The organism is Mesorhizobium sp. M8A.F.Ca.ET.161.01.1.1 (assembly GCF_004792105.1).
Lineage (GTDB): Bacteria > Pseudomonadota > Alphaproteobacteria > Rhizobiales > Rhizobiaceae > Mesorhizobium.
Map to the genome: position 1 here is coordinate 169,706 of NZ_SRTD01000010.1, position 56,488 is coordinate 226,193.

Genomic DNA, 56,488 nt, shown 5'->3' on the forward strand with positions numbered 1-56,488 from the left:
CCACTGGGGCTGGTACCGCGACGCCATGTTCAAGGTGACGGTCGCCGGCGATGAAACCGACGATGACCGCGTCTTCGCGCTGAAGCCGATGAACTGCCCGGGTCACGTGCAGATTTTCAAGCATGGGTTGAAGTCATACCGGGATCTGCCCGTAAAACTTGCGGAATTCGGCAATGTGCATCGCTACGAGCCATCGGGCGCGCTGCACGGGCTGATGCGCGTGCGCGGCTTCACACAGGACGATGCGCATATCTTCTGCACCGAGGAACAGTTGGCTTCCGAGTGCTTGCGCATCAACGACCTGATCCTGTCGACCTACGCCGATTTCGGTTTCGACGAAATCAGCGTCAAGCTGTCGACGCGGCCGGACAAGCGCGTCGGCACCGACGAGGCATGGGATCATGCCGAGGCGATCATGGGCAGCGTGCTGGAAACGATCAGGACGCGCTCCGGCAATCGGATCAAGACCTCGATCAATCCGGGCGAGGGCGCCTTCTACGGGCCGAAGTTCGAATATGTGCTGAAGGATGCGATCGGCCGCGAATGGCAATGCGGCACGACGCAGGTCGACTTCAACCTGCCGGAGCGTTTTGGCGCCTTCTACATCGGCTCGGATTCCGAGAAGAAGCAGCCTGTCATGGTGCATCGCGCCATCTGCGGCTCGATGGAGCGGTTCCTCGGCATCCTGATCGAGAACTATTCCGGCCATTTCCCGCTGTGGTTCGCACCGCTGCAGGTGGTGGTGGCGACCATCACGTCGGACGCCGACAGCTATGCGAACGAGGTCGTGGCGAAGCTGAAAGCCGCCGGGCTGTTGGCGGAAGCCGATCTGCGCAACGAGAAGATCAACTACAAGGTCCGTGAGCACAGCCTGGCCAAGGTGCCGGTCATCCTCGTCTGCGGCAAGCGCGAGGCGGAGGAGCAGACCGCAAATATCCGCCGGCTCGGTTCGCGCGACCAGGAATCGCTTGGCCTTGCCGAAGCGATCGAACGGCTGGCCGAAGAAGCGGTCACACCTGATCGCCGACGCAAGCGCGCTGCTTGATTCGGACTGTTTTCGATCGAATGGCGGTGGAGCGATCCACCGCCATTTTCATATCCCTGTCACGGCGATGTTGTACCGGAACGCTATGCTCAAGCTGAAATCGCGCGAACGACCATTTCCCGAGCTTTCCTATGCCAACCCGCACCAGCCGGCTCTGGCGCGCTGGTTCATTCATTCGGTGGAAGGCCTTTCGGGCCGCGACCGGTTCGCGGCACTCTATGAATTCTGGCGCCATCAGGTTGTGCCGACCGGTGAGCGTGTGTTCAGCCGCATGCTGGACCTCATCGATGTAGGCGTGCGAACGCCCGACCAATGGCCGCCCGCGCAATTGCCCGACACGCCGCTGGTGATCATTGCCAACCATCCCTTCGGCATTGGCGACGGCATCGCCGTGCTGTCACTGGCAGAGCAACTCGGGCGACCTTTTCGAGTGATGATCCACAAGGATCTGCTCAGGATTCGCGAGATGGGGCCCTATTCGCTGCCAATCGACTTTTCCGAGACCAAGGAAGCTGTGAAGAACAACATGGCGGTGCGCCATGAAGCGGTTCGGCTGCTCAAGGAAGGTGTCACCATCGTGGTGTTTCCGGCCGGCGGCGTCGCCACCGCGCCAAAGGGTTTTGGCCGGGCGCGCGACCTGCCATGGAAGATGTTTCCGGCCCGTCTCGTCCAGGAAGCCAAGGCATCGGTCATTCCCATGCATTTCTCCGGGCAGAACGGCAGGCTGTTCCATCTGGTCAGCGGGCCGATGAACATGGCCGAGCGCGACGGGCGTGTGGCCAAATTCGTCGGCAAGGCCTCGCTGACCTTGCGCACCTCGCTGCTCATCCGTGAATTCGCGCGGTTGTCCGGCAAGGCGATCGAGGTGCGCGTCGGCAATGTGCTCAGCTGGAGCGAACTGGAGCCTTTGCGCGACCGCAAAGCGTTGCTCGATCGCCTTTATCGCGGCGTGTTCGACCTGGCGCCAGAGCTGCCTCGCCGGCGCATTCCTTTCCTGCCGGCCCGAACGAAACTGGCGGCCTGAAGGAGCATCTCCGGCGAAAACGAGATCGCCTCCAATGCGCCGTCTCTTTGCTTTTACGCAATTCCGGACGCGAAACCGCTTCGCACCTTTGCTGGAATTGCTTTAGTCCGCGCCTTCTTCCGGATCCATGGCCGCTGCTTCGGTGGCGAGAACCTCGATTTCCTGGTTCTGCCCGCCCACGACCGTGAAATCCTTCTGATAGATCCGGTCGCGGTTCTTGGCGATGATGGTGTAGTCGCCTTCGGCGAGCACCATCGAGGCGAAGGCGCCGACGGTTTCCTTGATCGGGTCGCCGGATTCGTTGAGCAGCGACCAGGATGTATCCGCGATCGCTTCGCCACCGGCCTCGCGCACCAGCTTCATCGTGATTTCGGCGGCGTGATGCTCGACGGTGGCTTCGGTCAGCTTGCCGGCCTCGACGCGGATGTCGGAGCGGATGACGGCATTGACCGCGCCGTAGGTCGAGACGACATGGTAGATGCCGGCATTGAGCCGCACGACGCTGTTGGGTTCGACATCGGGAATGATCAGCGCGCGGTCGCCATTGGCCTCGACGGTGCCCTCATAGATCGAGAAGCGCAGTTTTTTCGGCGGAATGCGCACGCCTCCGGACAGGACCGCGTCGAGCTTCAGGCCGCCGGCATCGAGCACCAGGCTTTCTCGCTTGGCTTCCTTGCCGACGGTGATGCGCTTGGTGGCGCCGGCGCGGCCATAAGAGGCGTGGACCAGATAGCTGCCGGGTTCGAGCTGGAAGACGGCGCTGCCGCCATGCGCGGAGGCGACCATCGGCAATTTGCCGTTGACGGCTTCAGGCTTGAAGACGCGCCAGACGAGACCGCGGGTGATGTCGGTGCCCTTGTCGGTCAACTGGGCCGACAGGGTGATGGCGCCACCGCCGCCAAGCGCCAGCGGGGTCCCACTCTTCGGCGTCGCATAGCTCGAAATTCCGGGAAGTTTCAGGTCGCCAACGCCATCCTTTTCCTGCGCGACAGCCATGGAGACCGGCAGCAGGAACAGCGCGGCGCAGAGCCGGACCAGGAAAAGACGCAGTCGCCCCTCAAACATGCCTTGCGTTGAAGCCCATGGCGGTGGCAATTTCAAGGCTTAAGAGTCCGATCCGTGACTCTTCAGCCCGGCGCTAGCGCGCCTTTGCCCGAGCCGCCCGAATTCCCGATGGTGCGCTTCAGCTCAAAACAGAATGTCCAGGAGACTTGCGCCCATGGCGTCGCCGATCATCGACTTCCTGCTGACCCGAAATTCAGCGCCAATTCCCGATCTCAAGGAGCCTGCGCCCAGCGACGCCGATATCGCCACGATGATTGCCGCCGCCACACGCGTGCCCGACCATGGACGGCTTGAACCCTGGCGCTTCATCCTCTATCGCGGCGAGGCCCGCATCGAGATCGGCAGACAACTGGCGGCACTGGCTGAACAACGTGAAGGACCGTTGACGGAAGGCCGCCGCAACCAGGAACTGGCGCGGTTCTCGCGCGCGCCGCTGGTGATCGGTGTCGTGTCAATTCCCAGGGAGAACCCGAAAATCCCGCAATGGGAGATGTTCCTGTCCGGAGGCATGGCGGCGCTGAATCTGATGATATCTGCCAATGCGCTTGGCTACGGCACCAACATGATCAGCAACTGGTATTCCGACGTGCCGGAGGGCAGGGCGATCCTCGGACTGGCGCCGCAGGAGCGCGTCGTTGGTTTCATCCATATCGGCTCTTATGCGGGTCCGGCGCCGGAGCGGCCACGGCCCGATCCGGCCAAGCTCTACGCCGATTACGCCGGACCTTGGGCGGACTGATGTTCTACGAGCCGTCCAAGGGGCACGGACTGCCGCACGATCCGGCCAAGGCCATCGTGGCGCCGAGGCCGATCGGCTGGATATCGACGCTGAACAAGGCGGGCGAGATCAATCTCGCGCCATACTCCTTCTTCAACGCCGTCTCGACCCGGCCTTTCATCGTCTGGTTTTCCTCCGAGGGCGAGAAGGACAGCGCCTCGTTCGCGCAGGAAACCGGCGAGTTCGTCGCCAATCTGGTCAGCCGCGACCTTGCGGAGAAGATGAATTACACGTCCGTCGCCGCGCCGCGCGGGGTCAACGAGTTCGTCTATGCCGATCTCGCCATGGCGCCGTCGCGTCTCGTCAGGCCGCCGCGCGTGGCGGCGGCACCCGCGGCGCTCGAATGCCGGGTGACGGAAGTGTTTCGCCCAAAGGCGCTCGACGGATCGCCAACGAGCGCCGTCGTCGTCGCCGGTGAAGTGATCGGCGTGCATATCGACGATGCCTTCCTGAAGGATGGCCTGTTCGACATCACCAAGGCCGGCAATGTCGCTCGTCTCGGCTATATGGACTATGCCAGCGTCGACGAGGTCTTTTCGATGCGCCGACCGCGCTGGGAACAAAAGTAGCTGTCAGATGTGTATACCGGCCGCCCTTGCGCGCGCCAGTAGGCGTTCGGCCAGCCGCAGATGCGGGCGGTCGAACATCTTGCCGTCGATGCCGACGACGCCGGGATTTCCCGCTGCCACGAACGCCGCAACGATGGCCGCCGACTGTTTCACCGCCGCGGCCGAGGGCGTGAAGGCGGTGTTGATGACGGGCACCTGATCCGGGTGGATCGCCATCTTGCCGGTGAAGCCGTCGCGTTCGGCCTCGGTGCATTCCACGGCGAAGGCCGCCATGTCGCGAAAATTCGGAAACACGGTGTCGATCGCGGCGACCTCCGCGGCCCCCGCCGCGAGGATGGTTGTCAGGCGGGCGTGACGGAAGAGGTCGGTGTAGTGGCCGCGCTCGTCGCGGGCCGCACGCGCGCCGACCGCGGCCGACAGGTCTTCCGCGCCCCAGGTCAGGCCGGCAAGCCGCACGCTTGCGCCGGCATAGGTCGCGGCCGCCAGCAGGCCCGCCGGAGTTTCGGTGATGATTGGCAGGATTTTTATCGAACCGTCGGGCAGATCGTTCTCGGCCTCGCGAACCCTGAGCTTGGCTGCGAGCTGCTGCATATCCTGGCCGCTGTTCGATTTTGGCAGCATGATGCCGTCCGGCCTTGCCGGAACGAGCTTGGCAAGATCATCGTCCGTCAGCCCGGTCGAGAGGTCATTGACCCTGACATAGATCGCCGGGTTGGTTTGCCCCCTGCGTTCGAGGATGAAGCGCGCCGCTATCTCGCGCGCCTGCGCCTTGTTCCGCGGCGCCACGGAATCCTCGAGATCGACGATGACCACGTCGGCGCCGGCGCCGAATCCCTTTTCCAGCTTCCGCTCGGAATCGCCGGGAACGAACAGCAGCGAGCGCATCAGGCCGCCTTCTTCAGCATCATCGCTTGCCTGGTGCATTTGGCGACCAGATCGCCATGCTGGTTGTAGGCGCGGTGCTCGAATTCGACGATGCCGCGGTCGGGCTTCGACTTGGACTCGCGCACCGAGACGACAGATGTCTCGACACGGATGGTGTCGCCATGGAAGACCGGATGCGGAAACACGGTTTCCTTCATGCCGAGATTGGCGACCGTGGTGCCGACCGTGATGTCGTTGACCGAGATGCCGATCATCAGGCCGAGCGTGAACAGCGAGTTGACCAGCGGCTTGCCCCATTCGCTCTTGGCGGCGAAATCGAAGTCGATATGCAGCGGCTGCGGGTTCAGCGTCATCACCGAAAACAGCATGTTGTCGCTCTCGGTGACGGTCTTGCGCAGCGTGTGCTGGAAGACATGGCCGACAACAAACTCCTCGAGATATAGCCCGGCCATTTCCGTCTCCTGCGCTGTCTGACGGTTGATAGGCGCTGCATCCAGCGCTCGCAAGCCAGTTAATGAACATGGTGAACCGTTCGTAAACCATTTCTGCCTACCGTCCTCACGGGGCCGGAAACCTTCCGGCTAGGGGCGTAAGCAGACGGGCATGGTTGTTGTTTCGCATTTCCTGAAATGGATCTACACGGCCAGGGTGTCGGAGCGCGCCGCCGCGGCCAATGCGCTGGCCCGGGCCTACGTCAATTCCGAATTGCCGTTCGAGGACCGCTGCGCCGCCGAAGCGGCGCTGACGCTGCTGCTCGACGACGCCTCGTCGAAGGTGCGGCTGGCGATGGCGGAAGCGCTCTCGATGAGCCACCACGCGCCGCTGCAGATCATAAGCGTGCTTGCCGCCGACCAGCCGGAAGTCGCCGGTGTCGTGCTGGCGCGCTCGCCACTGCTCACCGACGCCGATCTGATCAACCGCGTGGCGGCGAGCCAGAAGGCAACGCAGAAACTGATCGCCGATCGGCCGCTCGTCTCGATGGCGCTGTCGGCGGCCATCGCCGAGATCGGCGAGGCGGAGGCCTGCGCCGTGCTTCTGGCCAACACCGGTGCCGCCATCGCTTCGATGAGTTTCCGCCGCATGGCGGAGCGCCATGGGCATCTGCCTTTGGTGCGCGAGGCGCTGATATCGGATATCAGGCTGCCCGCCGACTGCCGGCACATGCTGCTCATCAAGCTTGGCGAGACATTGAAGACATCGCCGCTGGTCATGGCGTTGATGGGAACCGCGCGTGCAGAACGCGTCATGCGGGAGGCCTGCGTCAAGGCCTCGGTGACGCTGATCGAAGGCACGCGCCAGGAAGAGCATGCGGCGTTGATCGAGCATCTCAGGCTGCGTGGCGATCTGACCGCCAGCTTCCTGATCCGCACTATCGCGCACGGCAAGGTCGATTTCTTCGGCTCGGCGCTGGTCGCGCTCAGCCAGCAGTCCGAGCCACGGGTGAGGGCGCTGCTGGCCGGCGGGCACGACGTGGCCCTGCAGGCGTTGTTCCGCAGTGCCGGCCTGGCTGCCGCCACGCATGCGGTCATCCTGCGCGCGCTGAAGATCTGGCGTGAGGTTGCCAACGGCAAGCGCGTCGCCGGCGTTCAGGAGGTCAGCTGGCTGATGCTCAAGGAGTTGGGCGGGCAATCCGCCGAAGGCGATCTTGCCGCTCTGGTCAAGTCGATCCATCTCGATGCCCTGCGCGAGAACGCGCGCGGCCACGCGCTGGCGATCGCCGCAGCCTAGGTTTTATCCCTCGCGAAGAAATCCGGGAAATCCTCCATCGCCGCGGCGATGATGCGCAGGGACGCCGCGATTTGCAGCATGTCGCCGGTGGCGTTTCGCTGGGCGATGCCCGCCGCATACTGCCGGGCAACAGCGACGGTCGCTGTTTGCGGATCGCCAGGGGCACGGAAAAGCAGCTCGCGCGCCAATCCCCTCAGGAAGTTGGCGATTGAAAGCGCCGTTTCCGATGGGATGGCATGGTCTTGGCTGGCACTGCGCAGCCGCAGGATTTCCAGGCCGACCGTGACGGAGGCGACGCCGCCGCCCAGCACCGCCTCGCCCTTCCTGCCGGAATTCTGCACCAACGGCATCAACTGATTGACCCGGTCATAAGCGAGGCTCTCGAAGGCCGAACGCCTCGGCACGCGCTCATGCAGGCAAAGCCGCGCCAGATCCTCGCGCATGGCCCGCACGATGCGGTCGGCCGCGAGCCACGGATCCGCCGGCAACACGACGATGAAGACCCCGATCGCCAGCAGGATGCCGACCAGGATCGATGCCGAGCCGGCGAAGAAGGGGCCGGGATCATAGGTCATCGCCTGATGCGGGCTGAGGAAAGCCAGGAAATTGATGGCGAAGGCCGTCGCCACGCCGACATAGCGCGGATTGGCCATGGCGAGTGCCGCCGGCACCATGATGGGCACCACGAAGAGCATGAACCACCCGAAGCCGGGCAGGGCGGGAAGCGCGATCTGGCCGACGAGAAAGGCGAACGGCAAAGCGAGCAGCGTTCCCTTGAAGAAACCCCATGATACCTGCACGGGATCGGGGCGAGCGGCAAACAGGCTCGACACGACGGCAACCAGGATGACGGTGCCGGCCGCCTCCGACCACTTCGTCGTCAGCCAGAAAGCCGCGACCAACAGCGTGGCAACGGCCGCGCGGATGGCGTTGCGTGCGGCACCGGGATAGTCGCGATGCACCACCAGGGCCGGCTGCTGGCTGCCAGGACCTGGTCGGCGGGTCACCGGCGCGCGCAGCGCGTCCAGGCCACGAAGCACCTGTTTCAGCGCCTCGGCGAAATCGGCCGCTATGGTGAGGCGGGTGATGGTTCCGACCCTGTCCTCACCCTGATCGACCGAGGCATCGGGCATTTGCCGGGCCTTGGTTGAGATCGCGTCGAGCCGCGCCAACCAGGGCGAGGTATCGTCCAGCGCTCCCGGCTTGGTTGCCAGTTCGCCTACAAGGGCTTGCAGTTCCGAGCGCACCGGGATGAGGGCCGCGTTTTTCGGAGCGGCATGCGAATAGAGCGCGCGCGCCGCCGAAAGAGCCGAGAGCAGTTGTCCGATCGTGCGTCGCACCGGATGCGCGCGCGGTGCGAAGCTCGGCGCTTCGAGCCTGGCATAGGCGCGCATCTCGCCAAGCGTCTGGGTGTCGGCGACAAGCTTCCGGTGCAGGCCGATCAGCGTTGCCCGATCCCCGCCGGAAAACGCTCCGCCGGCGTAAGTGGCGAGGTCGAGAATGCAGCGTTTCAGCCGCGAGATGATGGCGTCGCTGGCCAGTTTGGGCAGGATCAGCCGGCTGGTGAGGCCGGCGCAGACGATGCCGAGCACGATCTCGGCACAACGCGCGACCGCTAGGTCAACGACCAGATGCGGTTGCCCGAAAGCGGGCAGGCCGATGATCATGGCGGTGTAGCCGGCAAGGGCGGCGCCATAGGCTTCGGGATTGCGCAGCAGCGACGAGACGAAGGTGCAGATGCCTATCCAGACGGCAAGCACCGTCACCAGAATCCAGGGGCCGGTGCCGAACGCCGTGGTGATGCCGATTGCCGCGACACCCCCGGCAAGCGTGCCGAGCAGCCGGTAGAAGCCTTTCGCCAGCACCATGCCGGCAACCGGCTGGGCGACGATGAACACCGTCATCATCGCCCATTGCGGATGGTCGAGCTTCAGCGCATAGGCGGCGAGAAGCGCGATCATGCCAGCCGAAACGGTGCGCAGGGCAAAGATCCAGTCCGAGCGCGTCGGTTGCGTCAAGCCGGCCAGGCTCGTCTCGAAATAGGTTTTCAGCCGCGCCCAGGTCACATGCCGGTCTCCATGTCAGGGACGCAAGCTAAACTCGCCAGCGGCTAGATATCCAGCACTTCCGTCTCGGCGAATTCGGCGCGTTCCTGGATGAAGCGGAAGCGGGCTTCGGGCTTGGTGCCCATCAGTGCATCGACCGCATCCTTGGTCGCCGCCTCGGCGTCGATCACGTCGACCCTGAGCAGCGTGCGCTTCCTGGGGTCCATGGTGGTCTCCTTGAGCTGCGAGGCCATCATTTCGCCCAGGCCCTTGAAGCGGCCGAGCTCGACCTTGCCGCGCCCGGTGAATTCGGTGCGCAGAAGCTCGTCCTTGTGGGCGTCGTCGCGGGCATAGGCGACCTTGCCGCCTTGCCTGATCGAGTAAAGCGGCGGCACCGCCAGATAGAGATGGCCGCCGCGTACCAGCGCCGGCATCTCCTGGTAGAAAAAGGTGATCAGCAGCGAAGCAATGTGGGCGCCGTCGACATCGGCGTCGGTCATGATGATCACGCGGTCGTAGCGCAAATCCTCGTCGCGATACTTTGACCGCGTGCCGCAGCCAAGCGCCTGGATCAGGTCCGATATCTGCTGGTTGGCGGCCAGCTTGTCATTGCCGGCGCTGGCGACGTTGAGGATTTTTCCGCGCAGCGGCAAGACGGCCTGGCTGGCACGGTCGCGCGCTTGCTTGGCGGAGCCGCCGGCGGAATCGCCTTCGACGATGAAGAGTTCGGCACCCGCCGCCGCGTTCTGTGTGCAGTCGGCGAGCTTGCCCGGCAAGCGCAGCTTGCGCACCGCACTCTTGCGCGACACCTCTTTTTCCTGGCGGCGGCGCACCCGTTCGTCAGCGCGCGCGATCACCCAGTCGAGCAGTTTCGAGGCTTCTTGCGGATTGTCGGCCAGCCAATGGTCGAACGGGTCGCGTATCGCGGTCTCGACGATGCGTATCGCTTCGATCGTCGCCAGCCTGTCCTTGGTCTGGCCGACGAATTCCGGCTCGCGGATGAACACCGACAGCATGCCGGCGGCCGAGATCATGACGTCTTCCGACGTGACGATCGAGGCGCGCTTGTTGCCGACGAGGTCGGCATAGGCCCGCAGGCCGCGCGTCAGGACGTTGCGGAAGCCGGCCTCGTGCGTGCCGCCTTCACCGGTCGGAATGGTGTTGCAGTAGGAATTGATGAAGCCGTCGCCGCCGAACCAGGTCACCGCCCACTCGAGTGAGCCATGGCCGCCTTGCCTGTCGCTCTTGCCGGCGAAGATTTCGCGCGTCACCTGGAATTCGTCGCCTAGCGACGCTTTCAGATAATCCTTGAGGCCGCCGGGAAAATGGAATTCCGCCTTGGCCGGCGTCTGATCCTTTTCCTTGATGAGGGAAGGATCGCAGGTCCAGCGGATTTCGACGCCGCCGAACAGATAGGCCTTGGAGCGCGTCATGCGGTAGAGCCGTGCCGGCTCGAAGGCCGCACCCTTGCCGAAGATCTGCTCGTCGGGATGGAAACGCGTCCTGGTGCCGCGGCGGTTGTGCACCTCGCCGAGGTGCTCCAGACCGCTTACCGGAATGCCGCGTGAAAACCGTTGGCGATAAAGCTGGCGGCCGCGCGCGACTTCGACCTCGAGATGGTCCGACAGGGCGTTGACGACGGAAACGCCGACGCCGTGCAGGCCACCGGAGGTCTCGTAGACCTTGGAATCGAACTTGCCGCCCGAATGCAGCGTCGTCATGATCACTTCGAGCGCCGGCTTCTTGAATTTCGGATGCGGATCGACCGGGATGCCGCGGCCATTGTCGGTGACGGTGAGATAGCCGTCGGCCGAAAGCTCGACATCGATGAAGGTGGCGTGGCCGGCAACCGCTTCGTCCATCGAATTGTCGATGACCTCGGCGAACAAATGGTGCATCGCCTTGTCGTCGGTACCGCCGATATACATGCCAGGCCGGCGGCGCACCGGCTCCAGGCCTTCGAGCACCTCGATGTCGGCGGCGCTGTAACCCTCGCTGCCATCCTTGGCCGCGGCCGGCCGCCTGGCGGCCGCTTGCACCAGCGGATCCGCTGGGCGCGCCGGCGCGCGAACCGGCTGCGGCTGCTTGTCGATGTTGCCGAAGAGATCGTTGTTGTCGTCCATGCCAACCATAAGGGTCCGGTGCTGCGAATCACCCGTCGATACTGCCACGCTTTTCGGCGCCAAGCGACGGAGGTTCCTGTTACGTTCGGGGATTTAGCCCTTCTTACCCTAAAACCATTCGATAACCAAGCGGGCGGAAATAGGTCGAATGCCACCGCACAAGATTCCTGATTCTTTAACAATGCCGACTAGCGTGAGCCCAACATAACAAGAAACTGCAGGCGTCAGGGGTTTAGGTGTGAGGGGCAAGGCCATAACGATGATCGGCATCGCCGCCGTTTTCGGCGCGATCTCGATCTTTGCCGCGGATTTCTGGGTCAAGAGCCAGGCCCAGGCCGATGCCCAGGAGAAGACGGCCTCGATCGCCGCTCCGGCCCCACCCAGGATCGAATTCAAGACGATCGTGGTGGCGACCGCGCCATTGCGTTATGGCATGGAGCTCGATCGCACCAAACTCAGCGAAATCCCGTGGCCGCAGGATTCCCTGCCGCAGGGCGCCTTTGCGACCATCGACGGGTTGCTCGGCGAAGGTGGCCGGGTCGTGCTGTCGCCGATCGAGGTCAACGAGCCGGTGCTGCTCACCAAGCTGTCCGGACCGAACGGCCGCGCGACGCTGTCCAATATGCTGACGCCCGGAATGCGGGCGGTCACCATCCGCACCGACGAGATCGCCGGCGTCGGCGGCTTCGTCACGCCGGGCGACCGGGTCGATGTCGTGCTGACCCGCGATGCCGGCGAAATCCAGGAAGTCGCCAAGAACGCGCAAGGCGCGGCCGGTTCGACCATCACCTCGGAAATCGTCGTTGCCGACGCCAAGGTGCTGAGCGTCGGGCAGGGCGCCGACGAGCGCCAGACGACGCCGCAGGTGGCCAATTCCGTGACCATCGAGGTGACGAGCGACGGCGCGCAGAAAGTGGCGCTGGCCCGCACCGTCGGCACGCTGTCGCTTTCGCTGCGCTCCGCCAGCGAAGGCGGCGACGGCAAGAACGGCGTCACCACCATCTCTTCCTTCGGCGGGTCTGTGGCTTCCAAGGCCCAGGCGGCGGCCGGCTCCCTGTTCGATGCCGTCGCCAAGGAGCCGGAGAAGCCGAAGTTCAAGACGGTCATCGTGACACGCGGCACGCAGGCCGAGGAATACAAGGTTCCTTCGCGGGATCAGAAGTAAAGACCGGTGGGGACCGGGCGGGACGGGATAATGGCGATGCATACCCTATATCGAATGACGGATCGGTTGCGTTTGGTGCGCGCCTTGGCGATGGCGGCTTCACTGGCCGCGAGCGGCATGCTCGCCTTCGTCGGCGCGGCCAACGCGGACAACGACATCGTCCATGTCTCGTCGACCAGGAATGCGTCGATCAAGGTCGCCAAGGGCAAGCCCAAGACGATCATGACGAGCGCGGCCTTCTACCAGATCGTCATCGGCGATCCGGAGATCGCCAACGTCAATCCGCTGACCGACAAATCCTTCTATGTGCTGGGCAACAATCTCGGCACCACCGGCATTGCGCTGTTCGACGAGAACAAGCAGCTCGTCGGCACCATCGACATCGAAGTGACGCTCGACACCGACCAATTGGCGAGCACCATCCGCGCCAGCGTGCCGGACGCCAAGATCAAGGTCGGCTCGGCCAATGGACGCGTGGTGCTTTCGGGCGAGGCGGATGACGCGGTCGCCGCCGAAAAGGCAAACAAGATCGCCACCCGCTTCTCCGGCAATGAGGAGGTGATCAATTCGGTCAATATCTCCTCGTCGCAGCAGGTCCAGCTCAACGTCCGCTTCGTCGAGATCAATCGCCAGGCCGGGCAGGATCTTGGCGCGAAATACAGCGCCAATTTCGCTTACGGCTTCGGCGGTCGCGACGTCTCTATCAATCCAGGCCCGGTCCCGGCGGCCGGCACCGGCGAGATCATCGGCCGGCTGCTGTCCAATGGCGTCTCGATCGATATCGCCATCAAGGCGCTGGAGGAGCGCGGCCTTGCCCGAAGGTTGGCCGAACCGAACCTGATTGCTCGCTCCGGCGAAACGGCGAGCTTTCTCGCCGGCGGCGAATTTCCCATCCCGGTTTCCGAAGACAATGGCAATATCTCCGTCAGCTACAAGAACTACGGCGTCAGCCTGGACTTTACGCCGACCGTGCTGAAGGACGGATTGGTCAGCCTCGACATCGCGCCGGAAGTCTCTTCGATCGATGCGTCGGCATCGTACAATATCGGCAACATTTCGGTGCCGGGGTTCATCGTGCGCCGCGCCAAGACTTCGGTCGACCTGAAGAACGGCCAGAGCTTCATGATCGCCGGGCTGCTGCAGTCCCAGAACGACATCATCACGTCTCGCATACCCGGTCTCGGCAAGATGCCGGTGCTGGGGTCGCTGTTCTCGTCGAAATCCTATCAGCGGCGCGAGACCGACCTGGTCATCATCGTCACGCCCTATCTGGTCAAGCCGGTCGATCCGTCGAAGAAAATGGCTGAGCCGACCGATGGCACACAGCCCGCCAGCAATGTCGACTATTTCCTCAACAACACCGAGGAAGTGAAGGCGCCGGACACCAACCGTGCGCTGGCGCTGGCTGACGGCAGCGCTGCGCGGGGCGCTTCCGCGACCAAAGTCGGCCATTTCCTCGACCTGCCGAAGGACTGAAGCCATGCGTCTGGTCCTGAGATCGAGCCTCGCACTGCTTCTTGCCGGTTTGGCAAGCGGCTGTACCAGCGACGACTATGTGCGCAGCGAAGGCGTGACGACAGCCGCCGGTGAGGCGCAGGCCGCCAACACCGTCATGCAGATGGTCGACCCGTGGAAGTACGGCGTCCAGAACACGAGGCTTCTCGTGCCTGCCAAGCGTGGCGATGCCGGGGCCGCCACGCCCGATCAGGCGGCCGGTGCCAAGGCAGCGCAAACGACCACCGGCAACTGATCCAGACGGCGATCGACCTCATAGGCGGCAAGAATGGCAAACAGCACCAAGAAGATCCTGCTCGTATCGACAGACCGGACCTTCGCGCAGGACACGAAGACGGCCTTTGCCGCCTCCGAGATCATCCAGCTCATGACGGTCGAGAAGAACGTCACCGAACTGCGCGGCGAGGTTCAGGAGGCCGAGTTCGGCGTCGTTATCGTCGACATGGATGCGGCGATGCTGGAAGAAATCGAGTCACTGCAACGTGTGATGCGCCGGCTCGAGGGCAAGGCACCGGTGGTCGTGGTCACGCAGGAGTTCAACGCCGCCGCTGTCCGCATCCTGGTCCAACTCAAGGTCGCCGACTTCCTGGTCAAGCCGATCACCACGGCCGACCTCGTGCGTTCGGTCGTGCGAGCGTTGCAGGGACCCGGCCGCGAGGAAAACACCGAGTCGCAAATCTACACCTTCATGCCCGCCGCCGGCGGCGTCGGCACCACGACACTGGCGCTGCAGACCGCGTTCCAGCTGCATCATTCGGTGACGCGCGGCGCCTCGACCTGTGTGGTCGACCTCAATTTCCAGCAAGGTGCCTGCGCCGAATATCTCGATCTGGAGCCGCGTTTCGACATCACCGAAATCGAGAACCAACCCGAGCGCCTCGACCGGCAGCTGCTCGATGTGATGCTGTCCAAGCACGCCAGCGGACTTTGCGTGCTGGCGGCGCCGACCCATCCGGCCGAAATGCGCTCGTTCAAGACCGATGTCGTGGTGCGCATGCTGGACCTCGTCTCGGCCTATTTCGACAATGTCGTCATCGACATGCCGCGCACCTGGTTTCCGTGGACGGAAACGGTGCTGCTCGGTTCCAACAAGCTCTACATCGTTGCTGAAATGACGGTGCCGTGCCTGCGCCATACGCAGCGGCTGATCCAGGCCGTCTATGAGACCGCCGGCAAGGAAGTGAAGCCGAACGTGATCGTCAACCGTTTCGAGCAGAAGATGTTCGACAACGGCATCAAGCAGGCGGATGTCCAGGAAATCCTTGGCGAGCATTTTGTCGGCGGCATCGCCAACAACTACCGGCTGGTGCGCGAGGCGGTCGACCGCGGCGTGCCGCTGCACGAGATCGATCCCAACGCCAATGTCGTCAACGACCTGAAGAAGATCATCCTTCCGGAAGAGTCGGTGGCGACCGCGAGCAAGTCGAAGTCGCTATTCGGTTTCGGCAGGGGCCTGTTGAAAAGGAAAGCTGGATGACCAGCCGTTTTTCCACCCTGCAGAATCGCGACGCCCGCCCGCAGCGACCGGCGGAATCGACACCGGTCGCGCATCATGCCGTCGTTATCCCGACCAGCCGAAAGGCTTTGCCGGCGAAACCGGAAGCGGCACCGGCAAAGAATGCCAACAAGGTGCTCGATGCCCGGGTGCGCATCCATCGGATGCTGCTCGAGGAGATCAACCTCGTCGCGCTGGAGCGCTTGCCCAAGGACGAGATGCGCCGGCAAGTGCATGATTTCGTATCGGAAAAAACCCGCCAGGAGCGGATGGCGATCAATACCGCCGAACTCGACGCGCTGGTCGACGATATCGTCGACGAGATGGTCGGCCTCGGCCCGCTCGAGCCGTTGCTCAAGGACCCCGACATCAACGATATCCTGATCAACGGCCACCAGAACTGTTTCGTCGAAAAGAAAGGCAAGCTGCAGCAGGTCCACATCCCGTTCAAGGACGAGGCGCATCTGCTCAGAATCGTCAACAAGATCGTGGCCGCCGTCGGCCGCCGCGTCGACGAATCGCAGCCGATGGTCGACGCACGCATGCTGGACGGCTCGCGCTTCAACGCAGCCATCCGCCCGGTGGCCGTCGACGGTCCGCTGGTGTCGATCCGCAAGTTCTCCAAGAACAAGCTTGGCCTGCACAGGCTGGTCGAATTCGGCGCCATCACGCAGAACATGGCCGAAGTGCTGGCCGCGGCCGTGCATGCCCGCAAGACGACGATCATTTCGGGTGGCACCGGCACAGGCAAGACGACGATGCTCAACGCGCTGTCGGCCTTCATTCCGGAAGACGAGCGGCTGATCACCATCGAGGACGCGGCGGAGCTTCAATTGCAGCAGCCGCACGTCGCGCGCATGGAAACGCGCCCGGCCAACATCGAAGGCCATGGCGAGCTCAAACAGCGCGACCTGGTCAAGAACGCGTTGCGCATGCGTCCCGACCGCGTCATCCTCGGCGAGTGCCGCGGCGAGGAGGCATTCGACATGCTTCAGGCGATGAACACCGGCCATGAAGGGTCGATGGCGACCATCCATGCCAACACGCCTCGCGATGCCATTTCACGCCTCGAGCAGATGCTGGGCATGACCGGCATGCCGATGACGGTGCAGTCGATCCGCAGCCAGATCGCCAGCGCCATCGACATCATCGTCCAATTGACCCGGCTTTCCGACGGCAAGCGCAAGGTGACGAGCGTCGCCGAGGTGACCGGCATGGAGGGTGATGTCATCCAGATGCAGGAAATCTTCCGCTTCGTGCGCACCGGCATGGATGCCGACGGCAGCATTCTCGGCTACTTCGAGGCAACCGGGATCCGGCCGCGCTTCCTCGAGGACCTGCGCGCCATGGGCATCGACTTTCCGGGACGCTATTTCGAACCCGGCCGGCCGCAGGAGTAGCCGGGGTGTTCGACGGGTTCAGCGCGATCTATGTCGTCTATGCCGGGGCCGCACTGACCGGCATCATGGTCGCCGAGGCGGTCTACCTGCTCTATGCCGGCCGCAGCGACAAGCGCACCGCCATCAACCGGCGCATGAAACTTCAGGAAAACAAGATCAGCCAGGAGCAGGTGCTGATCCAACTGCGCAAGGAGCGCGGTCTCGACGCGGGAACGTCGCTGTTCTCGCCGGACCGGTTCCGTGCCTTGCGCACGCAGTCGGGCATGGTGATGCCACTCTCGAAATTCCTGATGATCACCTGCGGCGTGGCGATGGCCATGACTCTGTTCGCCATCTCGCGCGGCTTGCCGCTGTTGATGGGGCTCATTCTGTTCGTCGTGCTGGTGCCGCTGCTGCCGGTCATGGCGATGCGCTCCATGCGCAAGCGCCGGCTGAAACGTTTCGGCATGCAGTTGCCGGAGGCGCTGGAACTGATCACGCGGGGCCTCAAGGCAGGTCATCCGGTTCCGGTGGCGATTGCCATGGTGTCGCGCGAGATGCCCGATCCGATCGGTACGGAATTCGGCGTCATTGCCGACGAAGTCACCTATGGTTCCGACCTGGTCTCGGCGCTGAACTCGCTTTTCGACCGGGTCGGCCACGAGGACCTGCCGTTGTTCGTCACCGCCGTGTCGATCCAGACCAGTTCGGGCGGCAATCTGCGCGAAATCCTCGATGGGTTGTCGACGACGATCCGCGAACGCGGCAAGCTGCGCCGCAAGGTGCGCGCGATTTCGACGGAAGGCCGCTTGTCGGCCTACATTTTGACTGCCGTGCCGGCGCTGCTGTTCACCGCCATCATGGCCATGATGCCGGGATATTACAGCGACGTCTGGGGCGTGCCGAAGACGTGGTACATGATCGGCGGCTCGGTTACCTGGCTGATGCTGGGCAATCTGATCATGTTCAAGATGTCGAACTTCAGGTTCTGACATGCAGGGCGTCATCGAATTCCTCGCCTCGCTCGCGCCGGCCTCGCTGATGCCGGTTGCGGTCCTCTTGCTGCTCGTCGGAGTCGCCGCGGTCGCCTGGCCGATGGTGGCGGCGAAGGGTGACCGCAATGAAGTCAAGCGCCGGCTCAAGGTCGACCACGGTCCGGTGGCGGCCAAGCCCGAACCGGTGCAGAAGAAGAATAGCGGCGTCGTGCGCGAGAAGGCGGTGAAGAGGGCGCAGGAATTCTACGCCAAGAGCGACCCGGAAAATGTCGCCCGCCTGCGTTTGAAGCTCATCCAGGCCGGTTACATGGAGCCGCGCGCCGTCGGCATGTTCTTCCTCATCCGGTTCACGGCAATGATCGGCACGACGTTCGCCGTCTTCGTGCTCAACCGGTGGATGGCCAGCCCGGACGCTACGATGACGAGCCGGTGGACCTTCATCATCCTGTCGGGCGCTGCCGGCTATTTCTTGCCGGGTCTGGTGCTGACCCAGAAGGTTCGGGAAAAGATGCGCGAATACCGCAACGGCTTCCCCGATTTCATGGACCTGATGATCGTCTGCTCCGATGCCGGCATGAGCATGGAAGCGGGCGTCGAGCGCGTTTCGAAAGAACTCGCCAAGACCTATCCGTCGCTCAGCCAGAATTTGCAGCTCGTGTCGCTGGAGCTTCGGGCGGGACGCAGCCTCGACGACGCGCTGAAGGCGCTCGCCGATCGCCTCAGCCTAGACGAGGTGCGCTCCTTCGCCACGCTCCTGCAGCAGTCGAAGGAACTCGGCACCAGCCTGTCGGGCGCGCTCAGGGTGTTTTCAGATGAAATGCGCCACAAGCGCATGTCGCTGGCCGAGGAGAAGGCGCACGCCTTGCCGGCAAAGATGTCCGTGCCGGTCGTGGTCTGCATCCTGCCGGTGGTGCTGATGATCGCCGTCATTCCCATCATCGTCAAAATGACGGGTCACTAAAGCGCGCCGGTCGCGACCGATTCGCGCGACATGCACGCAATCTGGACCTGTAACGTCCGTAATCAGCGAGAAGTCCATGCGAATACTGTTGCCCACCCTGTTGCTGGGCCTCGCCGCGGCGGGCTTGTCACCCGCCCAGGCCGCGGCTGGCGATTGCGGCGATGCCGCCGCGTTGGTGCAGCAGGCCTATCCGAAGGCTCTCAAGAGCGCCGATGGTGCCTCATTCACGCTCGAGCCCCACACCAGCATCGCCTTGGCGCCTCAGGACAGCGATTCGCCATTCCGCCTGATCTGCAAGATCTGGCCCGCCCATGACGATCTGCTGCTGGTCGCGGTGCCGCTGACCGACAGCGCCCAATCCAGGGACGACGGGCATGTTGGCGATATCGAGCTTCTGGTCGTCGACAGGAACAGCAAGCAAGTGCGCCAGCGCTTGCTCCAGCCCGGGCTGATAACCGACGATGCCATCGCTATCCGCAAGATCGAATTCGATACCGGCCGCTATGGGTTGGCGCCCGGTGTCACCGCCTTTGGCCTGCGTATCGAGATGGCCAATCATTCGCAGGCCGATACCTTCAGCGAAACCGACCTGCGGCTCTATGCCGTCGCCGGCGATGCGCTGCGCATGGTGCTCGATGGCCTTGTCGTTGCCGGTAATGGTGGCGAAGGCGATACCAATTGCGCGGGATCCTTTCATTCCACTCGGGTCAGCCTGACGATGGGCGCGGCGAGACATCACGGCTATCGTGACATCACCGCGGTCGAACGGACGGATACCGACGAGCCGTCCCCCGACACGGATGGCGAGTGCCAGTCTCATCCCGGCAAACCTGTGAACCGAACCTACCGGCTGCGCTATGACGGCAGCCGTTATCCGGTTCCGGGCGAGCTCAGGGCCATGGAGCCGTAAGAACCCTGCGGTATCGAGGCGTCGCGACCCGTGGTTAATGGCCGGTATTCGGGACACTAAAAGTTAGCCGCATTTCGGCACCGAAGCTTAATCGCTGTGCTGTAGTGTCTTTCCCTGAAGAACGACCCGGCAAATCGGGCGACGGGGCAGGGCATGCGTCAGATAAAATTTGCGGCGGTGGCCACGATGGCAACCGTCCTGATGATCACCGGGTGCACGACGAACACCAACGTCGACACGACCAAGACAACCGCCATCCAGCCGACTGCCAAGGATGTCGACACATCCGACCTGGCGGAAGGCAAGGCGCAGTTTCGCGACGCCAATTATGGTCTTGCCGAACAGCATTTCCGCAAGGCCGTCGAATTGAAGGCCGACAATGCGGAGGCCTGGATGGGGCTTGCCGCTTCCTATGACGAACTCGGCCGCTTCGACTTCGCCGACCGCGCTTATGGCCAGCTTTTGAAAGTCGCCGGCCGCAAACCGCGGATCGTCAACAATATGGGCTATTCGCAATTGCTGCGCGGCAACAAGACGAAGGCCAGGGCACTGCTGCTGGAGGCGAAGGCCGGCATGGCCGATCCCACCGTTGTCGACGCCAACCTCGCCTTGCTCAACAAGGGCTGATGCCGGTTGATCCTCGCGCCGGCCAGGGGTGCGGTTTCGGCACAGGTGGCATCGACGCTTTGTAAACTCTATCCGCAGGTTGGGTCGAGAGATTGCCTGAAAACCATGTCCGAGGGCTGCCGCTGACCTAGAATGCGGCGCAACCGCCGACGCTCGAGAGGCCCCCGCCCGATATGCTGGATTTCAGTTCGCTCCTGCTCGCAGCCGCGCTGTCGGGCATCTGTCTCAGTGTCACCATGTTCGCAATCTGGGCCACCGCGCCGCGGGCCGGATTCGTGCTGACGGTGGCATGCGGCATTCTCGTGCTCGTCGCGCATGTAATCCTGTTTTGGCGCTATACCAGGGAGCCCGATCCGCTGCTTTGCCAGATCGCGCTGGCGCTGCTCAGCCTGGGTTTTCTGATCATCTGCATTTCGGCCATGCAATATCTCGGTGTGCCGGACCACAGGCGTGTGATTGCTCCGACATTTGCCGCCATGGCCGTCTGTGCGGCCGTAACCTTCATGGGCCTTGACGGTATCGGTTTCGTGATCACCTACGCGACGGTTACCGTGCTGCTCTCGACGATCGGGGCCATGTTCTGGATCAATGGCAGTCACGATCGCCGCATCCTGCTGGTGGTTTCGTTCCTGAGCGGCACCTGTGCGCTGTCGTTTGCCCTTTGCGGCGTGGTTCTGATGGCCAAAGGGCAGTGGACGCTCGGTGTCGCGCCCGACAATTGGGCTGAACGCCTCAACTCTGTCGTGGCGGTGGCCTGTATGACCGGCCTCGGCGCTTTGACGCTTTCGCTCCACCATTTGCAGGCGCAGATCGAGCTGAAGGCCGAGACCATGACCGATCCGTTGACCGGGCTGATGAACCGCCGGGGCCTGACGTCGCTTTATGGCGAGCGCACCTTCGGCCCGTTCATGGCGATCGTCATGTTCGATCTCGATCACTTCAAACGGACGAACGACATCTATGGACACCCGGTCGGGGATCAGGTCCTGTGCCGTTTCGGTGCCGTCATCCGGAAATATGCCAGGACCGGGGTCGACGCCTTTCGCCTGGGCGGCGAGGAGTTCGCGATCGTCATGTCGCGGATGACGGAAGAGCGGGCCTATGATCTTGCCAGCAAGATCGGTGTCGCTTTCGGCACGGAAGTCGTGCCCACGCCGGTCGGCCCCTTGCGCAGCACGGTCAGCGGCGGGATCGGGTTCGGCGAGGCCGACGGCAGCACCCTCGACGAGGTGCTGGCCAGGGCCGACTCCACGCTCTACGCGGCCAAGCGCGCCGGCCGAAACTGCGTCATCAGCCACAATAGGATGGGCAAGGCCGAACCGATCAAGCCGGCCTTGCGCTCCGCGTAGCTATTCCGCAGCACCCAGATAATCCGACAGCGGCGGGCAGGAGCAGACCAGGTTGCGGTCGCCGGCGACATTGTCGATGCGCGATACCGGCGGCCAGTACTTTGCGGCGGTGTCGGCGTCGCCGGCGGGATAGGCCGCTTCCAGGCGCGAGTAAGGGTGGGTCCATTGACCGGCCAGCGCCTCGGCTGACGTATGCGGTGCGTTGACCAGCGGATTGTCGGCCAAGGGCCATTCGCCTTTGGCCACTTTCGCCGCTTCGCCGGCTATGGCGATCATGGCCTCGCAGAAACGGTCGAGTTCGCGCTTGGGCTCGGACTCGGTCGGCTCGACCATCAGCGTGCCGGCGACCGGGAACGACATGGTCGGCGCGTGGAAACCATAGTCGATCAGGCGCTTGGCGATGTCCTCGACACCGATGCCGGCGCTCTCCTTGAGCACGCGGGTGTCGAGGATGCACTCATGGGCGACACGATCGCTCCTGCCCTTGTAAAGCAGCGGGAAGTGCGGGGCGAGCCGCGTCGCCACGTAGTTGGCCGAGACGATCGCCGTCTCGGTCGCCTGCTTGAGGCCGGAAGCGCCCATCATGCGGATGTACATCCAGGTGATCGGCAGGATGGAAGCGCTGCCGAACGGGGCGGCCGCCACGGCATGCGCCGAGCCTTCGCTGACATGGCCGGGCAGATAGGGCTTCAGATGCGCCCTGACGCCGATCGGACCGACGCCCGGTCCGCCGCCGCCATGCGGGATGCAGAAGGTCTTGTGCAGGTTCATGTGGCAGACGTCGGCGCCGATGTCGCCGGGACGGGCAAGTCCGACCAGCGCGTTGAGGTTGGCGCCGTCGAAATAGACCTGGCCGCCATGCTCATGGATGAGCGCGCAGAGATGGCGCGCGCCTTCCTCGTAGACGCCATGCGTGGAGGGGTAGGTGAACATCAGCGCCGCGAGATTCCTGGAATGCTCATTGGCCTTGGCGCGCATATCGTCCATGTCGATGTTGCCGTCTTCCAGGCAGCGAACGACGACGACGCTCATGCCAGCCATCGCGGCACTCGCCGGATTGGTGCCATGCGCGGAAGAGGGGATCAGACAGACGGTGCGATGACCCTCACCGCGCGAGCGGTGATAGGCGCGGATGGCCAGCAGCCCGGCATATTCGCCCTGGCTGCCGGCATTGGGCTGCAAGGTCACGGCGTCGAAGCCGGTGATCTCCGCCAGCCAGCCTTCCAACTCGCCGATCATGGCGCGGTAGCCGGCCGAATGCGCTGCCGGCGCAAAGGGATGCAGGTTGGCGATTTCCGGCCAGCTCACCGGCATCATCTCCGCCGCGGCATTGAGCTTCATGGTGCAGGAGCCCAGCGGGATCATGGCGCGGTCGAGCGCCAGGTCCTTGTCGGCCAGCCGGCGCAGGAAGCGCATCATCTCGGTTTCCGACTTGTTCTCGTGGAAGACCGGCTGGGTCAAAAACTCCTTGCCGCGCGGCTTGCCGGGCACCGTGCTGTCGGCCGAAGAAGCAGCCTTGGCGTCGAACAGGGCTGCGATCGCCTCGAGATCGGCATTGGTCGAGGTTTCGTCGAAACTGATGCCGACATGGTCGGCGTCGAGCACACGCAGCAGCCGGTGGGTCTTTTCGGCGGCGGCGGCGATCTGGGCGGCCTTGCCTTTCGTCTCCACCGTCACCGTGTCGAAACGGCTGGAGCCGAGCACCGATACACCCGCAGCCTCGAGGCCGCTTGCCAGGCGGTTGGCCAGCGCGTGGATGCGCCCGGCGATCGCCTGCAAGCCGACCGGACCATGCCAGATGGCGTAGGCGGTCGCCATATTGGCAAGCAGCGCCTGCGCGGTGCAGATGTTGGAGGTCGCCTTGTCGCGGCGGATATGCTGTTCGCGCGTCTGCAAGGCGAGGCGGTAGCCCGGCCGGCCCTTGCTATCGGTCGACTGGCCGACCAGGCGACCGGGCATCAGCCGCGTCAGCTTGTCGGAGACGGCGCAATAGGCGGCGTGCGGGCCGCCAAAACCCATCGGCACGCCAAAGCGCTGCATCGGGCCGACCGCAATGTCGGCGCCGAGCTTTGCCGGCGCGTCGGTCAGCGTCAGGCCAAGCGGATCGGCGACGAAAACGACCAGCGCGCCGGCAGCGCGAGCCTTGGAGATCGCCGCCTTGTGGTCGCCATAGACGCCGAAGGTGTCAGGCCATGAGACGAGCAGGGCGGCGGTATTGTCGTCGATCTCCTCGCCGTCAATCTCGATGCCGAGCGGCTCGGCGCGGGTGCGCACCACGTCCAGTGTCTGCGGATGCGGCGTGCCGGCGAGCGCCACCTTGGTGCGCCTGTCGCGATGGTGGCGCAGGGCAATGCCGACCGCTTCGGCGACTGCTGTTGCCTCGTCGAGCAACGAAGCCGACGCCACCGGCAGGCCGGTCAGTTCCGTGACCAGCGTCTGGAAGTTGAACAGCATTTCCAGCCGGCCCTGGCTGATCTCGGCCTGGTAAGGCGTGTAGGCGGTGTACCAGGCCGGATTTTCGAACAGATTGCGCTGGATGACCGGCGGCACGTGGACACCGTGGTAACCGGCGCCGATGAAGCTCTTCAGCACTTTGTTCTTCGCCATGGTCGCGGACAATTCGGCAAGCGCTTCGGCTTCGCTGGCTGGCGCTGGCAGGTCCAGCGGCTGGTCGAGGCGGATCGATCTCGGCACGGCCTGACTGATCAGCGTCTCCACCGAGGGAACACCGATGACGGTGAGCATGGCTCGAACGTCGGCAAGGCCGGGTCCGATGTGGCGGGCCGAGAACGGGTAGGGGGCAGCGGTCATGTCAACAAGTTCCTGATGTCAGGCGATATGGGCTTTGTAGGCGGCCTCATCCATGAGGCTGGCGAGCTGGCTTTCGTTGGCGAGCTTCATCTTCCACAGCCAGCCGGCGCCGGTCGCCGCCGAATTGACCAGTGATGGGTCGGAAGACAGCGTGCCGTTGGCCTCGGTGACTTCACCGTCGACCGGCGCGTAGACGTCGGAGGCCGCCTTGACGGATTCGACCACGACGGCGGTATCGCCCTTGGCGAGCTTCTTTCCCGTTTCCGGCAGTTCCACGAAGACGAGGTCGCCGAGCTGCTCCTGCGCATAATCGGTGATGCCGACGGTAGCGGTGCCGCCTTCGACGCGGAGCCATTCGTGGTCTGATGTGAAATAGGTTGTTGCCATGGAATTCATCCTTTGCGGTAGCGATGAGGGGTGAAGGGCAGGGAACTGATTTCGACTGGGATCTTCGTGCCGCGCACATCGGCGAAAACTCGCGTTCCCGTCTTTGCCAACGATGTGGTGACATAGCCCATGGCCACGGGATGGCCGGCGGACGGGCCGAAGCCGCCCGAGGTGACATGGCCGACCGGGTTGCCGTCGGCGTCGAATAGCGCCGCGCCCGCGCGTACCGGCTGGCGGCCTTCGGGCTTCAACCCAACGCGCTTTTGCGCCGGGCCCCGCTCCACGGCGGCGCGCAATGCGTCGGCACCGATAAAGGCGCCGGAAGCCCTGGTATCCCTTGGGATTGCCCACATCAGCGCCGCCGCGGCCGGGTCGGTCTCCGGCGTGATGTCCTGGCCGTGCAGGCAGAGGCCGGCTTCGAGCCGAAGGCTGTCGCGCGCGGCAAGGCCGATCCAGAGCACGCGCTCGTCCTCGAGCAGTTTGGCGACCAGGTCCCGTGCGTCCGCCTCCGGCAGGCCGATCTCGAAACCGTCCTCGCCGGTATAGCCCGACCGGCTCATGAACCAGTTTTTCCGTGGCTCGACGCCGTGCATGAACAGCAGCGAGCCGGTCTCGATGCCTGCGCGGGAAAGGGCGGCCCAGGCTTCAGGGCCCTGGATGGCCAGGAAGACACGGTCGAGCGGCTCGACCTGCACATCGAAATCAGCCGCCAGCGCGCGCAGATGCTTTTCGTCGGCGATGGCGTTGCCGGCATTGGCGACGACCATGAAGCGGTCGTCGCCAAGTCGGGTGACGATCAGATCGTCGAGAATGCCGCCTGCCTCATTCAGGAAGAACGTCAGTTTGGACTGCGAAATCTCGAGCGTGCCGGCGTCCAGCGGGCAAGCGCGGCTCAACAGCGCAGCCGCTTCCGGCCCGCCGACCTCGAACAGCTTCATATGCGAGATGTCGAACAGCCCCACATGTTCGCGGGTGTGAAGATGCTCCTTCATGACGCCGGCCGGATAGGTCAACGGCATCGACCAGCCGGCAAAGGCGCCGAAGCGCGCACCGGCGGCTGTATGGATGTCTTCGAGGGGAAGGTGTTTGTCGTCGCCCGTCATGTCGTCTCCAGAGTCGCACGCAATCGGCCGCTGATGGCGACCAGTCCGTGCCCCTCTGTCTGAAGCCTGAGAGACTCGCGCAGCCGGAACTCTGTCAGCGGCGCTTACACCTTCGGCGCGGGGGCAAGCCCCGACTTTCCAGAGTGTCTTTCCCGTCTACGGTTCTTTTGCCTGAGAGATTTCGGGCGATTTCCCCTTCGGCGGCAGCTCTCGCTGCTCTCTCCCGCAAACAGGTAGGACTCAAACCCTGAGCCCTCGACGCGCCATCCATAGCCCGTCGGCGACACCTTGTCACCTCCCAGCGACATCTAAGCGCGTCCCGCGCTTTAGATCTTTGTTGATGCATGTCGTTCTCCCAAAACCGCTGCACACTTTTGGTCGACATTGATCTCACAAGTCTTCGCTAACCACGCCATTTGGCGGTTTTTCAAGACACTCCTGATATAGCAGGCAGATGTGACGCGTTGGGCGGACGGGGACGACAGATGGGCGAATTGATCATGAGCGCTCCGGTGGCGGGGCTGACGTCGAAGAACCGGATTACTGCGGAGGATGTCGTGATGCTGCGCCGCGACGTGTTCGCAGACGGCGTGGTGACCCGGGGCGAAGCCGAGGCCTTGTTCGCGCTCGATCAGACGGCGCGAGACAAATGCGCGGAATGGGCACCGTTCTTCGTCGAGGCGGTCACCGACTACATCGTCCACCAGGAAAAGCCCTCGGGCTATATTTCGCAGGAAAACGCCGATTGGCTGGTCCGCACGATTTCGCGCGACGGCATGGTCGACAGCCGGACCGAACTCGAATTGCTGGTCCACGTGCTGGAAGAGGCGAAATCATCGCCGAGCCGGCTTTGCGTCTACGCGCTGGAGCAAGTCGCCCACGCGGTCGTCGACGGCAAGGGGCCGCTGATGATCGGCGGTGTGCTGGTGCCCGGACTGATCGCCAAAACGGAAGTCGAGCTTCTTCGCCGTATCCTCCATGCCCATGGCGGCGATGGCAACATCGCCATCACCCGGGCCGAGGCCGAGGTGCTGTTCAGGATCAACGAGCGGACAGCCCAAGCCAACAACGATCCGTCCTGGAACGACTTGTTCGTCAAGGCGATCGCCAATTTCGTCATGTGCTCGGCCGGTTACGAGGCGCCCACCCGCGAGGTGGCGCTGCGCCACGAAACCTTCCTCGATCACGCGGGTCCGGAAATCGGCGGTTTCTTCAGCCGCATGGTCTCCGGTGGTCTTGCCGGCATTATCGAGGCCTATCGGTCACCTGACGACATAGAGACCGAGTGGGAGGCGAAGAACAGGGCCACCGAGGCGCTGGCCCGACGCGCCGAGACGATCGATGCCGGTGAAGCCGGCTGGCTGGTCGGACATATCGGGGTGAACCGGCCTCTGTACGAGAATGAGCGTGCACTGCTGACTTTGATCAAGCATGCCTCGCCGGAAATCCATCCGGCGCTGAAGCCGTTGCTCGACAAGGTTGCCTAAGCCGCGCCGGCCGCCGCTACCGTTTTACAAAGGATGATGTTGGAATGGCCTTCGGGCCATCCCGCCAGTTCGGCCATGCGCTCGAAGCCGGCCTTTTCATACAGGCCTGGTGCCTGGAAGTCGTGGCTGGCGACCCAGATCTTCTTGACGCCGCGATCGGCCGCCTCGGCGACAAAAGCGTCGAGCAATTGCCTTGCGTAGCCGCGGCCTCGGTGAGCCTCGTCAATCCACATCAATGTGAGCTCGCACGTGCCCGCCCAGGAATAGCCGGCGGCTACTCCGATCGCGTGTCCCGCATCATCACGGATGACAAAGGCCAGTTCCCGGTCGTCGTCGCGGTCCGTCATACGCCGGTTGTCGCGATGGAGACGCTCCTCGAGCGAACTCAACTCGATGGGCGACAGATCGTGCTCGGCCTCTATGCGGACGGCCATCAAATCCCGCCGTACCAGTCGTAGCCATTGTCCTCCCAATAGCCGCCGCGGCCGCCGCCAATATTGGCAAAGCCGTCGACCAGTTCGATCTTGTAGAGATATTTCGGCATCTTGTAGCCGAGCTGGCGCTCGACACGGACGCGCAGCGGCGCGCCGTTCTCGACCGGCAGCGGCTTGCCGTTCAGGCCATAGGCAAGGATCGTCTGGGGATGGCGGGCATCGATCAGGTCGATCGTCCCGTAATATTTGATGTCGCCCGACAGGCTGCGGTCGATCGTGTCGAGGCAGTGGAACATGACATAGCGCGCCTGCGGCTTGACCACCGCCTGGTCAAGAAGCAGCGACAGCGGCGTGCCCGTCCATTTGGCGATGCAGCTCCAGCCCTCGACGCAGTCATGGCGGGTGATCTGGGTGCGGCTCGGCATGTTCATGAGCTGCTCGCGGGTGAGCGACAGCGGCTTTTCGACGAGGCCCGACACCTCCAGGCGCCAATCGGCGAAGTTGTTGGCGAGCAGGGCCTTGTATGCGTCGTCATCCGGCGCGGTGACGCCGTTCGGCCGCATTGGCTGACGGATATCGGCTTCGGTGAATTCCAGCGCCAGCGAATTGCCGCCGCCGAGCAACCGTTGTGCCCTGTGAGTGAGGCCATTGGCGTTTTCGAGGAAACTGCGCAGGCCGCTGCCGATGCTGAGCTGGCTGTCGAAGGCGTCGCAACCCGACAGCATGATGCCGGAAGCGCCGAGGCTGGCGGCGGTGAGGAATTTCCGGCGGCTGATCTCGAATTTTGCCATGTCAGGCACTCCTCTCGGATGTGTTGTCGTCATGCGCGGGAGGATCGGTGCGGTACCAGCCGGTGATGATCGAACGCAGCTCATTGATCGGGCCGGCGGCCAGAATCATCAGGATGTGAATGATGAAGAAGGCAACCAGCAGAACCATGACGGTGAAATGAATAGTACGTGCCGTCTGCCGCCCGCCGAGCAGATCGTTGAGGAAGGGCAGTACCGAATCCATGCTCGGCGACATGGCCAGGCCGGTGATGATCATCAGCGGCAAGAGCACGAACAGCACGCCGCCATAGGCCATTTTCTGCAGTGTGTTGTATTCACGCGTGTGGTGGAATTTGAGCCTGGCGTGATTGGCGATGTCCTGTGGCAAGCGTTTGAGATCATCCAGGCGCGGCGCCAGATCGCGGCGGATATGACCGTTGATCAGGCTGGCGACCAGCCAGACCAGCAAAGTCGTGGTCAGGATCCAGGCAAAGAAGAAATGGATCACGCGGGCTGTGCCGAGGTCATAGTAGGAGGGGATCGTCGCCCAGGATGGGAAACCGCGCGCCGTTTCGTTACCGGTCGGACCTGACCAACCGAGGACGCCTGTCGTGTCGAAGCGGTGCCCGAAGATTTCGGTGTAACCGCGCGGACCGGCATTGGTGTTTTCGGCGCCTATGGCGAAAATGGTGTTGCTGTAGTCGAAGCCGGATTGCTTGCCGATGTAGAGCTGCGGCCGGGCATTGAAAATCTGCAGGCCGGACAGCAGCATGAAAAACAATGAGATGGCCCAGAGCCAGTGTGTCAGCCGCGTCCAGCGCGACTGCCGGTAGATCAAGGTTTTCTCTTTTGAAGCGGGGACACCCGGTCCAATTTCGGATTGGCTTCTGGCAACCGATTCCATCTTGTCTGGTCTCCCGGCCCTGCGGCTTGGTCTACGTGTTCATTGTCCTCCTGATACGTCGCGATCCAAACCGATGTTTCATCCGATCACGGATTTATTACGGACCGCCCAGGCTGACGGCGAGATTGACGGCCGCGGCGACGATGACGGTGTTGAAGAAGAACGACAGGACCGAGTGGACAAGCACGACACAACGCATGTGCGTCGTCGAGATGTTTGTGTCGGCCGTCTGTGCCGTCATGCCGATGACGGTCGAGAAATAGAGGAAATCCCAACCCTCGGGGCGTTTGTCGCCCGGAAACAGCAGGCCGCCGACCGGGATTTTCTTCTTGGTCTCGGCGTCGACCGCGTCGCCGTCCATCCAGTAGACATGGGCATAGTGGAGCGCCGCCATGGCATGGATGGTGAACCAGCCGAGCGGGATCGACAGCAGTGCGAAGCCGAGTTGTATCGGGTGACCTCCGTCCTTCCGATTGATCAGCAGGAACAAGGAGACAACGGCAAAGCCGACGACAACGAGCGTCACCGCGAAGATGACCAGCACCGGCTGATCGGTGGCGCGTGCATTCTTGCTGAGATACTTGCCGGTGAGTTTGGGCATCTGGCTAACGACAAGAATGACGTAAGCGGCGAAAAATGCGTTGGCGCCGATCGAATAGGCGAGCGGGGCGTGCAGCAGCAACGCCACAAGCAGCGCAAACGCACCGAGACACGCCGATACCGCAAACAGCATGTGGCGCTGCATGGGTTTCTCGATCGGGGTTTCGGCGGCCATGGCGGTCTCCACCTGGATGGCGCTTTGTTGCTAGTCCGGTGTGGCGGATTTCAGCGCGCGCCGCAAGATACGGTCGAGTTCGCCGAGGAACCGCGAGCGGTCCTGCGGCGCGAAGGCGGCATTGTAGCCCTTGCTTTCGCCGGTTTCGCGCAGATGCTGCTTGAGGTCCCGCATCGCTACCGCCATGCCGATCGTTTCCGGTGTGAAGGGCCGCCCGGTCGGTCCAAGCACATGCGCGCCGAGCTCCACCGTGCGGGCAGCAAGCGGAATGTCCGCCGTCACCACGATGTCGTTAGGCTTCGCGTTCTCGACGATCCAGTCGTCGGCGGCGTCGGCGCCCTTGGACACCACGACATTGCGGATCATCGGGTCGCGGGAGGGACGCAGCCCGCCATTGGAAACGTAAGTGACGATGACGCCATGGCGTCCGGCGACCTTTTCGACCTCGGCCTTGACCGGGCAGGCATCGGCGTCGACGTAGATGGCTGGTGCGGGCATTGTCTCTCCAGAAACAAGCAGGGGCCGGAAACGCATCCGGCCCCATACCTGAATTGTCACAGTTGTCAGGCGGGCAGCGCGCCGGACTTCTTCGCCGTCCAGGTGGCGATGTAATCCATCAAGCCCGGATTGAGGCAGTCATAAGGCTCCAGCCCGATTGTCTTCAGCCGGGCCCGGATGCCGTCCATACGCTTGGGGTCGACGCCCGATTCGATGATCGACGAGACGAAGGCGGTGAAGCCCGGTGGCGACCAGCCATCCTCCTCGAAGCGCTCGGGATGGATGAAGGACAGGCCCTTGAATGGATGGTCGCGCTCGACCGGCCCGTGCATGTGGACGCCGCAGCCGGTGCAGGCATGGCGCTGGATCAGCGCAGAGGGGTCGACCACTTTGAGCTTGTCGCCGTTCTCGGTGACGGTGACGTCGCCGGTGCCGGCAACCGCCACCACCGAGAACACCGCGCCGTCAGGCTTCCAGCATTTGGTGCAGCCGCAAGCATGGTTGTGGGCGATCTGGCCCTTGACCTTCACCTTGACCGGCTTGCTGGTGCAGGCGCAGACCAGCGTGCCGCCGGCAAAGCTCGCGCTTTCCCTTGGCAGCCCATTGTCGATTTTCGGATGCAGTTTCTCCGCCATTCCATTTCCTCCCATGTTTCACCACAGAGGTCGCTGGCCGATTGGCAGGCGGCATGTGGCCGTCTTCAGTAAACCACGACACTCCGGATCGACTTGCCCTCATGCATCAGGTCGAATCCCCTGTTGATGTCCTCTAGCTTCAGCGTATGGGTGATCATCGGGTCGATCTGGATCTTGCCGTCCATGTACCAGTCGACGATCTTGGGCACGTCGGTGCGGCCACGCGCGCCGCCGAAGGCGGTGCCCATCCAGCTGCGGCCGGTGACCAGCTGGAACGGTCTTGTCGAAATCTCCTGGCCAGCGCCGGCGACGCCGATGACGACGGACTTGCCCCAGCCGCGATGCGAAGCCTCCAGCGCCTGGCGCATCACCTTGGTGTTGCCGGTGCAGTCGAAGGTGTAGTCGGCGCCACCGATCTGGTCGGCGCCGCGCTTGGTCATGTTGACGAGGTGGGGAACGATGTCGCCCTCGATCTCCTTCGGATTGACGAAATGCGTCATGCCGAAGCGCTCGCCCCAGGCCTTCTTGTCGTTGTTCAAATCGACACCGATGATCATGTCGGCGCCGGCAAGTTTCAGGCCCTGGATGACGTTGAGGCCGATGCCGCCGAGGCCGAAGACCACTGATGTGGCCCCTTGTTCGACCTTGGCGGTGTTGATGACCGCACCGATGCCTGTGGTCACGCCACAGCCGATGTAGCAGATCTTGTCGAAGGGAGCGTCGGGGTTGACCTTGGCGACCGCGATCTCGGGCAGCACGGTGAAGTTGGAGAAGGTCGAGCAGCCCATATAGTGAAAGATCTTGTCCTTGCCGATCGAGAAGCGCGACGAGCCGTCGGGCATCAGGCCTTGCCCCTGGGTGGCGCGGATGGCGGTGCAAAGGTTTGTCTTGCGCGACAGGCAGGACGGGCACTGCCGGCATTCGGGCGTGTAGAGCGGGATGACATGGTCGCCCTTCTTGACAGAGGTAACGCCCTTGCCGACATCGACCACCACGCCGGCGCCTTCATGGCCGAGAATGGCCGGGAAAATGCCTTCGGGATCGGCGCCAGACAGCGTGAATTCGTCGGTGTGGCAGATGCCGGTCGCCTTGATCTCGACCAGCACCTCGCCATCGCGCGGTCCCTCGAGGTCGACCTCCATGATCTCCAGCGGCTTTCCGGCGGCGACAGCGACTGCGGCGCGGGTTTTCATCGGGCAATTCCTCCAAGGCGATTTTTGTGTCCAAGTTTTCAGGTTTTGGGCTGCTCATCAACTGTCAGATGAGACGAAATGTCGGCTTTGTTGACGCAGATAGCACACCATTCGACAACCGGTTCGGCAGAGAGCGCAATGGCGCGTCGCTGGCGCGGCTTTCATGTCGTCCATCGCGGTACTTGAGACATGGCGACATAGTCCATAGAACTGAACCGTTCGCCGGAGGGGAATTCTGCCTGCATGTTCACCAAGATCCTGATCGCCAACCGTGGCGAGATCGCCTGCCGCGTCATCAAGACGGCGCGCAAGATGGGCATTGCCACGGTCGCCGTCTACTCCGACGCCGATCGCGATGCCGTGCATGTCGAAATGGCCGATGAGGCGGTGCATATCGGGCCTTCGCCGGCCGTGCAGAGCTATCTCGTGCCGGAAAAGATCATCGCCGCCTGCAAGGCAACCGGCGCTCAGGCGGTGCATCCCGGCTACGGCTTCCTGTCCGAACGGGCCGCCTTCTGCGAAGCGCTGGAAGCGGAAGGCATCGTCTTCATCGGGCCGAAACCCAAAGCCATCAAGGCGATGGGCGACAAGATCGAATCGAAGAAATTCGCCAACGCCGCCAAGGTTTCTACCGTGCCCGGCTGGCTCGGCGTCATCGAAAATGCCGACCATGCCGAAAAGATCGCCGGCGAGATCGGCTATCCCGTCATGATCAAAGCCTCGGCCGGCGGCGGCGGCAAGGGCATGCGCATCGCCTGGGACCAGTCTGAAGTGCGCGACGGGTTCGATCGGGCACGCTCCGAGGCCAAGAGCTCGTTCGGCGACGACCGGGTGTTCATCGAGAAATTCGTCGTCGATCCGCGCCATATCGAGATCCAGGTCCTGGCCGACGCGCATGGCAACGCGCTCTATCTCGGCGAGCGCGAATGCTCGATCCAGCGCCGCAACCAGAAGGTCGCCGAGGAGGCGCCATCGCCCTTCCTCGATGCCAAGACCAGGAAGGCCATGGACGAACAGTCGGTGGCGCTGGCCAGGGCTGTCGACTACCAGAGCGCCGGCACCGTCGAGTTCATCGTCGATAAGGACAAGAACTTCTATTTCCTTGAAATGAATACACGATTGCAGGTCGAGCATCCGGTGACGGAACTGGTCACGGGCATCGATCTGGTTGAGCAGATGATCCGCGTCGCCGCCGGCGAAAAGCTTGGCCTCAAGCAGGGCGACATCAAGCTGGACGGCTGGGCGGTGGAAAGCCGGCTCTACGCCGAGGATCCCTATCGCAATTTCCTGCCTTCGATCGGCCGGCTGACGCGCTACCGGCCGCCGGAGGAAGGGCAATTCGGCGACATCGTGATCCGCAACGACACCGGCGTCACCGAAGGCTCTGAGATTTCGATGTTCTACGATCCGATGCTCGCCAAGCTTTGCACCTGGGCACCGACGCGGCTCGAGGCCATCGACGCCATGTCGGAAGCGCTCGACAGCTTTGTGGTCGACGGCATCGAGCACAACATCCCTTTCCTGGCGGCACTGATGCAGCATCCGCGCTGGCGGGAAGGGGCGATATCGACTGGCTTCATATCAGAGGAATATCCCGACGGTTTTGCCCCCATCGTGCCGAACAGCGAGGAAAAGGCCGTGCTGGCGTCGATCGCCACCGCGGTGGAACTGCTGCGCCGCGACCGTCTCGACCGGCTGGGCGGGCGGCTGGCGCCGCATTCGGGAGCGCTCAAGCGTGATTGGGTGGTCAAGATCGGCGAGGACTATCTCTCGGCGTCGATCCTCGAAGGCATGATTTCCATCCCGATGGAGATCGACCTGTCGATCGATGGCGGCAAGGCGCTGACCGTTGCATCTGACTGGCGGCCCGGCGACCTGATCTGGCGCGGCACGGTCGGCAAGCACAGGGTCGCCGCCCAGATCCGGCCTGTCGCCAATGGCCTGCGCATCGCCTGGAAAGGCATGTCGGTGACGGCGCGTGCCATGCTGCCGCGCACCGCCGAGCTTGAACGGCTGATGCCGGAAAAGGTGGCGCCGGACACGTCGAAACTGCTGCTCTGCCCGATGCCCGGCCTAGTGGTGTCGATTGCCGTTGCCGTGGGCCAGGAGGTCAAGGCCGGCGAAACCTTGGCCGTGGTGGAGGCAATGAAGATGGAAAACGTGCTGCGCGCCGAGCGCGATCTTGTCGTCTCGAAACTCAACGCCAAGCCGGGCGACAGCCTGGCTGTCGACGCGGTAATCATGGAATTCGCGTGAGCGGGCTGGAAGCCTGTGGTCAGTAGTCGTTTGTGCTGGACTGGTATCGCCCGGTCCCGGACATTACATTCTCATCGACTCAAAGACCTTCGGCAGCGCGAAAAACCATGGCGGACGACAGACTTCCACGCGACCCACTGAAGCGCGAAGCCGCGATTGCTGCCGCGCGGCCTGAAATACCGGCACGGCCGTTCGTCCATCTGCGCGTGCATTCGGCCTATTCGCTGTTGGAAGGCGCGCTGCAACTCGGCAAGATCGTCGGCCATGCCGTCAAGGACGAAGCGCCGGCCATCGCCGTCACCGATACCAACAATCTGTTCGGCGCGCTGGAGTTCGCGCAGAAGGCGGTGAAGGACGGCATCCAGCCGATCATCGGCTGCCAGATCGCTCTCGCCTTCTCCGGCGAAAACAGCGATGGCCAGCGTGATCGCCGTCGGCAAGGTCCCGACATGCGGCCGGTGGTGCTGATCGCGGCCACCGAAGCCGGCTATTCCAATCTGGTCCGGCTGGTCAGCCGCGTATACCTCGAAACACCGCCCGGTGAAGCGGTGCACCTGACCACCGAAATGATGGACGGCCAATGTGACGGCCTGATTTGCCTCAGTGGCGGGCCGCGCGGTCCGATCGGCATAGCCCTGAAGGAAGACCGCCGCGATCTCGCCGAGGCACGCCTGCTCACGCTCAAGACGATGTTCGGCGACCGCCTCTATGTCGAACTGGACCGGGTTTCGGGTTATGATCGCATGATCGAGAAATCCTCGATCGATCTAGCCTATTCCCATGAATTGCCGCTGGTTGCCACCAACGAGGCCTTCTTCTCGTCGCGCGACGAGTACGAGGCGCACGATGCGTTGATCGCCATCGCCGAAGGTTCGGTCGTCGCCGTCGACACCCGCCGCCGGCTATCGCCGGACAATTTTCTGCGCAGCCAGGCCGACATGGCGAAATTGTTCGCCGACCTGCCGGAAGCGATCGACAACACGGTCGAGATCGCGTTGCGCTGCTCCTACTATCCGAAAACCCGTAGCCCGATCCTGCCGCGTTTCACGGGCGGCGATGCCTCCGACAAGGACGCCGCCGAAAAGGCCGAGGCCGAGGAACTGGCCCGCCAGGCGCGCCAAGGGCTCGACGCCCGGCTTGCCCTGCACGGACCGACACCGGGCTACACGGTCGAGCAATATCGTGAGCGGCTCGAATTCGAGCTTGGCATCATCGAGAAGATGAAATTCCCCGGCTATTTCCTGATCGTCGCCGACTTCATCAAATGGGCGAAGGCACAAGGCATTCCGGTCGGGCCGGGGCGTGGTTCGGGTGCCGGTTCGCTGGTCGCCTATTCGACGACCATCACCGACATCGATCCGCTGCGTTTCTCACTGCTGTTCGAACGCTTCCTCAATCCGGACCGCGTGTCGATGCCCGATTTCGACATCGACTTCTGCCAGGATCGCCGCGAGGAGGTGATCCGCTACGTCCAGCAGAAATACGGCCGCGATCAGGTCGGCCAGATCATCACCTTCGGTACGCTGCAGGCGCGCGCGGTGCTGCGCGACGTCGGCCGTGTTCTGCAGATGCCCTATGGCCAGGTCGACAAGCTCTCAAAAATGGTGCCTCAGAACCCGGCCAATCCGGTCAAGCTCGCCGATGCCATCGCCAACGAGCCACGCTTTGCCGAGGAGGCCGAGAAGGAGCCGATCGTCCAGACGCTGCTCGACATGGCGCAGAAGCTGGAAGGCCTCTACCGCCATGCCTCAACGCATGCCGCCGGCATCGTCATCGGCGACCGACCATTGTCGGAACTGGTGCCGATGTACCGCGATCCGCGCTCGGACATGCCTGTCACCCAGTTCAACATGAAATATGTCGAGCAGGCCGGGCTGGTGAAGTTCGACTTCCTCGGCCTGAAGACGCTGACGGTGCTGGAGACGGCCGTAAAGCTGATCCGTCGCCGCGGCATCGACATCGATCTCGCGACCATCCCGCTCGACGATCCCGAGACCTACGCGATGCTCTCGCGCGGCGAGGTGGTTGGCGTGTTCCAGGTGGAAAGTGCGGGCATGCGCAAGGCGCTGATCGGCATGCGGCCCGACTGCATCGAGGACATCATCGCGCTGGTCGCGCTCTACCGGCCGGGCCCGATGGAAAACATCCCGACCTACAACGCCAGAAAGCATGGCGAGGAGGAGATGGCCTCGATCCATCCCAAGATCGACCATCTGGTGAAGGAGACGCAAGGCGTCATCGTCTACCAGGAACAGGTGATGCAGATCGCGCAGGAGCTGTCCGGCTATTCGCTCGGCGAAGCCGACCTTCTGCGCCGCGCCATGGGCAAGAAGATCCGCGCCGAGATGGACAAGCAACGCGAGCGCTTTGTCTCCGGCGCGGTCGAGCGCGGCGTCGCCAAGCCGCAAGCCGACTTCATTTTCGACCTGCTGGCCAAGTTCGCCGACTATGGCTTCAACAAGTCGCACGCGGCCGCCTACGCCGTCGTCTCGTACCAGACCGCCTATCTCAAGGCGCATTATCCGGTCGAGTTCCTGGCAGCGTCGATGACGCTCGACATGGGCAACACCGACAAGCTCGCCGACTTTCGCCAGGATGCGCTGCGCCTCGGCATCGAGGTCCTGGCGCCGTCGGTGATGACCAGTTTTCGTGCCTTCGAGGTTGGCGAGAACCGCATCTATTACTCGATGGCTGCCCTGAAGGGTGTCGGCGACGCCGCGGTGGAGCACATCGTCGCCGTTCGCGGCGAAAAGCCGTTCAAGAGCCTGGCCGATTTCTGCGAGAGGGTCGACCCGAAGATCGTCGGCAAGCGGGTTTTCGAAAGCCTGATCATGGCCGGCGCGCTCGACTGCTTCGGCCACGATCGGGCCCAGATGTTGGCTGGCGTCGAGCGGATGATGGGGCTGGCGTCACTTGCCCAGCAGAACGCCGTTTCCGGCCAGGCCGATATTTTCGGCGCCTCGCTCGGCGCCCAGTCGCAGGCGCTCAACCTGCCGCCGACCGATCCGTGGCTCGCCGCCGACCGCCTGCACCGCGAATTCCAGGTCGTCGGCTTCTATCTCTCGGCGCATCCGCTCGACGAGTACAAGGCGGCGCTGCAGAAGATGCGGGTGCAGAACTGGGCGGAGTTCTCCGCTGCCGTCAAGCGCGGCGCTTCCGCCGGCAGGCTTGCCGGCACCGTTACCAGCAAGCAGGAGCGCAAGACGCGCACCGGCAACAAGATGGGCGTGGTGGCCTTTTCCGACACCTCCGGCCAGTACGAGGCCGTGTTGTTTTCAGAAGGATTGGCCCAGTACCGCGATCTCCTCGAAGCCGGCCGCTCCGTCGTCATCACCGTTGCGGCGGAGGACAGGCCAGAGGGCGTCAACCTGCGCATCAACTCCGTCCAATCGCTGGAAGACGAAGCAAGCCGCATCCAGAAGGCGCTGCGCATTTTCGTCCGGAACGATGGGCCTGCCTCGATCATCCAATCCCAGCTCACCCAGCGCGGTGAAAGCCAGGTGAGCATTATCGTGATCAAGGAAGAGGCGCAGGGCGAGGTCGAAATTGCCTTGCAGGGCGGCTATCGCGTCTCGCCGCAGATCGCCTCGGCGATGCGCGCCGTGCCGGGCGTGGTCGAAGTGGAACTGGTGTGATCTGCACGCTTGCCAGAAAGCCTCCGCTGCTCACGCTGTTGCGATCGGCATGAGAGGCGCCGACGGCAAGGCACCGCAGGGTCTCTCCGCGACGGTACAGCTCCGCGACACGCTACGCAGGCTCTATCATGGGCGCTCGCCGGCCGCGTTCCGGTTCCAACTGGTCGCTGTCATCATCGACCTCGCCATCATCGCCTTTTTCATCGCCACGCCGGTCATCCAGCAATCGGCCTCGTTTCTGTGGCTGGACTATGCCGTGGCGGCCCTCGTCGCCGCCGATCTGGGCGCCAGGCTGCTGGCCTCAAACGACATGCTGCGCCTGATGAAGCAGCCGACCTTCTGGGTGGATGCCTTCATCCTTCTGACGTTGCTGATGCCGACGGCGCTCGCAAATCTAGGCTTTCTGCGCATTCTGCGGCTGTGGTCGCTATCGCGCAGCGGTTCGATCTGGCGGCATTTCGAGATGCGCGGCCTGAGACCCTGGCGCGAGGCAAGCCACGCGGTCATCAATCTTTTGACCTTTCTCTTTGTCATCACGGGCTTCGTCTACACATTCTTCTTCCGCAACGGAGCCGGGCTGGAAAACTACATCGACGCGCTCTACTTCACCGTCGCGACCGTAACGACGACCGGCTTCGGCGACATCGTGCTGCCGGGCATCGCCGGCAAGCTGACGGCGATCGTCACCATGATCATCGGCATATCGCTGTTCGTCAGGCTGGCGCAGGCGGTCTTTCGGCCGGCCAAGGTGTTCTTTCCATGCCCGCAGTGCGGGTTGCAGCGGCATGAACCGGACGCCGTGCACTGCAAGGCCTGCGGACACGTCCTCAACATACCGAACGAGGGCGACTGATCGGCGGCGGTTTTACGAAGCGGCCACTTCCGCCGGCCTTGCCGGTTTCCGCTGTAGATTGAGCAGGTTGCCCATCAGGATGAGCAGTGCGCCGCCGGCGGTGAAAGCGTCGATCTGTTCGCTGTAGAGCAGCCAGCCGATCAGCGCCGACAACGGCACGCGCAGGAAATCCATCGGCGAAATGACGGTGGCGTCGGCATAGCCAAGCGCGCGGGCCATGCAGAAGTGGGACGACATGCCGGTGAAGGCAATCAGCACGATCCACGGCCACAGTTGCAGTGGCGGGTTGCGCCACTCGTAAAGGGCTGGAACGAGGCCGACCACCGACTGGATGATCAGCATCCAGAAGATGATGCGTACGACGCTGTCCGTCCGCGTCAGCGATTTGACCATGACCACCGAGATGCCGAAGCAGACCGCGGCGCCGAGCACGACGAGATGGCCCGGATCGACCGAGCCCACACCGGGCCGAACGATGACCACCACGCCGATCAGGCCCAGCACGATCGCGGCAAGCTTTGGCCTGGACAGCCTTTCACCAAGAAAAGTCACCGCCAGGATAGCCGTCCAGATCGGTGTGGTGAATTCGATCGAAATCAGCACGGCCAGCGGAATCAAGGTCAAGGCGTAGAGCCATGCCGCCTGCCCGGTATAGTGGATGACGTTTCGGGCGAGATGGGCGAGGGGACGTTGCGTGCGCATCGCCGCAAACCCGCCGCTCGCAAACACCAGCGGCAAGAGGATAAAGAAGCCGATCACCGAGCGCAGTTCCAGCACCTGGAAGACGTTGAGTTCGGCCGTGGTGGCGCGGCCGGCGACAGACATCGCCAGGAACGACGTGATCGACAGCGCCATCCAGAACGCGGCCTTGGGGATCGAAGGGGTGGGTGCCATGTCCGCTATGTCGCAAGCCGGGGTTTTTGCCGCAACCACTAGCCGCCCCATTTGACTGGGCCAGAGACTTTGCGCGCTGCTGCAAAACAGTCTTGTCGGAACCTGACATGGCAAGGTGCGTTGAGTCGCTGGATCCCGCCTGAGCATCGCCGATTGCCCCTCCACCCAGTCACAAGGAGACCTTCGATGACATCACTCACGCGGTTTGCGCTTGCTGGATGCCTGCTCGTCGCGGCCACTGCCGCGCGTGCCGACGACAGCAAATTTCTCCAGTCCTTCCAGGGCAGTTTCGCCGGCAAGGGAACTGTTCAGGTGACGACGCAGGCGCCGACGGTCAGCGTTTCCTGCACATTCAAATCGGATGCGACATCGTCTTCGCTGTCGCTCGACGGCAACTGCCGCGGCCTGATCCTGGTGACACGCGCCATCAGCGCCCGTCTGAAGACCAGCGGCGCCAAATACAGCGGCGTCTATGTGGGATCGCGCACCGGACCGGCGCAGCTGAACGGAAATCGTTCTGGCAATGCCATAAACCTCGCCATCCGCTGGGCCAAGGAGGTCAATGGCGACCGCACCGCGCAGCTTACCGTACAGAAAAACGGGGCGGACGGCATTGTTTTGACCGTGGTCGACCGTGATCCCAAGACCGGAAAGAGCGTCGTGACGAGCCGCATCGACCTTCGACGCAGCTGATCTGGTTCAATCCTCAAGCGGCTCCGGCGGATGGGCGTCGCGGCCCTTGCCGAAGGTGTAGCCGGTTTGCACCGCCTTGCGCCCGAATTTGTCGCGCAACGCATCGATGGCGCCTTCGGCCATGGCGCGCTTGCGCGACTGGACATCGACCAGATCCGGTGGGTCGGCCTTGTCGTCATCCGAAAGGTCGCTGACGCCGATGCCAAGCAATCGAAATTTTGTCCCGTCCGTCTCCTTGCGAAGAAGTTCCACGCCGGTCGAAAAGATGCGGTCCGCGAGCCGGGTCGGGTCGCCAAGCTGACGGTTGCGCGTGCGCAGCTTGAAATCCTGGGTCTTCAGCTTCAGCACCACGGTGCGACCCGCAATGCCTGACTTCTTCAGCCGCGCCGACACTTTTTCCGAAAGGCCCCTCAGCACCGAGACCAGCTCGTCCAGCGAGGCGATGTCGGTGTCGAAAGTGGTTTCGGCCGATACGCTCTTGGCATCCTGGTCGGGGTCGACGCGGCGGACATCCTCACCGCGCGAAAGCCGGTAGAGCCGTTCGCCCATCACCCCGTAGCGACGCATCAGGTCGCTACGCTCCATCTTCTGGAGCTGACCGATGGTGCGGATGCCATCCTGTTCCAGCGTGGCGTTGAACGCCTTGCCGACGCCCCAGATCATGGTCACCGGCTGCGTTGCCAGGAAGCCGACCGCCTCGGCCTCGCCAATGACCGAAAAGCCGCGCGGCTTGCGGAAGTCCGATGCAATCTTGGCGAGGAACTTGCAATAGGACAGGCCGGCCGACACGGTGATGCCGATTTCCTTCTCCACGGCCAGCGCGAAGCGCGCCAGCACCACCGCCGGCGGCAGGCCGTGCAGCCGCTCGGTGCCGGCGAGATCGAGGAACGCCTCATCGATCGACAGCGGCTCGACCAACGGCGTCAACGCCTGCATCATGGCGCGCACCTCGTGGCCGACACGCACATATTTTTCCATGTTGGGCGCGATTACCACCGCCTCGGGGCAGGCCTCGAGCGCCTTGAACATCGGCATGGCGGAACGCACGCCGCGAATGCGCGCTATATAGCAGGCGGTGGAGACGACCCCGCGTTTGCCGCCGCCGATGATCAGCGGCTTGTCCTTGAGCGCGGGATTGTCGCGCTTTTCGATCGCCGCGTAGAAGGCATCGCAATCGATATGGGCGAGGTGCAGCCGGTAAAGCTCGGGATGGCGGGCAAGGCGAGGGCTGCCGCAGCGTTCGCAGCGGCGCGTTTCGCCACGCTGAAACGTCAGGCAGTCACGACAAAAACCGTGATCGGGATTGTTGACAGGAGCCGCCATCACTGCGAACATAAAGAGAACAAATGCAATGGTACGACAGCGCAGGGCCAGCGACAAGCCTGGCCTGGGGAGAACGCATGAGCACGACCATAGTGCCGCTGGCGCCAGAGCTCTGGCCTGAATTCGAGGACCTTTTCGGCAAGCAGGGCGCCTGCTACGGCTGCTGGTGCACGCATTTCCGGCTGGCCCCGGCGGCGCGGCGCGAGAGCAGTCGCGAACGCAACAAGGATCACATCAAGGCGCGCATCGAGGCTGGCCCGCCGCCCGGGCTGCTGGCCTTCGAGGACGGCAAGGCGGTTGGCTGGATGCAGATCGGTCCACGCGCCGACGTGCCCGAATGGAACAACAAGGGCAGGGGGTCGGCGCCGATCGATCCCGCCGACGCTTCCGATCCGGCCGTTTGGGCGATCTCCTGCTTTTTCATCCGCGCCAAGGCGCGCGGCAGGGGCATCACGCACCGCCTCGTCGAAGGCGGCATCGATTTCGCCCGCAGGAACGGGGCACGGCTTGTCGAGGCCTGCCCGATAGACCTGTCCCGCGATTCGCGCTCGATCGGCCTGTTCGTCGGCTCATCTGGGGTGTTCGAGAAGGCCGGGTTCGAGAGGCTCGTGGAGCGCAAGGCCGGTCGGCCGCTGATGCGGCTGATGCTGTAGAGGAGAACCTCATCTTGCGATTGCACCGGTATTTTACTAGCGGTGAAGCGATTCTGCTCATGCGGGCTGAAGAGGGAGAGTTGAAGTGAGGCGTATTCTGCCAGTTGTGCTTGTTTTTGCGGTGATCGTGCCCGCTTGGGGGCAGGCGGTTGACAATCGGGGCGCAAAGCAGCTCTCCGATGAGCTGTCGCGCTATGTCGGCAAACAGTTGCTCAACGAAGGCATTTTGAAGGTTTCGACCACAGGCGATGCCTACAAGATCACCGTCGATTTGAAGGCGATCGCAGCGGGCTTACCGAAGAAGGATCTGCCGAAGTTCGATTTCCCGCCTTACACGCTGCTGGTCAAACCGCGCGGCGACGGCGGCTGGGACGTCTCCTCGGATTTTTCGACCAGCGGGTCAGTCCAGGTAAATGATCCGAGTGGCCAGACAAGCGCGCAGATCGTCATCAAGCATGGCAAGTTCACGGGCGCCTATTATCCTGAACTGGCGGCATTTACCAGCGGTGCCAGTTCGATAGCCGGCATGACGATGACCTCGCGCATGCCCAGGCAAGTAACGGACCTCAGCGTCGGCGCGGGCACTTCCAAGTTCGGCGCCAGCAAGTCGGCGAGCGGTGGGGTCGACCTTAATCTGACACAAGCGATGGCCGACTTCGTCGAAACGGTCAAAATCGACGGCCGGGCCGTCGGAGCGATCAAGACGACGGATCTCGTCGTGGATGTAACCGCCAAAGCTATGCGGACGAAGCCGTTGCTGGACCTGTTGGCATTCGCCGTAGCCCATGAAGACGAGGCCCGGTTGAAAGCCGACCAAGCCGAGCTCAAAGCGCTTCTGCTCGCCGCGCTGCCGCTGTGGGATCGGGTGGCCGGGACCTATACATTCAAGAACGTTGCGTTTGATACCTACGCAGGCAATTGGGGTGCAGCGGAACTGAGCACTGCATTCGGGGCTGATGGCATCGCCCAGAACGGTAAGGTCGATTATGCCATCAAGGTCTCCGGCTTGACCTTTCCTGAGGTCATACCGAGCTGGATCGCCGCAGTGCTCCCTACCGAGCTTGATCTGAGATTCGGCGGGGCCAACATCGACCTCGACGGCATGGCCAGAAAGACGATCGAGACATTCGATCTCAGCAAGAACCCGCCGCTGCCGGCGGGGTTCCGCGATCAGATCAAGTCCGACTTCATGGCCAACACGCCAAAATTCATCATGGGCCACAGCGTCATCAAAAATGGCGGCACCGAGATCGCGCTGGAGGGCGAGGCGACCTTTCCCGGCCAGCGGCCAGATGCAACCATGACCGTCGACGTCGCGGGCTATGACAAGATCGTGGCGGCACTGCAGGCTGCGGCCAAGACCGAACCGGAAGCGGCACGATATTTTCCTTTCGCATTGGCCGTCAAAGGATTTGCCAAGATGTTGCCGGATGGGCGGATGGAATGGGTGATCAACGCCAGGTCTGATGGCTCCGTGATGGTCAATGGCGGTATGTTGAAGCCCGCCGATCCGGCCGTGGACGATAGCGGCAAGGGCGGGGCGAAACTGAATCCTTGATTATTGGATTATTGCAGCGATGCCAGAGTGTGCGGCTGGTCGTCGACGAAACCATCCGCCGGCCGCTGATGCGGCTGACGTTGAAGCCGATTGCCTGACTGTCATCGTCTTGCAGTCGGGATGGTATTTCCCTACCAGAGATGCGAAACGATTTTTGCCTTCGACCGAACGGAGAATTCCCGTGAACCCTATGTTGCCAATTGCGTTTACCGCGCTTCTGCTCAGCGCACCTGCTTTCGGCCAGACCGTCGACAGCCAGGGCGCCAAGCAATTGTCCGATGACCTGTCGCGCTATGTCGGCAAACAGGCGCTCGACAAGGGTATCCTGAAGGTTTCGGCCGAAGGCGACGCCTACAAGATCGTGTTTGATTTCAAGGCGCTTGCCGCGACCTTCCCCGACCAGAAGATGGTGAAATTCGACTTTGCGCCCTACGCCCTGCTGGTCAAGCCGCGCAGCGACGGGTCCTGGGATGTCTCGATGGACTTTTCGCAGAGCGCCTCATTCGAGTTCAACGGTCCCGAGGGAAAGCAGAGCACGCGGTTTTCGATCAAGGACGGCAAGGGCAGCGGCGTCTACGACCCCAAGCTGGCGGCGTTCAGCAGCGCCACCAGTTCGATTGCCGGGATGACGATGTCGTCGCAGGACGCCAAGCAGCAGATGGATGCGAGCGCCGGTGCCGGCACCGCGACCCTGTCCGCGGCCAAGGCAGCCAATGGCGGCGTCGATTTCACGACGACGCAAAAGATTGCGAACTTCGTCGAAGCGATAAAATTCAATGATCCCGAGAGCGGGTTGAATTTTCCCGTTACCGTGAAGTCGCCGGAATTGTCGGTGGAGGCCAGCGGCAAGGGCGTCGAGACCAAGCCGCTGCTCGATCTCCTGGCGTTTGCCGTGGCCAATGAGGACGAGAAGACGCTGAAGGCAAACCAGGCGCAGCTCAAGTCGCTTCTGCTCGCCGCGCTTCCGGTGTGGGAGCGTATCGACGGGACCTATGGCTTCAAGGATTTTGCGGTCGACAGCCCGATCGGCACGTTCGGAGCGACCCAGCTCGGCATAGCGTTCGGCTCCGACGGCGTCGCCCAGAATGGCAAGATCAGCTATGGCATCAAGGCTTCGGGGCTGACCGTGCCGCAGCAGCTCTTGCCGAGCTGGAGCGTGGCACTGCTGCCCACCGATATCGACCTGAACTTCGGCGGCGCCAGCATCGATCTCGACAGTATGGCGAAGAAGGCGATCGAAGCCTTTGATCTCAATCAGGATCCGCCACTGCCGGCCGAGTTTGGCGACCAGCTCAAGGCCGACTTCCTGGCCAAGACTCCGAAGGTCGTCATCGGCCACAGCACCGTGAAGAACAAGGACATGGAGATCGCGCTCGAAGGCGAGATGACGACCTTCGGCCAGAAGCCCGATGCAAATCTGACCGTCGATGTCGCCGGTTTCGACAAGATCATGGAGCACCTGCAGGAAGCGGCGAAGGCGGAGCCGGAGGTCGGGCAGTACGTGCCTGTCGCTCTCATGGCGAAGGGTTTTGCCAAGACGCTGCCGGACGGCAAGCTGGAATGGGCTATCAACACCAAGGCCGACGGTTCGGTCACTGTCAACGGCGTCATGCTGAAGCCGGCCGATCCGGCGGTGGATGACAGTGTCGATGATGGTGGCGGCGCGGACGATGAGAGCGGCGATGACAATGGCGGTGGCGCTAACGGCGGTAGCGCTAACGAAGGCAGCAATAGCGGCGGCACCGATAATGGCGGAGCAGGGGCCAAGCTGAACCCTTGAGGGGGTAGCCCTCCAGCAATTCCCCCCGGAATTGCGTCAAAGCGCCTGTAGTCCCAGAGCGCTCGCGATCTTCGGCGCGGCTTCGTGCCAGTCCTGGACGACGATGACATCGTCCGAGACCGGGGGCAGGAACGCGCGCAGCGAATTGTCGGCCATCAGGTGGAAAAGATTTGAGTCGGCGACCGATTCCCGCACCGACGCCAGATTGTGCGGCTGATCATCGACGAAGACCACGGGCCGCCCGGTCTTGCCGCGCAGCCTGGCCACCGCCGGGCCCTTGGCCATCTCGGTGGTCAGCAGCGGATAGGCTAGTCCCAGCGCATCGAGATGGGCGCGGCGCGCGGCGCGATGCCTGTGCGGCATGGCCGTCAGCAATATGATTTCCGCGCGACCTCCAAGTCCCGTCAGGGCCTCCGCGGCGCCATCGGTGATGCTTTGCCAATCAGCTTGCGCGTCGAAGAAATCGCCCAGGAGTGCCGTGACTTCGGGTTGTTCGATCAGGCGGCCGCTGGCCGTTTCGGCAATGTTGCCGGTCAGCCGGAAGGAAGCCAGTGTCAGGCCATAGCCGCGTGCCTTGAGGAAATGCGGAAACGGGCGGATGAATTCGAGCACCACATCGTCGACGTCGAGCACCAGCAGCGGCCGGTCGTCGGCCGCAAGTTCCTCGATCTGGCGCGCGGTTTCGGGATCATCGCTCATGTGGAACGCTCGTGATTGTCGTCGCCGAGCGGCAAGGCGCGCAGCGCCTTGCCGACTGCCGCCGGCGGGGTGCCGGTTTCCTCCGCAAAACGCATCAAGGTCGGCTCGTGGGCGAGAATGAACTGCAGGACGCCGGCCAGGAAACCCGGCTCGCCTGCCGCCCGGCGGATCGAATGCGCCTCTATTCCCGTGATCGCCAGAAAGCGCGGTAGAAGCTCGGGATCGGCGGCAACGAAGCCCAATGCCTTCACGGCAATGTTTTCCGCCTCTTCGCGCATTGACGCTGCGTTTGCCATCACTACCTTCGGTGTGTGGAATGAGTCTCTCCCGCAGTAATGGCAAGAGTTGCTTGCGGCAAGCCATTAGAGTGTGGCGCGCCTATTGGACGCGCAGGGAGTCGAGGCGGAATTCGTGCTGCTTTGCAGGCCGCGGGTTTCCGTTTCGTCAATCATATTGCCGTATAGTGAAGCAGGGTTTGGTGCGTTCAAGGAAAGAGCGCATGACGGTCACCTCCGGGCGGAGGACGGTCGGGACGGGATGTCGATGCCTAAGAAGGTCATGATCGTCGAGGACAACGAGCTCAATATGAAGCTCTTTCGGGACCTCATCGAAGCTAGCGGTTACGAGACGGTGCGAACCCGCAACGGTCTCGAGGCGCTCGACCTGGCGCGCCAACACCGGCCGGACCTTATCCTGATGGATATCCAACTGCCCGAAGTGTCGGGGCTGGAAGTGACCAAATGGCTGAAGGAGGACGATGATTTGCACGTTATCCCGGTCATTGCCGTGACTGCCTTCGCGATGAAAGGCGATGAGGAGCGCATCCGCCAGGGTGGCTGCGAGGCCTATATTTCGAAGCCGATCTCGGTGCCGCGCTTCATCGAAACCATCAAATCCTATCTGGGCGATGCCTGATGTGCCCTTCCAGCCGAGCCGGAGCCTTGTGAAATGACCGCGCGGATCCTCGTCGTCGACGACATCCCTGCCAATGTGAGGCTGCTGGAAGTCCGGCTGCTGGCCGAATATTTCGAGGTGCTGACCGCCACCAACGGGCCCGACGCGATCGAGACCTGCGAGAACGGCAAGGTCGATGTCGTGCTGCTCGACGTGATGATGCCCGATATGGACGGGTTCGAGGTCTGCCGGCGGCTGAAGAGCGATCCGGCGACGTCGCACATTCCGGTGGTGATGATCACCGCGCTCGACCAGGTCTCAGACCGCGTGCGCGGGCTGGAGGCCGGTGCCGACGATTTCCTGACCAAACCGGTCAACGACCTGCAACTGATGACGCGCGTCAAGAGCCTGGTCCGCCTGAAGTCGCTGACCGACGAGCTTCGGCTGCGCGCCTCGACCACACGCAACATAGGCATCGAGGAACTTTTGAGCCGCAATTTCGCGTCCGAGGACACGACGCCGAAAGTGCTTTTGATCGATGAGCGCAAATCGTCGGTCGAGCGCATCCAGAAGATGTTGCGCGACCGTGCCGACCTGGACGTCACCGGCGATCCGCATGCCGGGTTCTTCCAGGCCGCCGAAACGCCCTATGAATGTGTGTTGATCTCGACGGCCTTCGCCGATTTCGATCCGCTCAGGCTCTGCTCGCAACTGCGCTCGCTCGACCGCACCCGTTTTGTGCCGATCATCCTTTTGGCGGAGGAGGGCGAGGAAGAGCGCCTCATCCGAGGGCTCGAACTCGGCATCAACGACTATCTGATGCGGCCGATCGACCAGCAGGAACTGACGGCGCGGCTGCGCACCCAGGTGCGCCGCAAGCGCTACAACGACCAATTGCGCGCCAGCGTCACCCAGACCATCGAAATGGCCGTGACCGACGGCCTGACCGGGCTGCACAACCGCCGCTATCTCGACAGCCATCTGCAGACGCTGTTCGACCGCGCAGTGGCGCGGCGCCGGCCACTGTCGGTGATGATCACCGATCTCGACCGCTTCAAGTCCATCAATGACGCGTACGGCCATGATGGCGGCGACGAGGTGCTGCGCGAATTCGCGCGGCGGCTGCGCAAGAACGTCAGGGGTATCGACCTTGCGTGCCGGTTCGGCGGCGAGGAGTTCGTGGTGGTGATGCCGGACACCGACGGCACCGTTGCCGAGAAGGTGGCCGAACGCATCCGTGCCGAAATCGCCCAGAAGCCTTTCGCCATCGGCGCCGACGGCAAGACGATCGAGGTCACCGTCAGCGTTGGCGTGTCATCGGTGCTGAAGGGCGTGGATACGGCGGCCGCGCTGATGAAGCGCGCCGATCTCGCGCTCTACGAAGCCAAGAGCGGCGGCCGCAACCGCGTCGTTGCCACGGCGGCCTGACGGTCCGGGCCTGATTATCCGGTCAACCCAACAGGGTTACCCATTTACCTTAATCCAAGCGATTCGCGAGCCTTGGTTAAGAAACTGTTGATTTTCATAAGCTCTTGCGCAAATGTGCAGGCCAAGACGAAGCCGGCACGAGGGTAGACAGCCGGCTCGGTCCCTCAGGAATACCCCATGATGCTCAGGTCCGCCGCATCTCCTGGGTCCGTGGGGTCGGCCGGCCGGCGCTGGCACATAGTGGCCTCCTCGTACCGCTGCCAAACGCCGACCGGCCCCCTCTTGTCCGACATGGCATCAGGATTCCGCGACAAGCCCCGGAAGTGCCGGGGCTTTTTTGTGTGCGGCAGGATCTGAAGAACGCTTTCCTGGGTTCTAACGGCACCTCGCGCGCTATCGCTTCGCAACGCGCGACCTTTTCACTGCCGTATGCAGAGGGGAAGGCGAAGGCTACCCCCTCCATTTCATACATATGGCGCACAAGGGGCTTGCGGCAAGACCTGGCTGTTCCCGTAAAACCACGACCCAAGTTAACCGAAACGGGAGTGGCGAATGCCGGAATTGTTGCCAAGAGGCCAAGTAGGTCGGGACCGTGCAGTGGTGATCGCCGGAGGCGGTCCGACCGGGTTGATGCTGGCTGGCGAACTCGCATTGGCGGGCGTCGATGTGGCCATTGTCGAGCGGCGGCCCAACCAGGAACTCATCGGCTCGCGAGCGGGTGGCCTGCACGCACGCACCATCGAGGTACTCGACCAGCGTGGAATTGCCGACCGGTTCCTGTCACAGGGACAGCTATCGCCGTCCGTCGGCTTCCACATGATCCGGTTGGACATCAGCGATTTTCCCACGCGGCACAATTATCTGCTGGCGCTGCGGCAAAACCATATCGAGCGGCTGTTGGCCGACTGGATCGGCCAGTTGGGGGTGCCGATCTATCGCGGACAGGACGTCACGGGCCTCGCACAGGATGACGATGGCGTCGACGTCGAACTGTCCGGTGGTCGGTGCCTGAGAGCGCAATATCTCGTCGGCTGCGACGGAGGACGCAGCATCATCCGCAAGGCGGCGGGCATCGCGTTCGACGGGTGGGATCCGACGATGAGCTGGATGATCGCCGACGTCGAGATGTCTGAGGAACCTGCATGGGGCTTTCGCAGCGACGCCTACGGTATTCATGCGATAGGCAAGATTGAAGAAAGCGACCGCGTGGGTGTGGTGTTGACCGAGAGGCATCTGACCATTGGCGGCGAACCTACGCTGCGCGATCTCAGCGAGGCGCTTGTCGCGGTTTACGGCACCGATTACGGGGTCCACAATCCGACCTGGATTTCCCGGTTCACCGACATGACACGCCAGGCTGCGTCTTACCGCAACAAACGTATTCTGCTCGCCGGCGATGCTGCGCACATCCATCCCCCAATGGGCGGACAGGGCCTCAATATCGGCGTGCAGGACGCGGTGAACCTGGGATGGAAGCTGGCCCAGGTGGTCAAGGCGACGTCCCCTGAAAGCCTGCTCGACAGCTACCTTGCCGAACGCCATCCGGTTGCCGCCCGCGTGCTGCGCAATGCGATGGCGCAGGTCGCGCTTCGTCGCAGGGACGACCGCACCAAGGCTCTGGGTGACACGTTTGCCGAACTGCTCGCCATGGACGGGCCACGCAAACGAATCGCCGCCGAGATGTCCGGCCTGGGTGTCCACTACGACCTCGGGGAAGGGCACGCGCTGCTTGGGCGGCGAATGCCCGACCTCGATCTGCTCACCGCCAACGGGCCGTTGCGGCTGTTTACCTTGCTGCACGACGCGCGGCCGGTGCTCCTCCATTTCGGTGAACCAGGCAGACTGGACAGTGCGCCTTCGGCCGGCCGGATCCGGCAGATCGACGCCAGGTATGCCGGTGCCTGGGAGCTTCCCGTACTCGGAACGGTCGCTGCGCCCGACGCGGTTTTGATCCGGCCCGATGGATATGTGGCCTGGGTAGGAGTTGGGACTCCACAGGGATTGGCCGATGCGCTGACCAGATGGTTCGGACCGGCTGCCGAAGCCGGGTGTCCTTCCGAACGCAGCGCGTCACACTCTTCCACGGGCTGAAGGCTGGCTTCCACAGGCTGAAGGCGGCTGCCTCCTGACAAGCGATTGACAGGAGGCTCCATCTATGCAGAAATTGGTTGGACCATTGGACCACTTGGAGGAAGTGTGGACCAGAACAGCCTGCCACCCATTCAGACGACGGCGCGCGACGACGCCGTGCTGAAGGCATTGGTGGGCTTCGTCCGCGCCGAGGCCTTGCAGCCTGGTGAGCGACTGCCGACCGAGCGCATCCTGGCCGAACGGCTCAAGGTCAGCCGCAACACGGTGCGCGAGGCGCTGACGCGGTGGGAGGGATTGGGCCTGGTCGAGCGCCGGCAAGGCAGCGGCACCTATCTCAAGGCGGCCGTCTCGCCCGATATGCTGCATCTGCCGCTGACGCTGGCGGGCGGCAATGATTTCACCAGCCTGATGCAGACGCTGGAAATCCGCCGCGCACTGGAAGCGGAAGCGGCGGCACTGTGCGCCGAGCGGGCAAGCCCCGCCGACATTGCCGAGATCGAACGCAAGCTCGATATCATGGAGCAGGCGTTTCGCACCCTGGACGGCATGTCATCGGAAGAGGACTGGGAATTCCACCAGGCGATCTACCGGGTCTCCGGCAATCCGCTGTTCGAACAGATCATCGCGGCCATGCACGAACTGTTCCACCGCTTCTGGGAACATCCACTCGGCGTGCGCGATTTCGGCCATGCCAGCTTTCCCTATCACCGCACCATCTACGAGCGCATCGCCGCGCGTGATCCGCAAGGCGCCCGCGGCGAGGCGCTGAAGCTCATCGCCACCGTCGAGGACGACCTGAAGCGCGGTGCGGCCAAACTCAAACTTTCGGACCTGAGATGAACGAGCACCCAGCCGGTTTCGATCAAGACTATCTCGCCGAGGCGGCGACGCTTTTGGCGCATGATGAACCGTTCCCCGGCGGCGCCGTCGTGCCGCCTATCTACCAGACGTCGCTGTTCACCTTCGCCAATTACGCCGAAATGGCCGATACCTTTGCCGGCAAGCGAAAGCAGCCGATCTATTCGCGCGGCGACAATCCGACGGTCATGGAGTTCGAGGCGCGTGTCGCGGCGCTCGAAGGCGCCGAGGCCGCGCGCGGCTTTTCAAGCGGCATGGCAGCGATCAGCGCCACCGTGCTTGCCTTCGTCGGGGCGGGCGAGCGCATCGTCGCGGTACGCAATTGCTATGGCGATGCCTACCGGCTGTTCGAGCGGCTCCTGCCGCGGCTCAACATCAAGGTCGATTATGTCGACGGCTCGGACCCGGATGCGGTGGCGGCGGCATTGCCCGGCGCAAAGCTGCTTTATCTGGAAAGCCCGACCTCGATGATGTTCGAGCTTCAGGACCTGCCGCATCTGACCCGGCTGGCCAAGGAGCAGGGCATCATCACCACCATCGACAATTCCTGGGCGACGCCGGTGTTCCAGAAGCCGATCTCGCACGGCGTCGATCTCGTGCTGCACTCGGCCTCGAAATATCTCGGCGGCCACAGCGACACCGTTGCCGGCGTGGTGGCGGGCTCGGCCGCGCACATCAAACACATCAACGAGCAGACCTATTCCTATCTCGGCGGCAAGCTGTCACCGTTCGAGGCCTGGCTCTTGCTGCGCGGCCTGCGCACGCTGCCGCTGCGCCTGCCGCACCACATGAAGAGCGGGCTCGCCATCGCCGAACGGCTGAAGGCGCATGGCAATGTCGAGCGGGTCAACCACCCCGTCTATTCGAACCATCCGGGCAAGGCGACGCTTGCCGGCTATGGCGGGTTGTTCTCGTTCGAAGTTACCGAGGATATCGACATTCCCGTCTTCGTCGACGCGTTGAAATATTTCCGCATCGGCGTCAGCTGGGGTGGGCATGAGAGCCTGGTCGTGCCGGCCAAGGCGTCGCTGGAGCAGACGCCGGGACTGAATTCGATGGCGCGCTTCGGCGTCAGCCCCCGAACCATCCGCTTCAATGTCGGATTGGAAAGTGTCGAGGATCTTTGGGCGGATGTCGCCCAGGCCTTCGAAAAAGCCAGAAAATAACAAGCGGGTTCAAAATGGGAGTCTTGAACATGAAAAAACTGACCGTCATGCTTGCCACCGTCGCGGGGCTGGCAATTTCCGCCGGGGGCGCGCTCGCCGATTCGACCCTGAAAATGGTCGAGGTCATCACCAGCCCGCCGCGCACGGAGTTCCTGAAAAAGCAGATTGCCGAGTTCGAGGCGGCCAATCCGGGCGTCAAGGTCGAGCTGGTCTCGCTGCCCTGGGGGCAGGCATTTGAAAAATTCCTGACCATGGTGCAGGCCGGCGATACGCCCGATGTGGTCGAGATGCCGGAACGCTGGATGGGGCTTTACGCCAACAACGCTCAGCTCGAGGATCTCGGCCCCTATATGGCCAAGTGGGACGACGCCAAGACGCTCGGCGACCGCGCCAAGCAGTTCGGCTCGACGGTCAACAACACCCAGTTCATGATCCCCTACGGCTACTATGTGAACGCGCTGTTCTGGAACAAGAAGCTGTTCAAGCAAGCCGGCCTCGACGGTCCGCCGGCGACGCTTGACGAATTCGTCGCCGATTCCAAGAAAATCTCGGCCATTCCCGGCAAATACGGCTACTGCCTGCGCGGCGGGCCGGGCGCCTTCAACGGCATGCACATGTTCATGAACATCGCCGCCGGCAAGGGTGGCTATTTCAACGAGGCCGGCACCTCGACCATCAATGAAGAGGGCTCGGTCAAGGGCCTGCAGATGCTGGCCGACATGTACAAGGACGGCCTGGCGCCGAAGGATGCCGTGAGCTGGGGTTTCAACGAAACGGTCACCGGCTTCTATTCCGGCACCTGCGCCATGCTCAACCAGGATCCGGACGCGCTGCTCGGCATCGCCGACAAGATGAGCGCCGACGACTTCGCCGTGGCGCCGATGCCGACCGGGCCGAGCGGCAAGTCCTATCCGACGCTGGGCTATGCCGGCTGGGCGATGTTCGCCAACTCGCAGCACAAGGATGATGCCTGGAAGTTGATGGCGACGCTGCTCTCGCCGAAGGACAATCTGGAATGGGCCAAGGAAGTCGGCGTCATCCCGATCCACAAGGGCGCCGACCAGGACGCCCACTTCAAGACCGAGCAGTTCAAGGGCTGGTTCACCGAACTGAGCGACGGCGCCAAATATGAGATGGTGACGCCGCCGACGCACCTCGAAAACCTTGGCAACTTCGTCGACCAGGTGGCGATCAAGAACTTCCAGGAAGTGCTGCTCGGCCAGAAGACGGCCAAGGACGTCGCCGACCAGTGGGCTGCCTTCCTGACCAAGGAGCAGCAGGACTGGCTGGCGAAGAACAAGAAGTAAGCGCAGGCTTTTCCTTCTCCCCGTTCACGGGGAGAAGGTGGCCCGACAGGGCCAGATGAGGGGCAGCGCTGAGTTCTCAGAAGCTGGCGCCGCCCGTGATCTGCCTGCCGGCATCTTCTCCCCGTTGAACGGGGAGAAGGACGCTTGTCGCCAACGCCGCGCTCCCAAAGGACGTTCCACAGCCAATGACCTATGCCGTGTCCGAAATACGATCTGTCGGCAAGCCGCGACGTAAGTGGCTCACACACGCTGCCATCGAGCCCTGGCTCTATCTCAGCCCGGCGATCATCCTGCTGGTCGTGGTGCTGCTCGTGCCGCTGGTCATCGGCATCAGCTATTCCTTCCGCAAGTTCTCCGCCTTCAAGTCGGAATATGTCGGGCTCGGGCAGTATCAGGCGATGTTTTCGGACCAGGTGCTGGGGCAGGCGCTGGTCAACACGCTGTGGTGGACGGTCGCCAGCCTGTTCTTCCAATTCTTCCTCGGCCTTGGCCTGGCGCTGCTGCTCGACAAGCCGTTCCCAGGCCGCAAGGCGGTGCAGGCGCTGGTCTTCCTGCCCTGGGCGGTGCCGTCCTTCCTGTCGGGCCTGACCTGGGCCTGGCTGTTCAACCCGATCATCGGTCCGCTGCCGCACTGGCTGTTCGCCTTGGGGCTGAAAGCCGAGCCGACCAACGTGCTTTCCGATCCGGCCACCGCCATGTGGGGGCCGATCGTCGCCAATGTCTGGTTCGGCATTCCGTTCTTCGCCATCACGCTGCTGGCGGCGCTGAAGTCGATTCCCTCGGAGCTGCATGAGGCGGCGGCGATCGACGGCGCTTCGCCCTGGCAACGCTTCACCAAGGTGACGCTGCCGTTCCTGGCGCCGACCATAGCCATCACGGTGATGCTGCGCACGATCTGGATCGCCACCTTCGCCGACCTGATCTTCGTCATGACCGAGGGCGGGCCGGCCGGCTCGACCAACACGGTGCCGGTCTACATCTATGTCAGCGCCTTCAAGTCGCTGGACAAGGGCTATGCCTCGGCTGTGGCCGTGCTGCTGCTCGTCCTGCTTATCGCCTATGCGATTGCGCTGATCGCCATCCGCCGCTCGCTTGTGAGGCACGTCTGATGATCGCGGGACGCTCTGCTTCACAACGGTTTTTCGGCGGCGTCGGTCTCTACGCGGCAATCGCGGCCTATGTGGTCTTCGCACTGTTCCCGATCTACTGGACGCTGAAGATCTCGGTCACGCCGGAGCGGCTTCTCTATTCCGAAGGCATAACCTTCTGGCCGTCGCACATGACGCTACAGAACTTCATCACCGTGCTCGAAGCCACCGATTTCCCGCGCTATTTCATCAACAGCGTCATCGTCTCGGTGTCGACGGCTGCCCTGGTGACGGTGATCGCCACGCTTGCCGGCTACGCCATGTCGCGCTTCACCTTTCGCGGCAAGGCGGCGCTGGCGCTGATGCTGCTTTTGACCCAGACCTTTCCGCTGGTGATGGTCATTCCGCCGATCTACCGCGTGATGGGCCAGATCGGCCTGATCAACAGTCTGACCGGGCTGATCATCATCTACACCGCCTTCAACACTGCCTTCGCCACCTTCCTGATGCAGTCCTTCTTCGACGGCATCCCGAAGGACCTCGAAGAGGCGGCGATGATCGACGGCTGCACGCGTGCGCAGGCAATGCGCCGGGTGATCGTGCCGCTGACCCTGCCAGGCATGGGCGCGACACTGGGCTTCGTCTTCACCGCGGCAT

General features: G+C 63.1%; 50 protein-coding genes and 1 riboswitch (2 of these 51 cut by a window edge). Of the genes, 31 read left to right on the top strand and 19 right to left on the bottom strand.

Annotated elements, in window-relative coordinates:
- Window positions 1–1,045, top strand: partial view of a threonine--tRNA ligase gene (gene thrS / locus EN804_RS23355; RefSeq protein WP_135921477.1) — the 3' portion only. 932 nt of this gene lie to the left of the window's left edge; the window shows 1,045 of its 1,977 coding nt (coding positions 933–1,977); its start codon lies beyond the left edge, outside the window; the stop codon is at window positions 1,043–1,045.
- A gap of 85 nt (window positions 1,046–1,130) precedes the next feature.
- Window positions 1,131–2,069 (top strand): GNAT family N-acetyltransferase, encoded by a 939-nt coding sequence (locus EN804_RS23360; protein WP_135921478.1) that lies wholly within the window; start codon window positions 1,131–1,133, stop codon window positions 2,067–2,069.
- Between the two features lie 102 nt (window positions 2,070–2,171).
- On the opposite strand, the gene EN804_RS23365 is transcribed toward EN804_RS23360, so the two are convergent.
- Window positions 2,172–3,134, bottom strand: a complete 963-nt coding sequence (locus tag EN804_RS23365; RefSeq protein WP_135921479.1) for a hypothetical protein — start codon at window positions 3,132–3,134, stop codon at window positions 2,172–2,174.
- Window positions 3,135–3,288: 154 nt separating this feature from the next.
- On the opposite strand from EN804_RS23365, the gene EN804_RS23370 reads away from it, so the two are divergent.
- Together EN804_RS23370 and EN804_RS23375 are read left to right on the top strand one after the other, a co-directional pair.
- The gene (locus EN804_RS23370; protein ID WP_127277445.1) at window positions 3,289–3,873 is read left to right on the top strand and encodes a nitroreductase; all 585 of its coding nucleotides are present in this window, start codon (window positions 3,289–3,291) and stop codon (window positions 3,871–3,873) included.
- Complete coding sequence (locus EN804_RS23375) at window positions 3,873–4,481, top strand: flavin reductase family protein (RefSeq protein ID WP_135921480.1); 609 nt, start codon at window positions 3,873–3,875, stop codon at window positions 4,479–4,481. The genes EN804_RS23370 and EN804_RS23375 overlap by 1 nt, the downstream gene beginning before the upstream one ends.
- Window positions 4,482–4,484: 3 nt before the next feature.
- Here EN804_RS23375 and EN804_RS23380 read toward each other — a convergent pair whose 3' ends face one another.
- Both EN804_RS23380 and EN804_RS23385 read right to left on the bottom strand, forming a co-directional pair.
- On the bottom strand, window positions 4,485–5,366 hold the full coding sequence (locus EN804_RS23380) for a CoA ester lyase (protein ID WP_135921481.1): 882 nt from the start codon (window positions 5,364–5,366) through the stop codon (window positions 4,485–4,487).
- Window positions 5,366–5,818, bottom strand: a complete 453-nt coding sequence (locus tag EN804_RS23385) for a MaoC family dehydratase (protein ID WP_056572267.1) — start codon at window positions 5,816–5,818, stop codon at window positions 5,366–5,368. The genes EN804_RS23380 and EN804_RS23385 overlap by 1 nt, the downstream gene beginning before the upstream one ends.
- 151 nt (window positions 5,819–5,969) lie before the next feature.
- On the opposite strand from EN804_RS23385, the gene EN804_RS23390 reads away from it, so the two are divergent.
- Window positions 5,970–7,094 carry a DUF2336 domain-containing protein gene (locus EN804_RS23390; protein WP_135921482.1) on the top strand — a complete coding sequence of 375 codons (1,125 nt, stop codon included), beginning with the start codon at window positions 5,970–5,972 and terminating at the stop codon, window positions 7,092–7,094.
- Here EN804_RS23390 and EN804_RS23395 read toward each other — a convergent pair.
- Window positions 7,091–9,160 carry an FUSC family protein gene (locus EN804_RS23395; protein ID WP_127872621.1) on the bottom strand — a complete coding sequence of 690 codons (2,070 nt, stop codon included), beginning with the start codon at window positions 9,158–9,160 and terminating at the stop codon, window positions 7,091–7,093. The genes EN804_RS23390 and EN804_RS23395 overlap by 4 nt on opposite strands.
- Window positions 9,161–9,204: 44 nt before the next feature.
- Window positions 9,205–11,262, bottom strand: coding sequence for a DNA topoisomerase IV subunit B (gene parE, locus EN804_RS23400; protein ID WP_127872620.1), 2,058 nt, complete (start codon window positions 11,260–11,262; stop codon window positions 9,205–9,207).
- Between the two features lie 259 nt (window positions 11,263–11,521).
- On the opposite strand from parE, the gene cpaB reads away from it, so the two are divergent.
- The 10 genes from cpaB (at window position 11,522) to EN804_RS23450 (ending at window position 21,658) form a co-directional block, all read left to right on the top strand.
- On the top strand, window positions 11,522–12,427 hold the full coding sequence (gene cpaB / locus EN804_RS23405; protein ID WP_135921483.1) for a Flp pilus assembly protein CpaB: 906 nt from the start codon (window positions 11,522–11,524) through the stop codon (window positions 12,425–12,427).
- A 90-nt stretch (window positions 12,428–12,517) separates the two neighbouring features.
- Window positions 12,518–13,903 (top strand): type II and III secretion system protein family protein, encoded by a 1,386-nt coding sequence (locus EN804_RS23410; RefSeq protein ID WP_245512062.1) that lies wholly within the window; start codon window positions 12,518–12,520, stop codon window positions 13,901–13,903.
- Window positions 13,904–13,907: 4 nt separating this feature from the next.
- Complete coding sequence (locus EN804_RS23415; protein ID WP_135921484.1) at window positions 13,908–14,177, top strand: hypothetical protein; 270 nt, start codon at window positions 13,908–13,910, stop codon at window positions 14,175–14,177.
- A gap of 33 nt (window positions 14,178–14,210) precedes the next feature.
- The gene (locus EN804_RS23420; RefSeq protein WP_135921485.1) at window positions 14,211–15,419 is read left to right on the top strand and encodes a response regulator/pilus assembly protein; all 1,209 of its coding nucleotides are present in this window, start codon (window positions 14,211–14,213) and stop codon (window positions 15,417–15,419) included.
- Complete coding sequence (locus EN804_RS23425) at window positions 15,416–16,837, top strand: CpaF family protein (protein WP_127872618.1); 1,422 nt, start codon at window positions 15,416–15,418, stop codon at window positions 16,835–16,837. Before EN804_RS23420 ends, EN804_RS23425 begins: the two co-directional genes overlap by 4 nt.
- 5 nt (window positions 16,838–16,842) lie before the next feature.
- The gene (locus EN804_RS23430) at window positions 16,843–17,808 is read left to right on the top strand and encodes a type II secretion system F family protein (RefSeq protein WP_127279840.1); all 966 of its coding nucleotides are present in this window, start codon (window positions 16,843–16,845) and stop codon (window positions 17,806–17,808) included.
- A 1-nt stretch (window position 17,809) separates the two neighbouring features.
- A complete protein-coding gene (locus EN804_RS23435; protein WP_135921486.1) occupies window positions 17,810–18,772 on the top strand; it encodes a type II secretion system F family protein in 963 nt (320 codons plus the stop codon).
- Between the two features lie 76 nt (window positions 18,773–18,848).
- Window positions 18,849–19,682, top strand: a complete 834-nt coding sequence (locus EN804_RS23440) for a hypothetical protein (RefSeq protein ID WP_189524556.1) — start codon at window positions 18,849–18,851, stop codon at window positions 19,680–19,682.
- 153 nt (window positions 19,683–19,835) lie between these two features.
- The gene (locus tag EN804_RS23445) at window positions 19,836–20,309 is read left to right on the top strand and encodes a hypothetical protein (RefSeq protein WP_127279842.1); all 474 of its coding nucleotides are present in this window, start codon (window positions 19,836–19,838) and stop codon (window positions 20,307–20,309) included.
- 173 nt (window positions 20,310–20,482) lie between these two features.
- The gene (locus EN804_RS23450) at window positions 20,483–21,658 is read left to right on the top strand and encodes a GGDEF domain-containing protein (RefSeq protein ID WP_135921487.1); all 1,176 of its coding nucleotides are present in this window, start codon (window positions 20,483–20,485) and stop codon (window positions 21,656–21,658) included.
- Here the strand turns inward: EN804_RS23450 and gcvP are convergent, their stop codons facing one another.
- The 3 genes from gcvP to gcvT are packed head-to-tail and all read right to left on the bottom strand — an operon-like array spanning window position 21,659 to window position 25,959.
- Window positions 21,659–24,469: an aminomethyl-transferring glycine dehydrogenase gene (gcvP, locus tag EN804_RS23455; RefSeq protein ID WP_135915789.1), complete on the bottom strand. Its 2,811-nt coding sequence runs from the start codon at window positions 24,467–24,469 to the stop codon at window positions 21,659–21,661.
- An 18-nt stretch (window positions 24,470–24,487) separates the two neighbouring features.
- Complete coding sequence (gcvH, locus tag EN804_RS23460) at window positions 24,488–24,856, bottom strand: glycine cleavage system protein GcvH (protein WP_135915790.1); 369 nt, start codon at window positions 24,854–24,856, stop codon at window positions 24,488–24,490.
- A 5-nt stretch (window positions 24,857–24,861) separates the two neighbouring features.
- Entirely contained in the window at window positions 24,862–25,959 is a 1,098-nt protein-coding gene (gene gcvT, locus EN804_RS23465; RefSeq protein WP_127277661.1) for a glycine cleavage system aminomethyltransferase GcvT, read from the bottom strand.
- A gap of 149 nt (window positions 25,960–26,108) precedes the next feature.
- Window positions 26,109–26,195, bottom strand: a riboswitch (glycine riboswitch).
- Between the two features lie 249 nt (window positions 26,196–26,444).
- On the opposite strand from gcvT, the gene EN804_RS23470 reads away from it, so the two are divergent.
- Entirely contained in the window at window positions 26,445–27,446 is a 1,002-nt protein-coding gene (locus EN804_RS23470; protein ID WP_135915791.1) for a hypothetical protein, read from the top strand.
- Here the strand turns inward: EN804_RS23470 and EN804_RS23475 are convergent.
- The 7 genes from EN804_RS23475 to EN804_RS23505 all read right to left on the bottom strand — a co-directional run bounded on the left by EN804_RS23475 (window position 27,443) and on the right by EN804_RS23505 (window position 32,655).
- Window positions 27,443–27,880: a GNAT family N-acetyltransferase gene (locus EN804_RS23475; protein WP_135921488.1), complete on the bottom strand. Its 438-nt coding sequence runs from the start codon at window positions 27,878–27,880 to the stop codon at window positions 27,443–27,445. The two genes, EN804_RS23470 and EN804_RS23475, sit on opposite strands and share 4 nt — an antisense overlap.
- Window positions 27,880–28,671 (bottom strand): molybdopterin-binding protein, encoded by a 792-nt coding sequence (locus tag EN804_RS23480; protein ID WP_135921489.1) that lies wholly within the window; start codon window positions 28,669–28,671, stop codon window positions 27,880–27,882. Before EN804_RS23480 ends, EN804_RS23475 begins: the two co-directional genes overlap by 1 nt.
- 1 nt (window position 28,672) lies before the next feature.
- A complete protein-coding gene (locus tag EN804_RS23485) occupies window positions 28,673–29,554 on the bottom strand; it encodes a cytochrome b/b6 domain-containing protein (protein WP_135921490.1) in 882 nt (293 codons plus the stop codon).
- A gap of 97 nt (window positions 29,555–29,651) precedes the next feature.
- On the bottom strand, window positions 29,652–30,329 hold the full coding sequence (locus EN804_RS23490; RefSeq protein WP_135921491.1) for a DUF1345 domain-containing protein: 678 nt from the start codon (window positions 30,327–30,329) through the stop codon (window positions 29,652–29,654).
- 30 nt (window positions 30,330–30,359) lie between these two features.
- Window positions 30,360–30,827: a YaiI/YqxD family protein gene (locus EN804_RS23495; protein WP_135921492.1), complete on the bottom strand. Its 468-nt coding sequence runs from the start codon at window positions 30,825–30,827 to the stop codon at window positions 30,360–30,362.
- Window positions 30,828–30,892: 65 nt separating this feature from the next.
- The gene (gene gfa, locus EN804_RS23500) at window positions 30,893–31,462 is read right to left on the bottom strand and encodes an S-(hydroxymethyl)glutathione synthase (RefSeq protein ID WP_127872609.1); all 570 of its coding nucleotides are present in this window, start codon (window positions 31,460–31,462) and stop codon (window positions 30,893–30,895) included.
- A gap of 65 nt (window positions 31,463–31,527) precedes the next feature.
- Window positions 31,528–32,655, bottom strand: coding sequence for an S-(hydroxymethyl)glutathione dehydrogenase/class III alcohol dehydrogenase (locus EN804_RS23505; protein ID WP_127872608.1), 1,128 nt, complete (start codon window positions 32,653–32,655; stop codon window positions 31,528–31,530).
- Between the two features lie 243 nt (window positions 32,656–32,898).
- On the opposite strand from EN804_RS23505, the gene EN804_RS23510 reads away from it, so the two are divergent.
- From EN804_RS23510 to EN804_RS23520, 3 genes are all read left to right on the top strand, one after another.
- The gene (locus tag EN804_RS23510) at window positions 32,899–34,911 is read left to right on the top strand and encodes an acetyl/propionyl/methylcrotonyl-CoA carboxylase subunit alpha (RefSeq protein WP_135921493.1); all 2,013 of its coding nucleotides are present in this window, start codon (window positions 32,899–32,901) and stop codon (window positions 34,909–34,911) included.
- A gap of 107 nt (window positions 34,912–35,018) precedes the next feature.
- Complete coding sequence (gene dnaE, locus EN804_RS23515) at window positions 35,019–38,546, top strand: DNA polymerase III subunit alpha (protein WP_135921494.1); 3,528 nt, start codon at window positions 35,019–35,021, stop codon at window positions 38,544–38,546.
- Between the two features lie 49 nt (window positions 38,547–38,595).
- The gene (locus EN804_RS23520) at window positions 38,596–39,399 is read left to right on the top strand and encodes a potassium channel family protein (RefSeq protein ID WP_135921495.1); all 804 of its coding nucleotides are present in this window, start codon (window positions 38,596–38,598) and stop codon (window positions 39,397–39,399) included.
- A gap of 12 nt (window positions 39,400–39,411) precedes the next feature.
- On the opposite strand, the gene EN804_RS23525 is transcribed toward EN804_RS23520, so the two are convergent.
- Window positions 39,412–40,293, bottom strand: coding sequence for a DMT family transporter (locus EN804_RS23525; RefSeq protein WP_127872604.1), 882 nt, complete (start codon window positions 40,291–40,293; stop codon window positions 39,412–39,414).
- Between the two features lie 186 nt (window positions 40,294–40,479).
- Between EN804_RS23525 and EN804_RS23530 the strand changes: the two genes are divergently transcribed.
- Window positions 40,480–40,986, top strand: a complete 507-nt coding sequence (locus EN804_RS23530; protein ID WP_135864383.1) for a hypothetical protein — start codon at window positions 40,480–40,482, stop codon at window positions 40,984–40,986.
- A gap of 6 nt (window positions 40,987–40,992) precedes the next feature.
- On the opposite strand, the gene EN804_RS23535 is transcribed toward EN804_RS23530, so the two are convergent.
- On the bottom strand, window positions 40,993–42,321 hold the full coding sequence (locus EN804_RS23535; RefSeq protein ID WP_135921496.1) for a DNA polymerase IV: 1,329 nt from the start codon (window positions 42,319–42,321) through the stop codon (window positions 40,993–40,995).
- A gap of 65 nt (window positions 42,322–42,386) precedes the next feature.
- On the opposite strand from EN804_RS23535, the gene EN804_RS23540 reads away from it, so the two are divergent.
- From EN804_RS23540 to EN804_RS23550, 3 genes are all read left to right on the top strand, one after another.
- Window positions 42,387–42,962 carry a GNAT family N-acetyltransferase gene (locus EN804_RS23540; RefSeq protein ID WP_135880498.1) on the top strand — a complete coding sequence of 192 codons (576 nt, stop codon included), beginning with the start codon at window positions 42,387–42,389 and terminating at the stop codon, window positions 42,960–42,962.
- A gap of 85 nt (window positions 42,963–43,047) precedes the next feature.
- Window positions 43,048–44,520 (top strand): hypothetical protein, encoded by a 1,473-nt coding sequence (locus tag EN804_RS23545; protein ID WP_135921497.1) that lies wholly within the window; start codon window positions 43,048–43,050, stop codon window positions 44,518–44,520.
- A 190-nt stretch (window positions 44,521–44,710) separates the two neighbouring features.
- Window positions 44,711–46,300, top strand: coding sequence for a hypothetical protein (locus EN804_RS23550; RefSeq protein WP_127278644.1), 1,590 nt, complete (start codon window positions 44,711–44,713; stop codon window positions 46,298–46,300).
- A gap of 36 nt (window positions 46,301–46,336) precedes the next feature.
- Here EN804_RS23550 and EN804_RS23555 read toward each other — a convergent pair whose 3' ends face one another.
- Both EN804_RS23555 and EN804_RS23560 read right to left on the bottom strand, forming a co-directional pair.
- Window positions 46,337–46,999 (bottom strand): hypothetical protein, encoded by a 663-nt coding sequence (locus EN804_RS23555; RefSeq protein ID WP_135921498.1) that lies wholly within the window; start codon window positions 46,997–46,999, stop codon window positions 46,337–46,339.
- Window positions 46,996–47,295, bottom strand: coding sequence for a DUF3572 domain-containing protein (locus tag EN804_RS23560; RefSeq protein ID WP_127278639.1), 300 nt, complete (start codon window positions 47,293–47,295; stop codon window positions 46,996–46,998). Before EN804_RS23560 ends, EN804_RS23555 begins: the two co-directional genes overlap by 4 nt.
- A gap of 247 nt (window positions 47,296–47,542) precedes the next feature.
- Between EN804_RS23560 and EN804_RS23565 the strand changes: the two genes are divergently transcribed.
- The 8 genes from EN804_RS23565 to EN804_RS23605 form a co-directional block, all read left to right on the top strand.
- Window positions 47,543–47,914, top strand: a complete 372-nt coding sequence (locus tag EN804_RS23565) for a response regulator (protein WP_006334976.1) — start codon at window positions 47,543–47,545, stop codon at window positions 47,912–47,914.
- Between the two features lie 33 nt (window positions 47,915–47,947).
- A complete protein-coding gene (locus tag EN804_RS23570) occupies window positions 47,948–49,321 on the top strand; it encodes a PleD family two-component system response regulator (RefSeq protein ID WP_135921499.1) in 1,374 nt (457 codons plus the stop codon).
- Between the two features lie 552 nt (window positions 49,322–49,873).
- Complete coding sequence (locus tag EN804_RS23580) at window positions 49,874–51,412, top strand: FAD-dependent monooxygenase (RefSeq protein ID WP_135921500.1); 1,539 nt, start codon at window positions 49,874–49,876, stop codon at window positions 51,410–51,412.
- A 105-nt stretch (window positions 51,413–51,517) separates the two neighbouring features.
- Window positions 51,518–52,252 (top strand): FadR/GntR family transcriptional regulator, encoded by a 735-nt coding sequence (locus EN804_RS23585; RefSeq protein WP_135880494.1) that lies wholly within the window; start codon window positions 51,518–51,520, stop codon window positions 52,250–52,252.
- On the top strand, window positions 52,249–53,436 hold the full coding sequence (locus tag EN804_RS23590; protein WP_135880493.1) for a PLP-dependent transferase: 1,188 nt from the start codon (window positions 52,249–52,251) through the stop codon (window positions 53,434–53,436). The genes EN804_RS23585 and EN804_RS23590 overlap by 4 nt, the downstream gene beginning before the upstream one ends.
- Before the next feature lie 29 nt (window positions 53,437–53,465).
- Window positions 53,466–54,743: a sugar ABC transporter substrate-binding protein gene (locus EN804_RS23595; RefSeq protein ID WP_135880492.1), complete on the top strand. Its 1,278-nt coding sequence runs from the start codon at window positions 53,466–53,468 to the stop codon at window positions 54,741–54,743.
- A 185-nt stretch (window positions 54,744–54,928) separates the two neighbouring features.
- Window positions 54,929–55,852, top strand: coding sequence for a sugar ABC transporter permease (locus tag EN804_RS23600; RefSeq protein WP_127872594.1), 924 nt, complete (start codon window positions 54,929–54,931; stop codon window positions 55,850–55,852).
- Window positions 55,852–56,488, top strand: the 5' portion of a protein-coding gene (locus tag EN804_RS23605) for a carbohydrate ABC transporter permease (RefSeq protein WP_135864390.1). It continues 212 nt past the right edge of the window; 637 of the gene's 849 nt are visible here — the first part of the coding sequence; its start codon is at window positions 55,852–55,854; the stop codon falls past the right edge of the window. The genes EN804_RS23600 and EN804_RS23605 overlap by 1 nt, the downstream gene beginning before the upstream one ends.

What these genes read in the sequence shown, in the direction of transcription:
- EN804_RS23360 (WP_135921478.1), top strand. Translation starts at nt 1,131, where the DNA reads ATGCTCAAGCTGAAATCGCGCGAACGACCATTTCCCGAGCTTTCCTAT.
- EN804_RS23365 (WP_135921479.1), bottom strand. Translation starts at nt 3,134, where the DNA reads ATGTTTGAGGGGCGACTGCGTCTTTTCCTGGTCCGGCTCTGCGCCGCG.
- EN804_RS23370 (WP_127277445.1), top strand. Translation starts at nt 3,289, where the DNA reads ATGGCGTCGCCGATCATCGACTTCCTGCTGACCCGAAATTCAGCGCCA.
- EN804_RS23375 (WP_135921480.1), top strand. Translation starts at nt 3,873, where the DNA reads ATGTTCTACGAGCCGTCCAAGGGGCACGGACTGCCGCACGATCCGGCC.
- EN804_RS23380 (WP_135921481.1), bottom strand. Translation starts at nt 5,366, where the DNA reads ATGCGCTCGCTGCTGTTCGTTCCCGGCGATTCCGAGCGGAAGCTGGAA.
- EN804_RS23385 (WP_056572267.1), bottom strand. Translation starts at nt 5,818, where the DNA reads ATGGCCGGGCTATATCTCGAGGAGTTTGTTGTCGGCCATGTCTTCCAG.
- EN804_RS23390 (WP_135921482.1), top strand. Translation starts at nt 5,970, where the DNA reads ATGGTTGTTGTTTCGCATTTCCTGAAATGGATCTACACGGCCAGGGTG.
- parE (WP_127872620.1), bottom strand. Translation starts at nt 11,262, where the DNA reads ATGGACGACAACAACGATCTCTTCGGCAACATCGACAAGCAGCCGCAG.
- cpaB (WP_135921483.1), top strand. Translation starts at nt 11,522, where the DNA reads ATGATCGGCATCGCCGCCGTTTTCGGCGCGATCTCGATCTTTGCCGCG.
- EN804_RS23410 (WP_245512062.1), top strand. Translation starts at nt 12,518, where the DNA reads ATGGCGGCTTCACTGGCCGCGAGCGGCATGCTCGCCTTCGTCGGCGCG.
- EN804_RS23415 (WP_135921484.1), top strand. Translation starts at nt 13,908, where the DNA reads ATGCGTCTGGTCCTGAGATCGAGCCTCGCACTGCTTCTTGCCGGTTTG.
- EN804_RS23420 (WP_135921485.1), top strand. Translation starts at nt 14,211, where the DNA reads ATGGCAAACAGCACCAAGAAGATCCTGCTCGTATCGACAGACCGGACC.
- EN804_RS23425 (WP_127872618.1), top strand. Translation starts at nt 15,416, where the DNA reads ATGACCAGCCGTTTTTCCACCCTGCAGAATCGCGACGCCCGCCCGCAG.
- EN804_RS23435 (WP_135921486.1), top strand. Translation starts at nt 17,810, where the DNA reads ATGCAGGGCGTCATCGAATTCCTCGCCTCGCTCGCGCCGGCCTCGCTG.
- EN804_RS23440 (WP_189524556.1), top strand. Translation starts at nt 18,849, where the DNA reads ATGCGAATACTGTTGCCCACCCTGTTGCTGGGCCTCGCCGCGGCGGGC.
- EN804_RS23445 (WP_127279842.1), top strand. Translation starts at nt 19,836, where the DNA reads ATGCGTCAGATAAAATTTGCGGCGGTGGCCACGATGGCAACCGTCCTG.
- EN804_RS23450 (WP_135921487.1), top strand. Translation starts at nt 20,483, where the DNA reads ATGCTGGATTTCAGTTCGCTCCTGCTCGCAGCCGCGCTGTCGGGCATC.
- gcvP (WP_135915789.1), bottom strand. Translation starts at nt 24,469, where the DNA reads ATGACCGCTGCCCCCTACCCGTTCTCGGCCCGCCACATCGGACCCGGC.
- gcvH (WP_135915790.1), bottom strand. Translation starts at nt 24,856, where the DNA reads ATGGCAACAACCTATTTCACATCAGACCACGAATGGCTCCGCGTCGAA.
- gcvT (WP_127277661.1), bottom strand. Translation starts at nt 25,959, where the DNA reads ATGACGGGCGACGACAAACACCTTCCCCTCGAAGACATCCATACAGCC.
- EN804_RS23470 (WP_135915791.1), top strand. Translation starts at nt 26,445, where the DNA reads ATGGGCGAATTGATCATGAGCGCTCCGGTGGCGGGGCTGACGTCGAAG.
- EN804_RS23475 (WP_135921488.1), bottom strand. Translation starts at nt 27,880, where the DNA reads ATGGCCGTCCGCATAGAGGCCGAGCACGATCTGTCGCCCATCGAGTTG.
- EN804_RS23480 (WP_135921489.1), bottom strand. Translation starts at nt 28,671, where the DNA reads ATGGCAAAATTCGAGATCAGCCGCCGGAAATTCCTCACCGCCGCCAGC.
- EN804_RS23485 (WP_135921490.1), bottom strand. Translation starts at nt 29,554, where the DNA reads ATGGAATCGGTTGCCAGAAGCCAATCCGAAATTGGACCGGGTGTCCCC.
- EN804_RS23490 (WP_135921491.1), bottom strand. Translation starts at nt 30,329, where the DNA reads ATGGCCGCCGAAACCCCGATCGAGAAACCCATGCAGCGCCACATGCTG.
- EN804_RS23495 (WP_135921492.1), bottom strand. Translation starts at nt 30,827, where the DNA reads ATGCCCGCACCAGCCATCTACGTCGACGCCGATGCCTGCCCGGTCAAG.
- gfa (WP_127872609.1), bottom strand. Translation starts at nt 31,462, where the DNA reads ATGGCGGAGAAACTGCATCCGAAAATCGACAATGGGCTGCCAAGGGAA.
- EN804_RS23505 (WP_127872608.1), bottom strand. Translation starts at nt 32,655, where the DNA reads ATGAAAACCCGCGCCGCAGTCGCTGTCGCCGCCGGAAAGCCGCTGGAG.
- EN804_RS23510 (WP_135921493.1), top strand. Translation starts at nt 32,899, where the DNA reads ATGTTCACCAAGATCCTGATCGCCAACCGTGGCGAGATCGCCTGCCGC.
- dnaE (WP_135921494.1), top strand. Translation starts at nt 35,019, where the DNA reads ATGGCGGACGACAGACTTCCACGCGACCCACTGAAGCGCGAAGCCGCG.
- EN804_RS23520 (WP_135921495.1), top strand. Translation starts at nt 38,596, where the DNA reads ATGAGAGGCGCCGACGGCAAGGCACCGCAGGGTCTCTCCGCGACGGTA.
- EN804_RS23525 (WP_127872604.1), bottom strand. Translation starts at nt 40,293, where the DNA reads ATGGCACCCACCCCTTCGATCCCCAAGGCCGCGTTCTGGATGGCGCTG.
- EN804_RS23530 (WP_135864383.1), top strand. Translation starts at nt 40,480, where the DNA reads ATGACATCACTCACGCGGTTTGCGCTTGCTGGATGCCTGCTCGTCGCG.
- EN804_RS23535 (WP_135921496.1), bottom strand. Translation starts at nt 42,321, where the DNA reads ATGTTCGCAGTGATGGCGGCTCCTGTCAACAATCCCGATCACGGTTTT.
- EN804_RS23540 (WP_135880498.1), top strand. Translation starts at nt 42,387, where the DNA reads ATGAGCACGACCATAGTGCCGCTGGCGCCAGAGCTCTGGCCTGAATTC.
- EN804_RS23550 (WP_127278644.1), top strand. Translation starts at nt 44,711, where the DNA reads ATGTTGCCAATTGCGTTTACCGCGCTTCTGCTCAGCGCACCTGCTTTC.
- EN804_RS23555 (WP_135921498.1), bottom strand. Translation starts at nt 46,999, where the DNA reads ATGAGCGATGATCCCGAAACCGCGCGCCAGATCGAGGAACTTGCGGCC.
- EN804_RS23560 (WP_127278639.1), bottom strand. Translation starts at nt 47,295, where the DNA reads ATGGCAAACGCAGCGTCAATGCGCGAAGAGGCGGAAAACATTGCCGTG.
- EN804_RS23565 (WP_006334976.1), top strand. Translation starts at nt 47,543, where the DNA reads ATGCCTAAGAAGGTCATGATCGTCGAGGACAACGAGCTCAATATGAAG.
- EN804_RS23570 (WP_135921499.1), top strand. Translation starts at nt 47,948, where the DNA reads ATGACCGCGCGGATCCTCGTCGTCGACGACATCCCTGCCAATGTGAGG.
- EN804_RS23580 (WP_135921500.1), top strand. Translation starts at nt 49,874, where the DNA reads ATGCCGGAATTGTTGCCAAGAGGCCAAGTAGGTCGGGACCGTGCAGTG.
- EN804_RS23590 (WP_135880493.1), top strand. Translation starts at nt 52,249, where the DNA reads ATGAACGAGCACCCAGCCGGTTTCGATCAAGACTATCTCGCCGAGGCG.
- EN804_RS23595 (WP_135880492.1), top strand. Translation starts at nt 53,466, where the DNA reads ATGAAAAAACTGACCGTCATGCTTGCCACCGTCGCGGGGCTGGCAATT.
- EN804_RS23600 (WP_127872594.1), top strand. Translation starts at nt 54,929, where the DNA reads ATGACCTATGCCGTGTCCGAAATACGATCTGTCGGCAAGCCGCGACGT.